The sequence below is a fragment of the Streptomyces sp. NPDC017940 genome, assembly GCF_044328435.1.
Taxonomy (GTDB): domain Bacteria; phylum Actinomycetota; class Actinomycetes; order Streptomycetales; family Streptomycetaceae; genus Streptomyces.
Genome location: NZ_JBIRHJ010000001.1, coordinates 557669 through 615339, shown reverse-complemented (window position 1 = coordinate 615339; position 57671 = coordinate 557669). Strand labels below are relative to the sequence as shown.

Here is a 57671-nt window from a genome sequence, read left to right as displayed (position 1 = left end):
AGCGCGTTCCGTACGGCGGCCCCGTCGAGCTTGGCGTCACCGATGACGACGGGGTCGGTGTCCGCGCGGGCGACGAGCTTCCGGAAGGTCCGCTCGACGGCGGCGGGGGTCGTGCCCAGGTGGTACGTGGCGTCCTGCCCGGCGGTCCACTTCGCCCACCGCCGGAAGGCACGCTCGGCCTCCGGCGCCCAGACGCGGAACATGCCGCGCCACATCCGCTTCGGGTCGACGGCGCTGTCGAGCACGAAGCGGTCGGCGCGGTGCGGGAAGAGCTGCATGTAGACGGCGCCGAGGGCGGTGCCGTACGAGACGCCGAAGTAGTTGAGCTTCTTCTCGCCGAGGACGGCGCGCAGGACGTCCATGTCGCGGGCGGTGTTGCGGGTGGTCATGTGCGGCAGCCGGTCACCGGCGGCCGCCCGGCACTTGGCGGCGAAGGTCCTGGCCCAGGCCTCGTTCGCGGCGGCGTCACCGGTGGTGCGGGTGACGCGGGGGTACGGCAACTCGTGCGCCGCGAGCCCGCACTTGACAGGAGTGCTCCTGCCGACCCCGCGCGGATCGAAGCCGACCATGTCGTACTGCTCGCGCACGGCCTTGGGCAGGCCCTGCGAGGCCTCTAGGGGGAGGTCGAGGCCCGGCCCGCCGGGCCCGCCCGGATTGAAGGTCAGCACACCGCGGCGCTTGCCGGGCACACTCGTCTCGACCCGGGATATCGCCACGTCGATGCGCTTGCCCTCGGGCACGCGATAGTCGAGGGGCACCTTCAGGGTCGCGCACCGGAAGGCGGCGGGCTTGTCCGCCGCACACCGCTCCCAGGTGAGCTTCTGCCGGGTGAAGTCCGCAAGCCGCTCACCTCCCGCACCCCCGGCCCGCCCCACCCCGTCCCCGGCGGAGGCCACCCCACCCCCGAGCCCCGGCACGACCCCGGCAAGCACCCCCACCGCGAGCACCCGCACCAGCCGCCGCCGATAAGCGGACATCCCCATATGACACTCCCTCTGATCGGATCTGCGTACGATCAGTTGGACGCACAGGGGGACCTCCTGCCTCCCTCCGCCACCGGCGTGCCGAGGCGCGGCACCTCCGCACAGGTGCCGCCCCTCCCCGGTGGACCGGGACCGTCGCCGCATCGGTTGAGGGTCGGGGACACGGCGACGGGCCCGGGGTCTGTGGCGGTCGGCAGTGGGTGCCGGGAGTGCCGGTGGGCGCTAGCGGTGGTCGCTGCCCGTCGACGTCGAGGCCGCGCGGCCCGCCTCCAGGCGGGCGACCGGGATGCGGAACGGGGAGCAGGAGACGTAGTCCAGGCCCACCTCGTGGAAGAAGTGCACCGACTCCGGGTCGCCGCCGTGCTCACCGCAGACGCCGAGCTTGAGGTCGGGGCGGGTGGCCCGGCCCGCCGCCACCGCGTCGCGGACCAGCTTGCCGACGCCGTCCTTGTCGATCGTCTCGAAGGGGGAGACCCCGAAGATGCCCTTCTCCAGGTAGGCGGTGAAGAAGGAGGCCTCCACGTCGTCGCGGGAGAAGCCCCACACCGTCTGGGTGAGGTCGTTCGTACCGAACGAGAAGAACTCGGCGGCCTCCGCGATCTGCCCGGCCGTGAGCGCGGCGCGCGGCAGCTCGATCATCGTGCCGAGGGCCAGCTTCAGGTGCACACCGGTGGTCCGCTCGACCTCGGCGATGACCTGCTCGGCCTCCTCGCGGACGATCTCCAGCTCCTGGACGGTGCCGACGAGCGGAATCATGATCTCCGCGCGCGGGTCGCCCTTGGCCTCCTTGCGCTCGGCCGCGGCCTCCGCGATGGCCCGTACCTGCATGGTGAACAGGCCGGGGATGACCAGGCCGAGGCGGACGCCGCGCAGGCCGAGCATCGGGTTCTGCTCGTGCAGCCGGTGCACGGCCTGGAGGAGGCGCAGGTCGTTCTCGTTGTGGTCCTTGCGGGACTCGGCGAGGGCGACCCGCACGGACAGCTCGGTGATGTCGGGCAGGAACTCGTGCAGCGGCGGGTCCAGGAGGCGGACCGTGACCGGCAGGCCGTCCATGGCTTCGAAGAGCTCGACGAAGTCCCGCTTCTGGAGGGGAAGCAGCTCCTTCAGGGCGTTCTCGCGCTCCTCCTCGGTGTCCGCGAGGATCAGGTGCTCGACCAGCTCGCGGCGCTCGCCGAGGAACATGTGCTCGGTACGGCACAGGCCGATGCCCTGGGCGCCGAACCGCCGCGCGCGCAGCGCGTCCTCGGCGTTGTCGGCGTTGGCGCGCACCCGCAGGCGGCGCTTGCCGTCGGCGAACGCCATGATGCGGTGCACGGCCTGGACCAGTTCGTCGGCGTCGTCGGCGCCCGCGTGCATGCGGCCCTCGAAGTACTCCACGACCGGGGAGGGGACCACGGGCACCTCGCCCAGGTACACCTTGCCGGTGGAGCCGTCGATGGAGACGACGTCGCCCTCCTCGACGACGTGGCCGTTCACCGTGAGGCGGCGCCGCTTGGTGTCGACCTCCAGGTCCTCGGCGCCGCAGACGCAGGTCTTGCCCATGCCGCGGGCGACCACGGCGGCGTGGGACGTCTTGCCACCGCGGGAGGTCAGGATGCCCTCGGCGGCGATCATGCCGTCCAGGTCGTCGGGGTTGGTCTCGCGGCGGATCAGGATGACCTTCTCGCCGGAGCGCGACCACTTGATGGCGGTGTAGGAGTCGAACACGGCCTTGCCGACGGCGGCGCCCGGTGAGGCCGCGATGCCCCGGCCGAGCTGCTCCACCTTGGCGTCCTCGTCGAAGCGCGGGAACATCAGCTGCGCCAGCTGGGCGCCGTTCACGCGCTGGAGCGCCTCCGCCTCGTCGATCAAGCCCTGGTCGACGAGTTGCGTGGCGATGCGGAAGGCCGCGCCCGCCGTGCGCTTGCCGACCCGGGTCTGGAGCATCCACAGCTGGCCGCGCTCGATGGTGAACTCGATGTCGCACAGGTCCTTGTAGTGCGTTTCGAGCGTCTCCATGATCTGCATGAGCTGGTCGTACGACTTCTTGTCGATCTGCTCGAGATCGGCGAGGGGCACGGTGTTGCGGATGCCCGCGACGACGTCCTCGCCCTGCGCGTTCTGCAAGTAGTCGCCGTACACGCCCTGGTGCCCGGAGGCGGGGTCGCGGGTGAAGGCGACGCCGGTGCCGGAGTCGGGGCCGAGGTTGCCGAAGACCATCGAGCAGACGTTGACGGCGGTGCCGAGGTCGTGCGGGATGCGCTCCTGGCGGCGGTAGAGCTTGGCGCGCTCGGTGTTCCAGGAGTCGAAGACCGCGTGGATGGCGAGGTCCATCTGCTCGCGCGGGTCCTGCGGGAAGTCGCGGCCCGCCTCGGCCTTGACGATCTTCTTGAACCGGGTGACGAGCTTCTTCAGCTCGGCCGCGTCCAGGTCGGTGTCGACCGTGACCTTCTTGGAGTCCTTGGCCTTCTCCAGGGCGTCCTCGAACAGCTCGCCGTCGACGCCGAGGACGGTCTTGCCGAACATCTGGATGAGACGGCGGTAGGAGTCCCAGGCGAAGCGGTCGTCGCCGGCCTGCTTGGCAAGGCCCTGCACGGACTTGTCGGAGAGCCCGATGTTGAGGACGGTGTCCATCATGCCGGGCATGGAGAACTTGGCGCCCGAGCGGACGGAGACGAGCAGCGGGTCGTCGGCCTGGCCGAGCTTCTTGCCCATCTTCTTCTCGAGGGCGGTGAGGTGCGCGCTCACCTCGTCACGCAGTGCCGCGGGCTCGTCCCCGCTGTCGAGGTAGACCTTGCAGGCCTCGGTGGAGATGGTGAAGCCGGGGGGGACCGGCAGGCCGAGGTTGGTCATCTCGGCGAGGTTCGCACCCTTCCCGCCGAGAAGGTCCTTGAGGTCCTTGTTGCCCTCGGTGAAGTCGAACACGAACTTCACGCCCTGAGCTACGTGGGGATCTTTGTTTTCCGACACGGGTCTCGACTCCTCGAGGACGCGGTGGCTGCCCTGACGGCGAGGAACATACCCAGATCAAAGGCGTCTGGGTACGTCCACTTGTGGGTCACACGGTCGTAACCACCCGTCCGCCGCTAGATCGAAAGTGACTCGACGGTAGCGAGCGTGGCCGGATCGCGTTCAAGCCTTGAAGGATCACCCCGCGAAAGACCGCCGTTTTGCTCAGATGAGCGAGTCATCCTCAGATGTGAGTTCACCTCGTAAATGATCGAGCGATGGCACTGAGTGCCACTCCTTGGAGAAGTGCAGCCACCCTTTACTCGCCCATTAATCGCTCATCTGAGCGCAAGACCCTTCAAGGGTGGCGAGAATCACGCCGTTTGAAAGTGCCGGATCTCGTCCTGCGGGCGGCCTCCGAGCAGCCCCGCGAGCACCGGAGAGCACCACCACGCTTCGGCGCACCCCTCAGACGCCGAGCGCGGCGAGCCGCGCCTCCGCCCGTTCCGGGGCGTACAAGTGCTCCACCACCAGCGCACCCGCCCCCACCAGGCCCGCGCGCTCGCCGAGCCGCGAGGTGACGACCTCCAGGCGAGCCGTGGAGCGCGGCAGCGCCCGCTGGTACAGGAGCTCGCGCACCCCGGTGAGGAAGGGAGTTCCGGCCAGATCTCCGGCGATCATCAGCACGCCGGGGTTGAGCAGCGTCACGACCGTGGCGAGCACCTCACCCACCTGCCGCCCCGCCTCCCGGGCGAGACCCACCGCCTCGGGGTGCCCGGCCGCGAGCAGCTCCCGCACGTCCCGCCCCGACGCGGCCCGCACCCCGGCCGCCCCGAGCCGCGCCGCCACCGCCCGGCCGCTGGCCACGGCGGCCAGACAGCCGTACGAGCCGCACTTGCACAGCTCCCGCGCACCGCCCGGCACCCGGATGTGCCCGATGTCGCCCGCACCGCCGTCGACACCCCGGTAGACGCCGCCGTCGACGACGACACCCGCGCCGATACCGGTGGAGACCTTGACCAGGACGAAGGCCGAGCAGTCCGGGTGGTGGGTGCGCTGCTCGCCGTACGCCATGAGGTTGGCGTCGTTGTCGACTAGCACCGGCACCGGGGCGGCGGCGCCGGTGTGGTCGGTGAAGGCGCGGCCCAGCCTGCCCGTTATGTCGTAGCCGTCCCAGCCGGGCATGATCGGCGGCTGCACCACCCGGCCGGTGCCGCTGTCGACGGGCCCCGGCACGGCGAGCCCTATCCCGCACACCGCCGCGGGCCCCCTGCCGCCCGCGCGCACCAGCTCCCCGAACGCGGCGCCGAGCCGGTCGAGCACCTTCTCCGGGCCCTCGTCCACGCGCAGCGGAAGGCCGTGCTCGGCGAGCACCGTGCCGGTGAGGGTGAGCAGTGCCGTACGGGCGTGCCGGGTGTCCAGGTCGGCGGCGAGGACGACGGCGTGCGCCGCGTCGAACTCCAGGCGGGCCGGGGGGCGGCCGCCGAGCGGGGACGCCACCGGGCCGCCCGCGCCCTCGCGCAGCCAGCCCGCGCGGAACAGCCGGTCGAGCCGCTGCCCGACGGTCGCGCGGGACAGTCCCGTGGCCTGTCGCAGCGCGCCCCGCGTGGTGGCGCGGCCGCTGCGGACCAGATGGAGCAGGTCGCCCGCGCTCGCCTGGGGGGCGGCCCCCTGACGTGCCTGGGGCCCGCCGGTGCCGCCGCTCCCAACAGCCTCGCTGGTCCCGTTCCCCATGTTCGTTCCTCCGGTCCCGAGGCCCGTCCCGCGCCGGGCCGTGCGACGTCTTGTGCGCGTCAACTTCGCGTTACATGCTGGGTTTTGCGTGGGGGGCAGACATAACCCTATGGTTCCGGTAACCAAACTGACAGGCCCCCGACCAGGCCCACGACGACCGGCCGGCGGCTTCGGGGGTGACGCGTGGACGCTACGACCACGACGAGGGCCGGAACCCGGTTCCCCGGCGCGGACCCGGCCGCACGGTACGGCGCACCCCGGGCCCTGCGCGAGGGCGCCGCCCGGGTCCTCGCGGCCAACTGGACCGGCACCTCCACCGTCCCCTCCCGCACGCTGTACCCGCACCAGTGGTCCTGGGACTCCGCGTTCATCGCGATCGGCCTGCGCCGTCTGTCGCCGTCGCGCGCCCAGGTGGAGCTGGAGACGCTGCTGTCCGCGCAGTGGGCCGACGGCCGGCTGCCGCACATCGTGTTCAACCCCGCCGTCCCCTGCGACGCCTACTTCCCGAGCCCCGACTTCTGGCGCTCCAGCGTCGCGGGGCGCGCGGCGGGCGCCCCCGCCACCGTGCAGACCTCCGGCATCGTGCAGCCCCCGGTGCACGCCCTCGCCGCCTGGCTGGTGCACCTGGCCGACCCCGGGCTCTCCCGGGCGCGCTCCTTCCTGGACCGGCTGCGGCCGCGGCTCGCCGCCTGGCACCGCCATCTGCTGCGCCACCGGGACCTCGGCGGCGCGGGGCTCGCCGCGGTCGTCCACCCCTGGGAGCAGGGCATGGACAACAGCCCCTGCTGGGACGGCCCGCTGAGCCGCGTGCCGCCCGCGCCCGCGGGTACGTTCCGCCGCGCCGACCTCGACCACGGCGCGCACCGGGACCGGCCGACGGACCTCGACTACGGCCGGTACGTACGGCTCGCGGCAAACTACCGCGACAGCGGCTACGGGACCGCCGCGGGACGGCGGCCCGGGTTCGCCGTCGAGGACCCCTCGTTCAACGCCCTCCTGATCGCCTCCGAGCACGCGCTCGCCCGGATCACCACGGAGCTCGGTGGGTCCGGGGCGGCCCGGCACGCGCGTGCCGAGCGGCTGACGCGGGTCCTGGAGGAGCGGCTCTGGGACCCTGCGGCGGGCATCTTCCGGTGCCGCGACCTGCTGGCGGGAGGCCCGGACGGTGCCCTCATCGGTGAGTACGGGGCGACCGGCCTGGTGCCGCTCGTCCTGCCCGGGCTTCCGCGTGCCGTCGCCGCCGCCCTGGTGCGCACGGCGCGCGGCCCGCACTTCGGGCTGGGCGGCCGGGTGCGGCTCGTGCCGAGCCACGACCTGCTCAGCCCGTCGTTCGACGCGCGCCGCTACTGGCGCGGCCCCGCCTGGTTCAACACCAACTGGCTCCTGGAGCGCGGGCTGCGGCTGCACGGCGAGCGGGAGCACGCGGACGGGCTGCGCGCCGCGCTGCTCGACACGGCCGTGGCGTCGGACTTCGCCGAGTACGTGGATCCGTACACGGAAGAGGGCTGCGGCGCCCGCGGCTTCGGCTGGAGCGCGGCGCTCGCCCTGGACCTGGGCCATGCCCCGTACGACCCGCAGGCCTCGCACGACCCCAACGACTCGCAGGGCACACACGACACGCACTGCACACACGACTCGCACGGCACGCACGACGAGGGGGCACGGAGATGACTGGCGACGGCAGGCAGCACCAACTGCTCGTGCACGGGACCACGTTCGCCGCGGTGGGCGCGGGCGGCGACATCAGAGGGGTGCCGAGCAGCGCCGAGCAGCCGGACGGCCTGTTCGTGCGCGACGCGCGGCACCTGAGCCGCTGGCAGCTGACGGTGGACGGCGCCGTCCCCGAGGTCCTGACGCCGGTGACCGTGGACGCCGGGGGCGGCGCGGGCGCGGAGGCCGAGGTGGCGCGCTGCGTGCTGGTGCCGAGGGGCGAGCGCCAGGAGCCGCCCGCGTACACCCTCTTCCGCGAACAGGCGGTCGTGGACGGCGCGTTGGTGGAGGCGCTGCGGATCGTCAGCAACCGCCCCGTCCCGACCACGCTGCGGCTCGCGCTCACCGCCGACGCCGACTTCGCCGACCAGTTCGAGCTGCGCGGGGACCACCGTACGTACACGAAGACGGGAGCGGTCAGGTCGCGCCGGGTCATCACCGCGCCCGGGCCCGACGGCGGGGGCGGGCGCCCGGGCGGCCCTGGAGGCGGCGTACGGGAACTCGTCGGCGCGCGCGGTGGGGTGCGCAGGCCCCCGGGGGCGTACGGGCAGACGCGTCCCGAAGGCGTCGCCGGAGTCGAGTTCGGCTACCGGCGCGGGGACTGGCTGGCCCGCACGGCCGTCACCGCCGAGCCCGCGCCGGACGCCGTCGAGGAGACCGGGACCGGTGCCCGGCGCCTGGTGTGGACCCTGGACCTGGCGGCGCACGGGTCGGCCGAGGTGGCCCTGACGGTCACGGCCCGGCCGCACGGCGCGCCGTCGCGCCCCGCACCGCCTTGCTCCCCCGCCGCGGCCCTGCGGCCCCTGGCGGAGCAGAAGAGCGCGTTCCTGGCCGCCGTGCCGCTCCCCGCGGACTGGCCCGAACTGTCCGCGGCCTGTACGCGCGGCCTCGCCGACCTGGCCTCTCTCCAGGTGCCCGCGCACGGTCCGGACGGCGAGGAGCTGAGCGTGCCCGCGGCGGGTGTGCCCTGGCACCTCACGCTGCTCGGCCGCGACGCGCTCCTGACGTCCCTGTTCGCGCTGCCGTACCTGCCGTGCCTGGCCTCGGCGACGCTGTCGGCGCTGGCCGCGACGCAGGCGAGCGAGCACGCCGAGGGCAGTGCGGCGCAGCCCGGCAAGATCGTGCACGAGGTGCGGCACGGGGAGCTCGCCCACTTCGGGCAGGTTCCCTTCCGGCGGTACTACGGCTCGGTGGACGCCACACCGCTGTTCCTCGTGCTGCTCGGCGCGTACACCGAACGGACCGGGGACACGGCCGCGGCCCGGCGCCTGCAACCGCACGCGCGCGCCGCCGTCGGCTGGATGCTGGACCACGGCGGGCTCGGCTCGCACGGCTACCTCGTGCACCGCGCGGACGGGGGCGGCCCCGCCAACCAGAACTGGAAGGACTCCCCCGGTGCGATCTGCGGCGCCGACGGCACGCGTGCTCCCGGGCCCGTCCTCGCGGCGGGCGCGCAGGGGTACGCGTACGACGCGCTGCGGCGCACGGCGTGGCTCGCCGGGGCCGTGTGGGACGACGCGGTGTACGCCGACCGCCTGGAGCGGGTCGCCGCCGGGCTGCGGGAGCGGTTCCAGCGGGACTTCTGGATGGCCGCGCAGGAGTTTCCCGCGCTCGCACTCGACGGCGACGGGGAGCAGGTGAATGCGCTCGCCTCCGACGCGGGGCACCTGCTGTGGTCCGGTCTGCTCGACAAGGAGTACGGGGAGGCGGTGGGGCGGCGGCTGCTCGGCCCGGACTTCTTCTCGGGGTGGGGAGTGCGGACGCTGGCCGCCGGGCAGGGCGCCTACCATCCGCTCTCCTGCCACCGGGGGTCGGTGTGGCCCCACGACAACGCGCTCATCGCGCTCGGGCTCGCGCGGTACGGGCTGCACGACGAGGCCCGGGTCGTCGCCCGTGCCCTCGTCGACGCCGCCGGTGCCTCGCAAGGACGCCTCCCCGAGGTCCTCGCCGGCTACACCCGCACCGCCCACCCCACCCCCGTCCCCTACCCCCACGTCTGCGCCCGGGAGTCCCGCACGTCGGCGACCCCCCTGGCCCTGCTGACGGCGGTGGGCACGCCCTGACACGCCTGTCGGCCGGCTGCGGGGCTCAGGCCGGCTCCCGCGGCAGCCGCAGGCTCAGGGCGGCCAGGGCGAGGAGGCCCACGAGCTGGAGGGCGAGGACCGTCGCGAAGGCCTCGCGGATGCCGGTGCCCGACTCCATCGCGAGGAACAGCGAGCCGAGCGTGGCCACGCCCACCGCGAGGCAGGACTGCTGGACCGTCGCCGCGAGCCCGCTCCCGGCCCCGGCCCGCGCCGCGGGCACGGCGGACAGCAGGACGCGGAAGTACAGGGGCAGTTGGACGCCCTGGCCGAAGCCGCACAGGGCGAGGCCCGGCGCCAGGGCGAGCGGCGTGAGGGCGGACCACGGCGCCCACAGCACGGTCAGGGCGAGCACAGCGACGCCGGTGCCGTGCACCAGCGCGCACAGGGTCAGGGCCCGGCTGCCGAGCCGGTGCACCAGACGGGGCGCGAGCAGCGACGCGGCGAACTGGGCGACCCCCATCGGTATCAGGGTCAGCCCCGCCTCGAGTGCGCCGTAGTCGAGCCCCTTCTGGAGCGTCACCGCGCTCACGAACATCCAGCCGCTGAACCCGATGAAGATGGGCAGGCCGATCAACAGGCCCCGGCGGACGCCGGGTTCGCGCAGCAGGGACGGCGGAAGCAGCGGACTGCCGCCACCCGCCTCCGCGCGCCGCTCCACGGCAGCGAACGCCAGGATCAGCAACGGGGAGGCGACCAGCGCGAGGACCGACCAGAGCGGCCAGCCCGCGGCCCTGCCCTCGGTGAGGGGCAGCAGGAACGCCGTCAGGGACACGGCGAGCAGCACCGTGCCCGCCAGGTCGCCGCGCGCGGGACGCTCCGCCCGGCTGTCCGGCACCGAGCGGACCGCGAGCAGCAGCGCGAGCGCGGCCACCGGCACGTTCACCAGGAAGACCATGCGCCATCCGGTGCCCGCGACGTCGGCCGCGACCAGGACGCCGCCGAGTATCTGCCCGAGCACCATGGAGACCCCGCCGACCGAGCCGTACAGCGAGACGGCCCGGGCGCGCCGCTCCCCGCCCGTCGTCGCGTGGATGGTGGCGAGCACCTGCGGCAGCATCACCGCGGACGCCGCGCCCTGGGCCGCGCGCGCCGCCACGAGCCACCAGGCCGTCGGCGCCAGCCCGCAGGCCAGCGAGGTGAGCCCGAAGGCGGCGGCGCCCCACAGGAACAGCGTGCGCCGGCCGTAGGTGTCGCCGAGCCGCCCGCCGAGCACGAGGAGCACGGCGTAGGCGACGGCGTAGCCCGCGACCACCATCTCCAGGGTGGCGGCGGGTGCGTGCAGGTCGGCCTCGATGTCGGCCAGTGCCACATTGACGATGAAGAAGTCGACCATCGGCAGGGCGGCGCCGAGCAGGACGGTGACCAGGCCGAGCGGGGTGAGGACGGGGGTCCGCGGGTGCGACGGGTGCGGCGGGTGCGGGGGGCCCGCGGGTCCCGGTGCACCCGGGCGGTGCGGGGAAGCGGTCGGTGTACGGGGCGGGGTGCCGTCTGTCGTCGCAGTCACGGGTACGACGATGAGCGGGTGCCGAGGGGGGTACCAGAGTGTCTTTATCCTGGTAGTAGGCGCACCTGGCAACGCGGTGCGGGGTGGGGAAGGCTGGGGGCGTGACCACCACCACCGAGCCCGCGACCTCCGTCGTCGACCCGAGGACCCCCGTGCACGTGCCCGCGCGGCCGTCCGGGGAGCCGTCCGGGGAGCCACCCGCGCAGCCGCCCGGGGAGACGACCGCGCAGCCGCCCGGCGAGGTGCCCGCACAGCCATCCGGGGAGACGGCCGGGGAGACGACCGCGCAGCCATCCGGGGAGCCGCCCGCGCAGCCGCCCGGCGAGGCCCCCGCGCAGCCGCCGCGGGAGCCGCCCGCCGCGGACGCCGTCACCCGGCGCCGGGAGCTCGCGGCCTTCCTGCGCAGCCGCCGCGAGCGGATCTCGCCCGAGCAGGTCGGCCTGGTCCGCGGCGCCCGCCGCCGCACGCCCGGGCTGCGCCGCGAGGAGGTCGCGCAGCTGTCCGCGGTCGGGGTCACCTGGTACACGTGGCTGGAGCAGGGCCGGGCCATCCGGGTCTCCGCCCAGGTCCTGGACGCCATCGCCCGCGCACTGCTCATGGACCCGACCGAGCGCGGCCACCTCTTCGTGCTCGCCGGCGTCGTCGACCCCCGCCCCGACGACTACGAGTGCCCGCTGCTCTCCCCGACCGCGCTGCGTCTGATGCACACCATCGCGCCCTACCCGGCCACCCTCCAGAACACCCGGTACGACGTCCTCGCGCACAACCGTCCCTTCGCGCAGCTCTTCGGCGAGCTGACCGAGCTGCCGCCGCGCGAACGCAACTGCCTGTGGCTGCTCACCACCAGCGAGCACTGGCGCGAGTCGTTCCTCGACCGGGACGAGATGCTGCGCGATCTGATCGCCAAGTACCGCACGGGCATGGCCGAGCACGTGGCGGAGCCCGCGTGGAAGGAGCGGCTCGACGGTCTGCTGCGGGTGTCCGCGGAGTTCCGCGAGCTGTGGCGCCGGCACGAGGTGGCGCCGATGTCACCGCACGTCAAGCGGTACCGGCACCCCGAGGTGGGGCTGCTCAGGCTGGAGCACCGCAACCTGTGGATGGCCCCGCAGCCGCAGGCGCACCGCCTCGTCGCCTATGTGCCCGCCGACGAGGAGACGGAGCGGCGGCTCGGACGGCTCGCGGAGCCGGCGTAGAGGCGCGTGTCCGGTGGGGACAATGGGAGCGTGTCCGGTGGGGGACAATGGGAGCTTGCCCCAGTCCCGTACGTTCCCGGAGTGCCGCCCGATGTCCCAGCCGCTGACGCCGCCGCCCGCGCAGCCGTCGACGCAGCCCGCGCAGCCGTCGCAGCCCGGGCAGCCGTCACCGCCGTCGCAGCCCGGGCAGCCGTCACCGCCCGCGCGGCAGCCCGTGTCGCCGCCCACGCTCGCCGTCGGCCCGCACGTCGTCCAGCCGCCCGTGGTGCTCGCGCCGATGGCCGGGATCACGAACGCGCCGTTCCGGACGCTGTGCCGGGAGTTCAGCGGCGGCAAGGGTCTCTTCGTCAGCGAGATGATCACCACGCGCGCGCTGGTGGAGCGCAACGAGAAGACCATGCAGCTGATCCACTTCGACGCGAGCGAGAAGCCGCGCTCGATCCAGCTGTACGGGGTGGACCCAGCGACCGTCGGCAAGGCCGTCCGCATGATCGCGGAAGAGGACCTCGCCGACCACATCGACCTGAACTTCGGCTGCCCCGTCCCCAAGGTGACCCGCAAGGGCGGCGGCTCCGCCCTGCCCTACAAGCGCCCTCTGCTGCGGTCCATCCTGCGGGAGGCGGTGAGCGGCGCCGGGGACCTGCCGGTCACCATGAAGATGCGCAAGGGCATCGACGACGACCACATCACGTTCCTGGACGCGGGCCGCATCGCCGTCGAGGAGGGCGTGACCGCGATCGCCCTGCACGGGCGGACGGCGGCGCAGCACTACGGCGGCACGGCGGACTGGGACGCGATCGCCCGCCTCAAGGAGCACGTCCCGGAGATCCCGGTGCTCGGCAACGGCGACATCTGGTCGGCGGCGGACGCGGTGCGGATGATGCGCGAGACCGGGTGCGACGGGGTCGTGGTCGGGCGCGGGTGCCTCGGGCGGCCGTGGCTCTTCGGGGACCTGGTCGCCGCGTTCGAGGGGACCGGCGCGCCCGCGGCGCCCGCGCTGCGGGAGGTCGCCGCCGTGATGCTGCGGCACGCCGCGCTCCTCGGGGAGTGGATCGGTGACGAGGCGCGGGGTGTCATCGACTTCCGCAAGCACGTCGCCTGGTACCTGAAGGGGTTCGCGGTCGGCTCGGAGATGCGCAAGCGGCTCGCCGTCACGTCCTCGCTCGCGGAGCTGGAGGACGGCCTTAGCGAGCTGGACCTCGACCAGGGCTGGCCGCTCGGCGCCGACGGGCCCCGCGGCCGCACCTCAGGCAACAACCGCGTGGTCCTGCCGGACGGCTGGCTGAAGGACCCCTACGACTGCGCGGGCATCTCCGCGGACGCGGAACTGGACACCTCCGGGGGCTGACAGCCCGCCCGGGCGCCGGACAGCCCCTGGGGATACGGTCGGCGGTATGCCCGAGCTCAGTCACCGGCGCCGGATGCTGGTCCTCGCGATCTGCTGCATGAGCCTGCTGATCGTGAGCCTCGACAACACCGTCCTGAACGTGGCGCTGCCCACGCTGCGCCGGGAGCTCGACGCCAGTGTGTCCGGCATGCAGTGGACGATCGACGCCTACACCCTCGTCCTCGCCTCGCTGCTCATGCTGGCGGGTTCGACGGCGGACCGGATCGGGCGGCGCCGGGTGTTCGAGGCCGGCCTGGTCGTCTTCACGCTCGGCTCGGTGCTGTGTTCGCTCGCGCCCAACCTGGAGTGCCTGGTGGCGTTCCGCACGGTGCAGGCCGTGGGCGGGTCGATGCTCAACCCGGTGGCGATGTCCATCATCACGAACACCTTCACCGAGCCGCGCGAGCGGGCCCGCGCCATCGGGGTGTGGGGCGGTGTCGTCGGCATCTCCATGGCGGCGGGGCCGCTGGTGGGCGGGGTGCTTGTGGACTCGGTGGGCTGGCGGTCGATCTTCTGGATCAATCTGCCGGTGGGGCTCGCGGCCCTTGTCCTCACCGCCCGCTACGTCCCCGAGTCCCGCGCCCCCAAGCCGCGCCGCCCCGATCCGGTGGGCCAGCTCCTGGTGATCGGCCTGCTCGGCGCCCTCACGTACGCGATCATCGAGGCGCCGTCGGCGGGCTGGACGTCCCCCCTGATCCTGGCGTTCGCGGCGACCGCGGTCGCGGCCCTCGTGGGCCTGGTCCTGTACGAGCCGCGCCGCGCGGAGCCCCTGATCGATCTGCGCTTCTTCCGCTCGGCACCGTTCAGCGGCGCCACCGTGATCGCGGTCGCCGCGTTCGCCGCGCTCGGCGGCTTCCTGTTCCTGTCCACCCTCTACCTCCAGGACGTACGCGGTCTCGACGCCCTGCACGCCGGTCTGTGGATGCTGCCGATGGCGGCGATGACGCTGGTGTGCGCGCCGCTGTCGGGGCGGCTCGTGGGCAGCCGGGGGCCGCGTCTGTCGCTGCTCGTCGCGGGCGTGGCGATGACGGCCTCGGGGGTGCTCTTCGCGGCCTTCGAGGCGGAGGAGGCCGCGCCGAGCCGGGTGCTGGCCTACGTCCTGTTCGGTCTGGGCTTCGGCTTCGTGAACGCGCCCATCACCAACACGGCGGTGGCCGGCATGCCCCGCGCCCAGGCGGGTGTCGCCGCCGCCGTGGCGTCCACGAGCCGCCAGATCGGCCAGACCCTCGGGGTCGCGGTCATCGGCGCGGTCCTGGCCTCGGGGGTGGCCGCCGCGCACACCGCTTCGTACGCGGACGACTTCACGGGGGCGAGCCGTCCCGCCTGGTGGGTGATCGCGGGCTGCGGGCTCGCGGTGCTGGTCCTCGGGGCGCTGAGCAGCGGTGCGTGGGCGCGCGGCACGGCTCGGCGGACGGCGCTGCCACGCCCGATTCCCCCGTTCCGCTGACTCCTCCGCGCCCCGCCTGATTCTCTGGACCCGGTGGGCTCACGGGCGGCAGCAACGGCATCAGGAGGGTCAAGTGGCTTCAGGGGCGGACGAGTTGACGGAGGCCGACTACGTCGTCGTCGGTGCCGGGTCGGCCGGGTGCGTGCTCGCCGCGCGGCTCAGCGAGGACGCGGACACCAGCGTGCTGCTCCTCGAAGCGGGCCCCCGCGAGACGACGGCGGACCTGGCGACGCCGTTCGCGTGGCCCTCGCTGTGGGGCACCGAGGTGGACCACGGCTATGCCACGGTGCCGCAGCAGGGCCTCGGCGGGCTGACGCCGCCCTGCCCGCGGGGCCGGACCCTCGGCGGTTCCAGCGCGATCAACGCCATGGTGTTCCTGCGCGGCCACCGCGCGGACTACGACGCGTGGGCGGCGGCGGGCTGCGAGGGCTGGGGCTTCGACGACCTGCTGCCCTGCTTCCGGCGCCTCGAGTCGGTGCCCTCCGGGCGGAACGGCGGCCTGCGCGGCGAGAGCGGGCCGCTGCGTCCCTCGCCCGCCGCCGACGCCGACGTCAACCCGCTCTCCCTCGCCTTCGTGGCCGCCGCGGAAGCCGCGGGGCATCCGCTCACCGACGACTTCAACGGCCACCGCCAGGAGGGCGCGGGCCTGCACGACGTGACGGTCGTCGACGGCCTGCGGCAGAGCGCCGCCGACGCCTTCCTGCACCCGGTCGCCGGGCGCCGCCCGAACCTGACGGTGTCCGCGGACTCCCGCGCCCTTCGGCTCCTCTTCGACGGGGACCGGTGCACGGGCGTGGAGTTCGTACGGCACGGCGAGCGGCGCACGGTACGGGCCCGTGCCGAGGTGGTCGTCAGCGCGGGCGCGGTCGACTCGCCACGCCTCCTCATGCTGTCCGGCATCGGGCCCGCCGACGCGCTGCGCCGGATCGGCATCGGGGTGCGCGTCGACCTGCCGGGCGTGGGCGCGAACCTCCAGGACCACCCGCTGTGCGGTCTGGTGTACGCGACTGAGCGCCCCGTGCCGGCGGGCCGCGTCAACCTCTCCGAGGCGTCCCTCGCCTGGCGCAGCGATCCGTCGCTACCCGGCCCTGACATGCAGCTGATGTTCATTCATGTGCCGTACCACCCGCCGACGATGGCGGGCCCGGAGAACGGTTTCACGATGGGGGTCGCCACGGTGCCGCGCGCCCGGGGCTCGGTGCGCCTGGCGGACGCCGACCCCGCGACGCCGCCCCTGATCGACCCCGGGTACCTCGGGGACGCCTCCGACGTGGAGCGCATGCTGCACGGCATCGAGGTGGCCCGGGAGGTGGCGGCCGCCGGTCCGTTCGCGGAGTGGGGTTCCCGGGAGGTGCTCCCGGGAGCCCGGGTACGGGACCCGGCGGACCTGCGCGCGTTCCTGGCGGCGGCCACGGGCCCGTACTTCCACCTGGCGGGCACCTGCGCGATGGGGCCCGCCGGGGCGGGGGCGGCCGTGGTCACCCCCGAGCTGCGGGTGCGGGGGGTCCGTGGGCTGCGGGTCGCGGACGCGTCGGTGATGCCGCGAATCGTGTCCGTGAACACGGCCGCCGCCACGATGGCCATCGCACAAAAGGCAGCAACCTTACTCCGCCCCCCCGCCTAGCCTCCCCGCCCTCCCTGGCAAGGCTGCGGGGTCCCGTTGGGCCCGGGGGGACTGTGCGCCCCGAAAGGGGCGCGGGGAACGGCGCGACCAGCCACAGCGCCCCCGCACCAAAAAGACGCACCGCTACGCGGTCGAACAGCGCCGTTCCGGCACGGCCCCATGCGGCTGCAAGTGCTTCCTGGCTGAGCGCGCCGTTCCCCGCGCCCCTGACGGGGCCCCAATAGGGGCGCGGGGAACTGCGCGACCAGCCACACCGCACCCGCACCAAAAAGACACACCGCTACGCGGTCGAACAGCGCCGCTCCGGCGCCCCCCGACGGAGGCCCCGTCAAGGCACGGCTTCGGCCGAGGGGGGGAGCTACGCCGAGGGGTCCACGGTGGCCTGGTGCTCGCGGGTCAAGTGCTCCTCGGCCTTGAGCCAGGGCAGGAACTGGACCCTGCGACCCCACCCGCAGGTGTCGCACGACAACTGCCGCTGCACGCCCACCTTGCGCACGTGCACAACGTGCTGCCGCCCGTGCTGGTCCCATCTGCTGACCTTGCTCGTGGTCGTCGAAGGCATGGCGCCCAGTGTGCAGCAAGGCCCCCGGCTCCGTGAGCGGAACCGGGGGCCCTGCACGCCAAGAGGGAGTGAACGTCAGCAGCCCACGAGACGCGCGGCGAGATAGCCCTCGATCTGATCGAGGGACACCCGCTCCTGCTTCATGGTGTCGCGCTCGCGCACGGTGACCGCGTTGTCCTCAAGGGTGTCGAAGTCGACGGTGACGCAGAACGGCGTACCGATCTCGTCCTGGCGGCGGTAACGCCGCCCGATCGCACCGGCGTCGTCGAACTCGATGTTCCAGTTCTGCCGCAGCGCCGCCGCGAGGCCCTTGGCCTTCGGGGACAGCTCCGGGTTACGGGACAGCGGCAGGACCGCGACCTTCACCGGGGCCAAGCGGTGGTCGAAGCGCATGACGGTGCGCTTCTCCAGCTTGCCCTTGGCGTTGGGCGCCTCGTCCTCCACGTAGGAGTCGAGCAGGAAGGCCAGCATCGTGCGGCCGACACCGGCGGCGGGCTCGATGACGTACGGCGTCCAGCGCTCGCCGGCTTCCTGGTCGAAGTAGGAGAGGTCCTGGCCGGAGGCCTTGGAGTGCGCCGACAGGTCGTAGTCCGTGCGGTTGGCGACGCCCTCCAGCTCACCCCACTCGCTGCCGCCGAACTGGAAGCGGTACTCGATGTCGGCGGTGCGCTTGGAGTAGTGGGAGAGCTTCTCCTTCGGGTGCTCGAACCACCGCATGTTCTCCTCGCGCATGCCGAGGCCGGTGTACCAGTTCCAGCGCTGCTCCATCCAGTACTCCTGCCACTTCTCGTCCTCGCCCGGCTTGACGAAGAACTCCATCTCCATCTGCTCGAACTCGCGGGTGCGGAAGATGAAGTTGCCGGGCGTGATCTCGTTGCGGAAGGACTTGCCCATCTGGGCGATGCCGAACGGCGGCTTGCGTCGCGAAGTGGTCTGCACCTGGGCGAAGTTGGTGAAGATGCCCTGGGCGGTCTCGGGCCGCAGGTAGGCGACGGAGCCGCTGTCCTGGGTGGGGCCGAGGTGGGTGGAGAGCAGGCCGGAGAACTGCTTGGGCTCGGTGAACTGGCCCTTGTTGCCGCAGTTGGGGCAGTTGATGTCGGCGAGGCTCTCCGGCGCGCGGCCCTTCTTCTCCTCGTACGACTCCTCCAGGTGGTCCGCGCGGAAGCGCTTGTGGCAGGAGGTGCACTCGGTGAGGGGGTCCGTGAAGGTGGCGATGTGGCCGGAGGCCTGCCAGACCTCGGTGGCCAGGATCACGGACGAGTCGATGCCGACGACGTCTTCCCGCGAGGTGACCATGTAGCGCCACCACTGGCGCTTGAGGTTCTCCTTCAGCTCCACGCCCAGAGGTCCGTAGTCCCAGGCGGCGCGCTGGCCGCCGTAGATCTCACTGCACGGAAAGACGAAGCCTCGGCGCTTGCTCAGGCTGACGATGGTGTCGATCTTGTCGGCGGCCACGGTGCTCTCTTCATTACGACGACGGCGAAGCCACGCTTCGGGGCTGACGAAGCGCATGCCTCAGGAGCGAATGCTTCAGATTACCGGCGGCCGTACCCCTCGGATCAAATCGGTTCCGGTACGGGCCGGTTCCGGCGGTTGCCGAGCGTCGGCGGACGGGCACAGATCGGCATTTTGTTGACAACGGTTTCCAATATCGTTGAAAATGACTGTCATGAACGTACGACGACGCCTCATATCCACCGCGGCCCTCGCCACCGCCACGGTTCTCGGCCTGACGGCCCTCACCGCCTGCTCCTCCGACGCGGCGGACAAGAACAGCGAGGACAAGCTGGACGTGGTCGCGTCGTTCTACCCCATGGAGTTCCTGGCCAAGGAGATCGGCGGCGACGACGTCGAGGTCACCCGCCTCACGGAGCCCGGCCAGGAGCCGCACGACCTGGAGATCAGCGCCAAGCAGACGGCGCAGCTGGAGAACGCGGACGCCGCCCTCTTCCTGAAGGGCCTCCAGCCGTCCGTGGACGAGGCCGTCGGCCAGTCCGGCATCAAGACCAAGATCGACGCCGGCTCCCTGACCAGCATGGAGAAGCACGGCAACGAGGTCGGCGGGCATGCGGAGGAACACTCGGACGAGCACGACGAGCACGACGAGCACGCCGGTGAAGACGGGGAAGACGGGCACGCCGAGGAAGAGGGCCACGAAGGCCACGGTCACGATCACGACCACGGCGGCAAGGACCCGCACATCTGGCTCGACCCGGTGCGGTACGCCGAGGTCGCCGAGGGTGTCGGCAAGGCCTTCGCCAAGGCCGACCCGGAGCACGGGGCCACGTACGAGAAGAACACCGCGGCCCTGGTGAAGAAGCTCAAGGGCCTGGACACGGAGTTCGAGAACGGCCTGAAGGACACCCGGTCCGCCGACAGGGTCTTCATCACCACCCACGCCGCCTTCGGCTACCTCGCCGAGCGCTACGGCCTCACCGAGGAGGCCATCACCGGCCTCGACCCGGAGGGCGAGCCCAGCGCGAACCGCGTCAAGGACCTCCAGAGGATGGCGAAGGCCGACGGCGTGACCACGGTCTTCCACGAGACGCTCGTCAGCGACAAGACCGCGAGGACCCTCGCGGACGACGCGGGCCTGAAGACGGATGTGCTCGACCCCGTCGAGGGCATCACCGAGAAGTCGAGGGGCGACGACTACATCCAGGTGATGCGGTCCAACCTCGCCGCCCTCAAGAAGGCGCTCGGCGCCAAGTGAACCCCCCTCCCACCCCCAGACCGTCACGGAAGGTGTCCGCCATGGCCGAAGCCAAGGGTGCGCCCGTCGGTGAGCCCGTCATATCCCTGCGCCAGGTGACGGCGGAGCTCGGCGGCCGCCCGGTCCTGCGCGGCATCGACGTCACCGTCGGCCGCGGCGAGGTCGTCGCGCTGCTCGGCGCGAACGGCTCGGGCAAGTCCACGGCCGTCCGCACGGTCATCGGCCAGGTGCCGGTCACCGGCGGCTCCGTCGAGATCTTCGGCACGCCCCGCAGGCGCTTTCGCGACTGGGCGCGGGTCGGGTACGTCCCGCAGCGCACCACGGCCGCGGGCGGGGTGCCCGCGACGGTCGCCGAGGTCGTGACGTCGGGCCGCCTCGCGCGCGCCCGCTTCGGGATGCTGCGCAAGGCCGACCGCGAGGCCGTCACGCACGCCCTGGAGCAGGTCGGCATGGCGGACCGCGCCAAGGACTCCGTAGACGCCCTGTCCGGCGGCCAGCACCAGCGGGTCCTGATCGCCCGCGCCCTGGCCTCCGACCCGGAGCTTTTGATCATGGACGAGCCGATGGCGGGCGTCGACCTGGCGAGCCAGGAGGTCCTCGCGGCCACCCTGCGCCACCAGGTCGAGCAGGGCGCGTCCGTGCTGCTCGTCCTGCACGAGCTCGGCCCCCTGGAGCCCCTCATCGACCGCGCGGTGGTGCTGCGCGACGGCTGCGTGCTGCACGACGGCCCGCCGCCCGAGGCCGTCGGCCAGCACGCCTTGCCGGGCCACGACCACGTCCACCCCCACGACGCCGACGCGGCCCCGGTCCGCACCGGCCTGCTCACCTGAGGACCGGCGATCGTCATGGAATTCCTGAACTACGCGTTCATGCAGCGGGCGCTGCTCGCCGCCGCCCTCGTCGGCGTCACCGCCCCCGCGGTCGGGATCTATCTCGTCCAGCGCCGCCAGGCCCTCATGGGCGACGGAATCGGCCACGTCGCCATGACCGGTGTCGGCCTCGGCTTCCTCCTCTCGACCTCCCCCGTGTGGATGGCGACGGCGGTGGCGGTGGCCGGAGCGGTGGTCATGGAGCTGATCCGCTGGTACGGCAGGACCCGCGGTGACATCGCGCTCGCGATGCTGTTCTACGGCGGCATGGCGGGCGGCGTGATGCTGATCAACCTCGCGCCGGGCGGTTCCAACGCCAACCTCAGCTCCTACCTCTTCGGCTCCCTGTCCACGGTCTCGGACGACGACGTGACGGCGATCTGTCTGCTCGCCGCGTTCGTGGTCCTCGTCACGGTGGGCCTGCGCCGCCAGTTGTTCGCGGTGAGCCAGGACGAGGAGTTCGCGCGGGTGACGGGTCTGCCGGTGCGGGCCCTGAACCTCCTGACGGCGGTCACCGCGGCGGTCACGGTCACGGTGGCCATGAGGGTCGTGGGCCTGCTGCTCGTGTCGGCGCTGATGGTGGTGCCGGTGGCGGCGGCACAGCAGCTCACCAGGAGCTTCGCCGCGACGTTCGCGGTCGCGGTGGCCATCGGGGTCGGTGTGACGCTCGGCGGCACGGTCACCTCGTACTACCAGGACGTGCCGCCGGGAGCGACGATCGTGCTCCTGACGATCGGCGTGTTCATGGTGCTCACGCTGCTCGCGACGCCCCTCGCCCGCAGAAGGGCGCGGCTCTCCGCGGCCCGTGACACGGCATGCACTGCCGGGGTCCCGGGCGCGCGCACCACATCGGACGACGTCACTGTCTGAGATCACTCTGGTCACCGTCCGGCAGCGACCTGGCACAATGGGCGGGCGAGACGACGCACCACGAGAAGTGCGGACGAGTGCTAGGAGGCACCTGTGACGACGGCTGCGGGACCCCCCGTACGAGGCCGGTCGACCCGGCAGCGCGCCGCTGTGGCTGCGGCGCTCGACGAGGTGGACGAGTTCCGCAGTGCGCAGGAGCTGCACGACATGCTCAAGCACCGCGGCGACTCCGTGGGCCTCACGACGGTCTACCGCACGCTCCAGTCCCTGGCCGACGCCGGCGAGGTCGACGTCCTGCGCACCAACGAGGGCGAGTCCGTCTACCGCCGCTGTTCGACCGGCGAGCACCACCACCACCTGGTCTGCCGTGTCTGCGGCAAGGCCGTGGAGGTCGAGGGCCCCGCGGTGGAGAAGTGGGCGGAGGCCATCGCGGCGGAGCACGGGTATGTGAACGTGGCGCACACGGTGGAGATCTTCGGTACGTGCGTGGACTGCTCCTCCGCCCAGACCTGAGCAGTCCACACCCCTGTGAGCGGTTGACCGGCCGACCGGTTGACCGCTCAGCTGTTGGCGATCTGCTCCTCGTTCGGGATCGCCCCGCCGAAGCGGCGGTCCCGGGAGGCGTACTCCAGGCAGGCGCGCCACAGGTCGCGGCGGTCGAAGTCGGGCCACAGGACGTCCTGGAAGACCATTTCGGCGTAGCTGGACTGCCAGATGAGGTAGTTGGAGGTGCGCTGTTCGCCGCTGGGGCGCAGGAAGAGGTCCACGTCCGGCATGTCCGGGTAGTACATGTACTTGGCGAAGGTCTTCTCGTTGACCTTCGAGGGGTCCAGCCTGCCCGCGGCGACGTCGCGGGCGAGGGCCTGCGCGGCGTCGGCGATCTCGGCGCGTCCGCCGTAGTTGACGCAGAAGTACAGGGTCATCGCGTCGTTCTTGACGGTCTGCTCCTGTGCGACCTGGAGCTCCTGTACGACGGACTTCCACATCTTGGGCATGCGGCCGACCCAGCGGATGCGGATGCCCAGTTCGTCCATCTCGTCGCGGCGTCGCCGGATGACGTCCCGGTTGAAGTTCATCAGGAAGCGGACCTCTTCCGGGGACCGCTTCCAGTTCTCGGTGGAGAAGGCGTACAGGGACAGGTTCTTGACGCCCATCTCCAGGCAGCCCTTGAGGACGTCGAGCACGACGCCCTCGCCGACCTTGTGGCCCTCGGTGCGCGGCAGGCCGCGGTCCTTGGCCCACCGGCCGTTGCCGTCCATGACGACGGCGACGTGCTTGGGGACCAGCTCGCCGGGGATCTTCGGCGGTCGCGCTCCCGAGGGGTGGGGCTCGGGCAGCTTGTACTCGCGGCGGGACCGTCCGAGGATTCCGCGTCGTGCCATGAGGTGACTACTCCGTTTTCTCTGCGTGTCGCTGCGTTTGCGTACGCTTCTGATCGCTTCTGTACTCTTCTATACGTTTTTCTCTACGTACCGAAGTGAGCGCAGGCCGCGCTCCAAGTGCCAGTGCAGATAGGCCGATACGAGCCCGCTGCCCTCGCGGGCGTGCCGCGCCTCGCAGGCGTCGGCCGTGTCCCAGTCGCCGGTGAGCAGCGCGCCGAGGTGCGTCAGCGTCTCCGCCGAGGGCACGACGCTGCCCGGAACGCGGCAGTCGACGCAAGTCGAGCCGCCCGCGGCGACCGAGAAGAAGCGGTTGGGGCCCGGCATGCCGCACTTCGCGCAGGCGTCGAAGCTCGGCGCGTAGCCGTTCACGGCGAGGGAGCGCAGCAGGAAGGCGTCCAGGACCAGATGCGGCGCGTGTTCGCCCCTGGCGAGGGTGCGCAGGCCGCCGACGAGGAGAAGGTACTGCTGTACGGCGGGCTCCCCCTCGTGGTCGGTGAACCGCTCCGCCGTCTCCAGCATGGCCGTGCCCGCGGTGTAGCGCGCGTAGTCGGTGACGATGCCGCCACCGTACGGAGCGATGGTCTCGCTCTGCGTGCACAGCGGGAGCCCGCGCCCGACCAGCTCGCCCCCCCGCGCGAAGAACTGCACGTCCACGTGCGAGAAGGGTTCGAGCCGCGCCCCGAACTTGGACTTCGTGCGCCGCACCCCGCGCGCGACGGCCCGCACCCGCCCGTGCCCGCGCGTGAGCAGCGTGATGATGCGGTCCGCCTCACCCAGCTTCTGGGTGCGCAGCACGACACCGTCGTCACGGAACAGGCTCATGGACCCATTGTCCCGTACGGCAACCCCTCACAAGTCGTCGGGGAGCAGCCGGAAGGCACTGTGCGCGGTGAGGGGACGCATCATGCGGAAATGCGTGTCCGTGGTCAGCATGTCGGCCGTCTGGAAGGCCGCCGCCAGCGCGACGTTCATGGCGTCCGCCAGGCCGACCCCCTTGCCGCCGGCCGCGTCCCCGTAGCCACGCATCACCGCCATGGCCGCACGCAGATGCGGAGAAGTCTCCGGAATCTCGAAGCGGCGCGCCTCCGCCTGTCCCGCGATGAAGTCGAGAGCGGTCATGGATGCCTGGGCGCCGACCCGTTCGGTCAGCAGGTAGTCCAGCTCCGTGAGCACCATGGGCGAGACCACCAGGTGCCCGACGCGGGCCAGCGCCTCCCGGTGCGCCCCATGGCGTGGATCCTTCGGCGTGAACAGGCGGTACAAGGCGTTGGTGTCCGCGATCGCCACCGGCACGTCAGACATCCGCCGCGCCCCCGGCCGAGCCCATGCCCAGGAGGACCTCGTCGATCTCCTCGTCGGCAAGCGCCGGGCCGTCGAGATCCGGCAGGTCGAGCGGCCCCATCCCGTCCGTGCGGAACGGGTATGAGGGCCGCCCCGAGCGACCGCCTCTGGGCACGATGTCGCCTATCGGCACGCCGTCCTTGGTGATCGTCACCGTCTCGCCCGCCGCGACGCGAGCCATGACGCGGGAAGTCTGCTGATTGAGTTCCCGCAGCGGGACCTCGCGGGCGCCTTCCATGTCTCCAGCCATACCCTCAGCGTACTACCCGTTCTACACCCTGGCGCGCCGCGTCACCTCACGACACCTCCCCGCGGCTGCGGGCGTTCGCGTACGCCGTGGCCGCGCGCAGGCGCTCCGCGGTCGTCGCCATCCTCAGCACCTCCGGCGCGCAGTCCCACTCCCTGCCGCCGCCGTAGGGCCGCAGCTGTACGTACGGGCCCTCCTGGCCCATCACCCGGCCCACTGTGTCGGTACGGGTGTCCACCGCGTACGTCCCGATCGGAAAATTCACCCGGGCACCTCTTCCCGCCCCGGCAGCAGCACCACCGCCAGGCGTGCCGCCGTCCCCACCGAGCAGCGGCCCAGTTCCACCAGCGGGCACGGTGCCTCCCTGTCGACCGTCACCGGATCGAGCCGCAAGGACGGCAACGCGATTCCTGCCCCTCTCAGGGCCGCCCGCAATTGCTCCACTGTTTCCTCCGCCTCTCGCACGCACTCCGCTGAGTGCCGCTTGCCTGTGGCTCCACTCGCCGTCACTGGGCTCCCCTTCATCGATGGGTTTCACGCTTCGTGTCTTCACGGTGACGCAATGCGTCTACAGTTGGCAGGAGTCTGTGCACTACAAGTGCGGGGCTGAGGACGGGAGTTCTTCCATGGCCAGAGGTATGCACGGTTCCAGGCAGGCTGCCTGGGAGTTCTTCGGCGCGGAGCTGAAGCGGCGCCGGGAGGAGGCCCCGTTCACACAGGTCGAGCTGGGTTCGCGGGTATTCGTGTCCGGCGGCTACATCGGGCAGTTCGAACAGGCTATTCGTAAGCCGCAGTTGGACGTGGCTCAGCGGATTGACGCCGTTCTGCAAACCGATGGTTTTTTCGAGCGCATGTGGCGGAAACTGATCAAAGACAAGCGGTACGCCGAGTATTTCGAAGCCGTTGTAGAGCTTGAGCGCATGGCGACCAGGATCTACGAGTTCGAGCCGATGATCGTACCTGGGCTGTTGCAGACACCCGCGTACGCGACGGCCATCATGCGGGCAGGCAACTGGTTCGCTGCGGACGAGTACATCGCCGACAAGGTCAAGTCCCGCTTGGAGCGCGCAGACATCCTCAAGGACGCCGCCAGACCCGTGTATTGGGTAGTCCTGCACGAGTCGGTCCTACGCGTCCCCGTGGGGGGATCAGCCACCATGGCCGAGCAACTTGAGCACATCGCCGCCCTGGTGGGCGAACGGGTGGTACTCGTGCAAGTCCTGCCCTTCGCCGAGGGAGCGTTCCCCGTCATGGGCAAGATGATGAAGATCATGGAGTTCGACGACGCCCCGCCGACTGCCTATACAGAGGGGGCGTATCTAGGAAGTCTGGTGGACGATCCGTCGATGGTGCAGCGTGCCCGAGAGGCCTACGATCTCATCAAGGCCGCCTCGTTGTCGCCGGAGGCGTCCCTGCCTCTGATCGAGTCGGCGGCGGAGGACTACAGACGATGCACAAGCACGAACTGAACGCCGCCCGCTGGCGCAAGAGCAGCCACAGCGACGACAACAACGGCAACTGCCTTGAAGTCGCCGAAGGCATACCCGGCATCGTCCCCGTACGGGACAGCAAAGCAGCCCCCCACGGCCCCGCCGTGATCGTCACCCCCGGCGCCTGGACGGCCTTCCTCGAGGGAGTGCGGGGCGGCGGCGTCTGACGGAAGCGGGTCCCGGCCCGGGGGGAAACGTGGCCCCCGGGCCGGGAACGCCGTGCCGGAGGTCACCCCGTGGGCGCGCTCCTGTTGATGCGGCGCAGCTTCGGGCGCCGCACGGCCGAAGCGTTCCGCACGGTGCGGGCGAGGGCCGCGATGTCGTCGGCCTCGAACACCGCCCGGATGGGCACACCGGCGCCGAGCGTCTTGCCGATGCGGCTGGCGAGACGCGTCGCGAGCAGTGAGTCGCCGCCCAGTTCGAAGAAGTCGTCGCTCATGCCGACCCGCTCGACCTTCAGCACCTGGGCGACCAGGTCGCAGAGCTGCTCCTCCTGCGGGGTGCTCGGCGGGACGTAGGCGCGGGCCGCGCCCTGGGGCTCGGGCAGCTCGGCCCGGTCCACCTTGCCGTTGGCGGTCAGCGGCAGCTCGTCGAGGAGCACGAAGGCCGCGGGGACCATGTACTCGGGCAGGGACTGCGACACGAAGGTGCGCAGTTCCTCCGTGGAGAGGGAGGCCGCGCCCCCGGCCCGCGCCGGGACCACGTACGCCACGAGCTGCTTGCCCTGCTGCCCGGAGGGGTCCTCGCGGGGGACGACCACCGCGTGCGAGACGTCGTCGTGCTGCTCCAGGGCACTCTGGATCTCGCCGGGTTCGATGCGGAAGCCGCGGATCTTGACCTGGGTGTCGGCGCGGCCCCGGAAGACCAGGCGCCCCTCCGGGGTCCAGGCCACCACGTCGCCGGTGCGGTACATGCGTTCGCCGGGGCCCGCGAAGGGGCAGGCGACGAAGCGTTCGGCGGTGAGGGCGTGCCGGTCACGGTAGCCGCGGGCCAGGCGTTCGCCCGCGATGTACAGCTCGCCGGGGACGCCGGGCGGCACCGGGCGCAGGGCCGGGTCCAGGACGTAGAGGCGGGTGTTGTCCAGGGGGCGGCCGATCGGGACCACCGCGCCGATGTCCTCGGGCGCCGCCATGGGGTGGATGGAGGCGGCCATGGTGGCCTCGGTGGGGCCGTAGGCGTCGACGACCCTGATCCCGGGGCAGGCGGCGAGGACCCGCTCCACGGCGGCGGGCGGCACCACGTCACCACCGGCCCACACCTCGCGGACCCCGGTGAAGGCCTCCGGTGCCTCCTCCGCCACGACCTTGAACAGGCCCGCGGCGACCAGGAGTCCGGTGATCCGGCGCTCCGCGATCAGCCCGGACAGCGTGCCGACGTCCAGGCGCCCGGGCGGCGCGACGACCACGGCGCCGCCGTTCAGGAGCGGCGCCCACAGTTCGTAGGTGGAGGCGTCGAAGGCCTGCGTGGAGTGCATCAGGACCCGCTCGTGCGCGTTCCCCGCGTAGCAGCGGTCCGAGGCGAGTCCCGCCACACCGTGCTGGGTGACGCCGACGCCCTTGGGGGTGCCGGTGGAGCCGGAGGTGTACATCACGTAGGCGAGCTGCGCCGGATGCCCGCGCCAGGACGGCGGCAGGTCGTCCGCCGGGGCCGCGGCGAGGTCCGCCGCGGTGGCGGGATCGTCCAGGATCAGGTGCGGGCTGTCGTGCTCGGGGAGCTCGGCGGCGGTGGCGGTGTCGGTGACCAGGACGACGGGTGCGGCGTCGCGGAGCATGAACTCCAGGCGCTCGGCCGGGTAGTCGGGGTCGACGGGCAGGTAGGCGCCGCCCGCCTTGAGCGCGGCGAGGACCGTGACGACGTACGCGGCGGAGCGGCGCAGGGCGACGGCCACGACCGCGTCCTGGTGCACACCGTTGGCCCGCAGGAGCCGGGCGAGGCTGTTGGCGCGCTCGTCGAGTTCCCGGTACGTGAGGGGGGTGCCGTCGGTGTCGACGACGGCCGTCGCGTCGGGGTCCGCGGTGACGCGCCGCGCGAAGAGGTCGGTGACGGTGGCGTCGGGGCGCGGGTGGTCGGTGGCGTTGAAGCCGGTGAGGACCTGGTGGCGCTCGGCGGCCGCGAGGGCGTCGATGTCGCCGACCCGGGCGTGCGGGTCCTTAGCGAACCGGCTCAGGACCCGCCCGAACCGGTCGGCGAGCGCGTCCGCAGCGTCCTGGTCGAGGACGTGCCGCTGGTAGTGCACGACCAGGCGCAGCTGCGGGCCGTCCGGGTAGACGTACACGGTCACCGGGTAGTGCGTGGCGGTGAACGTGCGCATGCCGGTGACGGTGAACCCGGCGGCGGCACCGGCCTCGGCGATGGCCTCGCGGTCGAGGGGGAAGGACTCGAAGCCGATCGCCGAGTCGAACAGCGTCGGCAGGCCCGCGCCGCGCTGGATGTCGGCGAGGCTGTAGTGGTGGTGTTCGAGGAGCCCGGCCTGCCGCGCCTGGAGGTCGGACAGCACCTGCCCGAGGGAGTCCCCCGCCGAGTAGCGCACGCGCACCGGCGGCGCGTTGAGGAACATGCCGACGATCGAGTCCACTCCCGCGAGCGTCGGCGGGCGTCCCGACGCGGGCGCCGCGAGCAGTACGTCCTGGCGTCCGGTGAGGTGGCCGACGAGGACGCCCCAGGCGCCCTGGACGAGGGTGTTGAGGGTGACGCCGTGGTCGGCGGCGCGGCGGGCCAGGTCGCGGGCGTGGGCCGCGGACAGGGGGACGTCGGAGAGGCCGATGCCGGTGCTCTCGGCGTCGGACTCGGCGCCGGGGAAGAGCAGGGTGGGCTCCTCGACCCCGTCGAGTTCGCGCTGCCAGGCCCGCGCGGGTTCCGCGGTGTCCTGGCGGGAGAGCCAGGTCAGGTACTCGCGGTAGCTGCGGGGGCGCGGCAGTGCGCCGAGGTCGCCGTCGGCGGCGTACAGGCGCAGCAGGTCCTGGGTGAGCAGCGGCAGGGACCAGCCGTCGAACAGGGCGTGGTGGACGGTCAGGACGAGTTCGTGGCGGTCGGGGGCGAGGGTGAGCAGGGCCATCCGCAGCATGGGCGGGCGGGCCGGGTCGAACAGGACGGTCAGGTCCTCGGCGAGGAACTCCTCCAGGCGTGCCTCGCGCGCCGCGTCGTTGAGGTCCCGGTAGTCGCGCTGCTCCCAGGGCAGTTCGACGGTGTCCATGACGAGCTGGACGAGTTCGTCGTCGGGTCCCGGTACGAAGGCCGCGCGCAGCGCGGGGTGGCGCCGCACCAGGGCCTGGCAGGCGGTGCGCAGGCGGGCGGGGTCGATGTCGCCGGACAGGTGCAGGGTGTACTGGCAGAGGTAGGCGTCGAAGGCGGCGCCGGACTCCAGGGCCATCATGGAGTGGAAGAGCAGGCCCTTCTGGAGCGGGGACACCGGCCAGATGTCACCGAGATCGGGGTAGCGCCGCTGCCAGTTCTCGATGTCGGCCTGGGCCACCGTCACCAGGGGCACGTCGGAGGGCGTCAGGCCGCCCGCGCCGGGGCGGTCGGCGTGCCGGGCGAGGCCGCGCAGGGCCTCGCACCACAGCTCGGCGAGTTCCCGTACCTCCGTCTCGCTCAGTACGCCCTCGGGCGCGGTGAACAGGGCGCCGAGGCGGGGGCCTTCGGGGGTGTCGGTGACGTGCGCGTTGATGTCCAGCTCCGCAGGGGCCCGCATCCGGGGGTCCTGGCCCGCGTCCAGCTCCGCGAGGTCGGCGACGCCCGTGTCCTGGGTGAAGCCGAGGCCGCGCAGCTCCGCGGGCATGTCGGCGCCGGCGGAGAAGCGGCCCAGGTAGTTGAAGCCGATCTGCCCCATCGGGTGCGGTGCGAGCACGGCGGCCGTCTCGGGGTTGAGGTGGCGCAGCAGGCCGTAGCCGATGCCCTTGTCGGGCACGGTCAGGAGTTGCTCCTTGACCGCCTTGAGGACGGCTCCGGCCGCCGCGCCGCCCGCGAAGGCCTCCTCCAGGTCGGCGCCCGCGACGTCCAGGCGGACCGGGAAGGCGCTGGTGAACCAGCCGACCGTGCGGGACAGGTCGGCGCCGGGCGCCGCGGCCTCCTCGCGGCCGTGGCCCTCCAGGCGGATCAGGGAGGACGTCTCCCGTACTCCGCGTGCGGCCCGCCACTTGGTGACGGCGAGGGCGAGGGCGGCCAGGAGCCCGTCGTTGACACCGCCGTGGAACGCGGCGGGCAGTGTGGTCAGGAGCGTCTCGGTGACCTCGGCCGGGAGCCGCACGCGGGTGCGGGAGAGCGTGGCGACCACGTCCACCGCCGGGTCCAGGCGGCGGGCGCCGAGCACCGGGTCGGGGCCCTCGACGATCGACCGCCACAGCTTCAGCTCCGCGGTGCGCGCGGGGCGCCCCGCCTCCTCGGCCAGGGCGTGCGCCCAGCGGCGTGCGGAGGTGCCGACGGGGGGCAGTTCGGGCTCGTGGCCGTCGCGGACCTGGCGCCAGGCGGTGGCGAGGTCCGGCATGAGGATGCGCCAGGACACGCCGTCGACGACGACGTGGTGCAGGACGACGAGGAGGCGTCCCGCCCGCCCGGGGTCCGCGTCGAACCACACGAACTGCGCCATCACCCCCGCCGCGGGGTCGAGGCGTCCGGCGGCGGCGTCGAGTTCGGCGAGGAGCAGCGTGCGCCAGGCCCCGGCCCGCTCCCCCGCCGCGTCCCACGGGGCGTCGCAGCCGACGCGGTGTACCAGGGCGTCCGCGTCGAGTGCGCCGACGGGCTCGACGACGAGGCCGGGGCCGCCGGGAACCCCCGCGTCGTCGGTGTTCCCGGCCTCGACGAGCCGGGCCCGCAGCAGGTCGTGCCGGTCGAGCACCGCGCCGAGCGTGGCCACGAGGCCCGGCCTCCCGATGCCCCGCGGCAGTTCGAGGACCATCGCCTGGGAGAACCGCTCGAAGCCGGGGCCCCAGTCCCGTACCCAGTGGGTGACGGGCAGGTGGGGCAGGAAGCCGGTGCCGCCGCCCTCCAGTTCCGCGAGGACGGGTGCGGTACCGGGCGCGGCCGCCGTCACGACCTCGGCGAGCGCGGCGACCGTGCGGTGCTCGAACACCTCGCGGGCGCCGACCACGATGCCCCGGGCGCGGGCGCGGGTCGCGACCTGGATGGACTGGATGCTGTCGCCGCCGAGGGTGAAGAAGTCGTCGTCGATGCCCACGCGGTCGGCGCCGAGCACCTCGGCGAAGAGCGCGGCGATGGCCTCCTCGCGCTCGTCGCGCGGCGCCCGGTAGGGGGCGCCGTGGAACTCGGGATCGGGCAGGGCGTCCCGGTCGACCTTGCCGTTGACCGTCAGCGGCAGTTCGTCGAGCACCACGAAGGCGGCGGGGACCATGTACGGGGGCAGCCGCTGGGCGAGGTAGGCGCGCAGCTCGCCGGGGCCGACGCCGGAGTCGAGCACGAAGTGGCCGGTGCCGCCGCCGCGTCCCGCGTCGAAGGTCTCGTCGAGCGCGGGCACGGTGTACGCCACCAGCTGCCTGCCGCCGCCTCCCGGCGTCCCACGCACGTCGACCACGGCGTGGGACACCTGGCGGTGGGTCTCCAGGGCGGTCTCGATCTCGCCGGGCTCGATGCGGAACCCGCGGATCTTCACCTGGGCGTCGGCGCGGCCGCGGAACTCCAGGGTGCCGTCCTGCGCCCTCGCCACCACGTCGCCGGTGCGGTACATGCGCTCGCCGGAGCCGTCGAAGGGGCAGGCCACGAACCGCTCGGCGGTCAGGGCGCGGCGGCCCAGATAGCCGCGGGCGAGCCCGGCCCCCGCCAGGTACAACTCACCCGGAGCGCCGGGCGCCACGGGACGCAGCGCGGCGTCGAGCACATAGCCGCGCATCCCGTCCATCGTCGTCCCGATGGGCACCGAGTCCGGCACCTCGTCTGCCGACCGCAGGGGGTGGCTGGTGGCGAACGTGGTGGTCTCGGTGGGCCCGTACACGTCATACACCAGGAGGCCGGGGCAGGCGCGCAGGACGCGGCGCACCGCCTCTGCGGACACCGCCTCGCCGCCGGTCCACAGCTCCCGGAGCCCGGTGAAGGCGCCCGGCTGCTCCTCGGCGACCACCCGGAACAGGCCCGCGGGGGCGAACAGGGCGGTGACCCGGTGCCGGGTGATCAGTGCGGCGAGGCCGTCGCCGTCCAGGACCCCGGGGGGCGCCACCACGACGGTGCCGCCGGACAGCAGGGGCACCCACAGCTCGTACGTCGAGGCGTCGAAGGCCAGCGGCGCGTGCTGGAGGACCCGGGTGTGCGCGCCGTCGAAGAGCCGGTCGGCGGCGAGGTCCGTCACGTCCCGCTGGGTGACGGCCACGCCCTTGGGCGTGCCCGTGGAGCCGGAGGTGTAGATCACGTTGGCGAGGTGGTCCGGCAGGCCGTCCTGCTGCGGCAGCGGTCCTGCCGGGGCGGCGGCGAGCGCCGCGGCCGTGGCGTCCTCGTCGAGCAGGAGGTGGGGCAGGTCGCTGTCCGGCAGCTTCGTGCGCGTGGCGAGGTCGCTCACCACGACGGTGGGCGCGGCGTCGGCCAGCATGAACGCGAGGCGCCGCGCCGGGTATCCGGGGTCGAGGGGCAGATAGGCGCCGCCCGCCTTGAGCACGGCGAGGACCGTCTCCACGTACTCCACCGAGCGGCTCAGGGCCACCGCGACGACCGACTCCCGGACCACCCCCCTGGCCCGCAGCACGTGCGCCAGGCGGTCGGACCGCTCGTCCAGCCGGCGGTAGGTCGACTCGCCGGTGGCACCGGTCACGGCGACGGCGTCCGGTGACGCGGCCGCCCGCTCTGCGAATAACGCCGCGACGGTCACGCCGGGGGTCGGCGCGTCACCGGCGGAGGAGCCACGAAGGTCAGTCACGAAAACTCCAAGGTTCGTAAGCACTTGCGGAACACGGGGGGAGGGCGGTGGGCAGGCCGGAACGGCCCCGGGCGGGTGCGGTGACAGGGGGGTCGTCGGGGCCGCGCTGCCGCTCCGCCGGGAGTTCGGGCGGCAAGTCAGAAGGGAGAACTCACAAGAAATTCCAAAGAACGCTCCCAGGGAAATCCCCTGGAGAGTTCACGCATCGTCATTCAGGCGCACTTCCGCTCCTGTCACCGGCGTCGATCTCCCGGCCGACCGTAACGCCCCCGCCCGCCCGAGGAAAAGGAGAAGCCTTCCGAATAGCGCTTCCTTGGCGATGCCACCTTGTTTTTCCGCACCTCGCGGCCGGGTCCCGGTCGGTGCGTCCGCAGCGTCGTCCAGGGCGGGCGGCGGTCGGGATGTCCCGTTAACAAGACGCTAAAACAAATTGCGTACATCACCACAAGTACGGACTTTTCGCAGCCTAGGTGTAAGGATCACCCACCACGCGAGGGGCGTCGGGGTGTATACGCCGACGGCCCGCGGGGGCGCAACAGCACGGATATCCGAAAGGTTGACCGGACGGCCCATTTTGGCGGGATCCGCCGGGTGCGATCGCGCCGACGGCGGGAAGTGCCGGACGGCGAAGAGCCCACTCCGCCCGTAATACGCGCCCTTTGCCGCCCCTCTTTCAAGCCTTTGCGCGGCACACCCCGGAACAGGAAAACGGGGCTGGAACGCGCCGCCCCGCCCAGGGAATTCGCGCGGCCGCGTCACCGCACGGCCGCAAGCGGACGCCGGGCGTCCCGCTAACCGACGACTTTCGCCACGTACGCGGCGAGGCGCTCCCGCATCGCACGGCCCGGCATGCCCTCCGCCGACGCCAGGTGCTCCACCAGGTCGGCGCGGACCGCCGCGAGCAGCGCGTGCGCGGCGAACCCGGCGTCGGGCACCGCCGTGTCAGCCAGCGCGTCCCGCACGACGCCGTGCCACCACCCGTAGTGCTCCACCTCGTACGGGCTGCCCGCGCCCGTCTCCTCCAGGGCGAGGGACAGGTGCCGGTTGTCGAGCTTGAAGGCGAGGAGGGCGTCCAGGATCGCCGGCACCCGCTCCCGCCCCGGCGCTCCCGGGCCGAGCGGCGGCGGCCCGGACTCCACGGCCGCGCGCACCGCCTCGCTGCGGGCCCCGAACACCGCGCGGACCAGGCCGTTGCGGTCGCCGAAGCGGCGGAACAGGGTGCCCTTGCCGACGCCCGCCGCCGCCGCGACCTGCTCCATGGACACCGCGCGCGGACCGCCGCCGCGCGCGAACAGCTCGTCGGCGGCGGCGAGGACGGCCTCGCGATTGCGGGCGGCGTCGGCGCGGGCCTTGCGCTCGGTCATGAGGACACCTTCTTCGGGGCGGGGGTTCTGCGGGGCGCGGGTCTTTCGGGGGCGCCGGGCTTTCGGGGGCGCCGGTTCCTCGGGGCGCCGGTTCCTCGGTACACGGGCACCCCCTGCCCTGCGCGGGGGTGCTCGCGCAGGGCAGGGGGTGCCCGCACGAGAACCCCTTTACAAAGCGGACCGACGGTCCGTATCGTCCGAAGCGGACTGCCAGTCCGAATCCTAGAGGAAGGCATCCGCCATGCCCACGCCCGCGAACCCCCCCGCACCGCCGACCCCCTCCCAGCTGTTCCGCGAGGGCCTGGACCTGCCCCTCGCCGTCCCCGGCTCCCTGAAGGACGCGACCCATGACTGACGTCCACCTGAGCCCCCGCGCCGTCCTGGTCGTCGGCGCCCGCGGCACCACCGGCAGCCGCGTCACCGCCCGGCTCACCGCGGCGGGCCACCGCGTCCGTGCCGGGAGCCGCACCGCCCGCGCGCCGCACCCGGGCGCCGACGCGGTCCGCTTCGACTGGTACGACGAGGCGACCCACGCCCCGGCCCTGCGGGCGGTGGACCGCGCCTATCTCGTACCGCCGCCCGGTGACGCGGACCCGGCGGCCGTCATGGTGCCGTTCCTGCGCCGGGCGCGTGCGGCGGGGGTGACCAGGGTGGCGCTGCTCGGTTCGTCCGCCGTCCCGTGCGGCGGCCCCTGGGTCGGCCGTGTCCACGCGTTCCTCGCCGAGTCGGGCCTGTTCGCCCAGTGGTCGGTGCTCCGCCCTTCGTGGTTCATGCAGAACTTCACCGGCGAGGGCCCCCACGCCCGGGCCGTCGCCACCGCGGGCGTCCTGACGACCGCCACCGGCTCGGGCCGGGTGGCCTTCGTCGACGCCGACGACATCGCGGCGGTCGCCGTGCACACCCTCACCACTCCCGCCGCCCCCGAGAACGACCTGGTGATCACAGGACCGGAGGCGCTGAGCCACGCCGAGGTGGCGGCGGTGATCACACGCCTGAGCGGCCGCCAGGTCACGCACGGGCCGGTGACCGGCGACCGCCTCACCGCCCACCTCACGGAACGCGGCGTCCCCGCGGACCACGCCCGGCTGCTCGCGGCCCTTGACGCCGCCATCGCCGAGGGCGCGGAGGACCGCGTCACGGACACCGTGGCACGCCTCACCGGACGCCCGCCCCGCGCCTTCGCGGACTTCTACCGCGCCGCCCGTTCGGGCTCCACGGTCACCGTGCCGTCCCGGTGATCGAGGACGATCCGCAGCCGCTCCCCCGCCGCCGTGACCCGCACCCGTGCCTGCACGCCCGCCGGAAGGCCCTCGGCGACCGGCCGCACCCCGGCCTCCGCGCGCACCCGGTCGACGAGTGCGCGCAGGGCATCGGGCTCCGGGCGCAGCCCCAGGTACCAGGCCGTGCCGCGCCCGTAGGAGTGCCGGGTCACCGCGGGGCCGCCCCCGTCGTCGGACGCCACGACGGTCTCCGCGCCCTCGGGGCGGATCACCTCGGCCCAGGTGCCGTCGGGGCGCGGGTCGAACTCCTCGACCGTCAGACCGAGGACCTCGCGCAGGGGGCCGGGGTAGCCGCCGAGGTGCACCCGGTCGTGTTCGTCGGTGATGCCGGAGAAGCACGAGACCAGGAGGGTGCCCCCGCCACGTACGTAGTCCGTGAGCCGGGTCGCCGTCTCCTGGGCGAGCGAGTAGAGGTTGGGCACTACAAGGAGCCGGTAGGGCGTCAGGTCGGTGTCCACGGACACCACGTCGCAGGCCACCGACGCGTCGTACAGCGGCTTGTGGTGGGCGAGGGCCGTCCGGAGGAAGTCGAAGGACGCGCTCGGGTGCGCCTCCGTCTCCAGGGCCCACCAGTTCGGCCAGTCCACGAGCAGGGCCGCGTCCGCGCGGGCGGGCGTCGACCGCAGCAGCGCGGGATGGCCGGCCAGCTCGGCGCCGAGCTCCGCGACCGCGCGGAACGTCCGTGTCCCGCGGCCCGCGTGCGGCACCATCGCCGAGTGGAACTTCTCGGCGCCGCCGCGCGACTGGCGCCACTGGAAGAACAGCACCGCGTCCGCGCCGTGCGCCACCGCCTGCCAGCTGTCCAGGCGCATCCGGCCCGGCGGTTTGCGGCCGTTGTGGGCCCGCCAGTTGACGGCGGACGGCGCCTGTTCCAGGAGCAGCCAGGGCTGCCCGCCCTTCAGGCCGCGCATCACGTCGTACGAGAAGGCGGCGCGCTGGGCCGCGTCCGGGTCGTGCGGGTCGGGATAGGAGTCGTAGGAGACGACGTCCAGGTGCGGGGCCCAGCGGAACAGGTCCAGGGTCTTGGCGACGGGGACGAAGTTCGTGGTCACGGGCGTGTCGGGGGTGATGCGGGCCAGGACGTCCCGCTCCGCGAGGAAGCAGGCGAGCAGCTCGTCGGAGGAGAACCGCCAGAAGTCCGCCTGCTGCGCCGGGTTGCCGAAGGAGGGGGCGGCCCGGGGGGTGTGGATCTCCTCCCAGGCGCTGTAGCGCTGGGACCAGAAGGTGGTCGACCAGGCGTCGTTGAGCGCGGCAAGGGTGGTGTAGCGCTCGCGCAGCCAGGTGCGGAACGCGGCGGTGGACACCTCGCAGTGGCAGTGCCGCGAGATGTGGCAGCCGTACTCGTTGCCGATGTGCCACAGGGCGAGCGCCGGATGGTCCGCGTACCGCGTGGCGACGCGCTCGGCCAGGCGCACCGCGTACCTGCGGAAGACGGGGCTCGAGGGGCACCAGTGCTGGCGGGAGCCGGGGTGCAGCCGGACGCCCTCGGCCGTCACGGGCAGGGTCTCGGGGTGCAGGCGGGCCAGCCAGGGCGGCGGTGAGGCGGTCATCGTGGCCAGGCACACGGCCACGCCCGCGTCCGCGAGGCGGTCCATGTGGGCGTCGAGCCAGGTGAAGTCGTAGGCGCCGGGGGTGGGTTCGGTGGTGGCCCAGGCGAAGATGCCGAGCGTCACGAGGTTCACGCCCGCCTCGCGCATCAGCTCCCTGTCCTCGGCGTGCGTCCCGGGACCCCACTGCTCGGGGTTGTAGTCCCCGCCGTACCCGGGGGACGCCAGCCTGGCGTAGAACCGGTCGAGCGCGTTCATCCCACACCCCTCGTCCCCTGGACCGCCCGCGCCTCTATGCCGCGGAAGTGGTCGGCCATCGCCCGCTGCGCGGCGCCCACGTCCCCCGCGCGCAGCGCCGTCACTATGTCCCGGTGTCGGCGTACGGTGACGTGGGGCGCCGGATCGCTCGACCAGCCGCGCACGCCCGCGACCCGGTGGAAGACGTGCCAGAACGCGCCGAGGAGCTGCGGCACGAGCGCGTTGCCGAGGGGCCGGTACAGCGCCTCGTGGAACTCCCGGTCCAGTTCGGGGAAGGCCTCACCGGCCGCGGCGCACCCCTCCATCCGCGCCACCAGGTCCTCCAGGTCGCACAGCTGCGCGTCGGTGAGCGCCGCTGCCACCTCCTGGACGAGGCCCTGCTCCAGGACCGCGCGGACCTGGAGGATCTCGGCGAGCGCGTGCGTGTCGTCGGCGGTCTTGACCAGGGTGCGGAAGGTCAGGCCGTCGGCGAGCGGGGTGAGCGAGGCCTCGCCGACATAGGTGCCGTAGCCGTGCCGGATCTCCACGATGTCCAGGGCCTGGAGGGCCTTGAGGGCCTCGCGTACGGAGTTGCGGCTGACGCCGAGCTCCTCCATCAGCTCGGCCTCGGTGGGCAGGAGGGCGCCGGGGCGCAGCCGGCGGTCGAGGATGAGCTGGGTCACCTCGTGCTGGACCTGACTGCTCACACGCCGTGCACGGACGGGCTCCTGAGGCATGCGCCACATCGTAGACACGGATGACATCCCACGTCCCATGTCCGGACGAGACTTCTGCCGTCCGCGGCCACGGCACCTGATCGATTTCGGCCGACTGTCCGTCAATTTCGATCCGGGATCAGCCGGTTCCGTTCCGTGCGCGTTCTCTTGACCGACCCCTCCGGCCCTCTTATGGTCGCCACGCCAGCATGACGTAGGACGTGGGATCTCCCACCAGAAGCCCCTCATGGAGGCACTGTGAGCCACCCGATCCCCGTGACGCGCGACGGCGGGCCCGGACCCGACCGGCGGTCCTTCCTCAAGTACACCGGCGCCGTCGGCGCGGCGGCGGGGCTCACCGGCACGCTCGCGGCCTGCTCGGGGCCGGAGTCCACGAACGCGACCGGCGGCACCGGCAAGGCCGGCGGCACCCTGACCGCCGTCATCGGCTACGGCAACGACGGCAGCTGGGACCCCACCCAGACGGCCTCGGCCTTCGCGATGGCGGGCAACGAGCACGTCTACGAGGCCCTGCTCGGCACGGACCCGATCTCCCGCGACCCCTATCCGCAGCTCGCCACCGCGGTGCCGGCCGACCTGAGGGCGACGACCTGGCGGTTCGAGCTGCGCGCCGGCGCGAAGTGGCACGACGGCAAGCCGGTCACGGCGGACGACGTCGTCTTTGTGTTCGAACGCATTCTCGACCCGGACACGCAGAGCCTCGCCAAGGGCTTCTTCGCGGGCTGGCTGGAGGAGGTCAGGAAGGTCGACGCGAGGGGCGTCGAGCTGATCCTCAAGTTCCCCTTCCCCGACGGCGCCGCCCGGCTCACGCTCGCCAAGATCATGCCGAAGCACGTCTACGCGCAGCCGGGCGCCTGGGACGACGCCACCAAGGGCAAGGCGATCGGCTCGGGCCCCTACCGGCAGACCGCGCACCACCCGAAGTCGAACACGACCTTCGAGGCCTTCGCCGACTACAACGGTCCGCGGCCCGCCGCCTTCAAGAAGATGAACTGGCTGACGATCGTCGACGCGGCACCCCGGGTCGCGAAGATCTCCGGCGCGAGCGCGGACGCGGAGATCTCCGACAACATCCCGTACGCCAACATCGACCGCCTCAAGCAGGGTGGCATGACGGTCGAGGGCGGGGCCGGCATGAACAACCTCTTCCTGATGTTCAACACCGCGCACAAGCCGTTCGACGACGTACGGGTGCGCCAGGCCCTGCACTACGCCATCGACCGGGAGAAGATGATCGAGGTCGCCCTGAAGGGGCACGGCAGGGGCGCCTCCTCGTTCCTGAACGAGGCGAACCCCAGCTACCGCCCGGCGAAGACGGTCTACGACCACGACCCGAAGAAGGCCAGGGCGCTCCTGAAGGAGGCCGGGGTCGACAACCTCAAGATCAACATCATGGCGGTCAACGTCAGCTGGATCGTCGACTGCCTGCCCACCATCAAGGCGTCCTGGGACGCGATCGGCGTAGCGACCACGCTCGATCCCCAGGAGACCACGGCCGTGTTCACCAAGATGGACCAGAAGAAGGACTACCAGGTCGTGGCCGCCGCCTCCAACCCCAACCAGTTCGGGGTGGAGGCCGACCTGATCATGCATTACAACTACGGGCCCGACAACCTGTGGATGGGTTACGCCCGCTGGGCGAAGAACGCCCGCGCCAAGGAGTTGTTCCGGCTCATGGACCGGGCGACACGCGAGCCGGACGCGGCGAAGAAGAAGACGATGGTGCAGGACTACATCGACATCGTCGCCGAGGAGGCCGTGCTGTATCCCGTGGTGCACAACGAGCTGATGACGGCGTGGGACGCCAAGCAGCTCACCGGTGTGCGCGCCCAGCCCTACCCCGGGATCAACCTGCTCCAGGCCAAGTGGGCCTGACCGCCGTGAGCAGCCCGTACGCCGTACCCGACCCGAGGAGCCCGTACGCCGTGAGCGACCTTAGGAGCCCGTACGCCGTCAGCGAGCCCGGGAGCGACGAGCAGTGACCGCGATCCTGCGCATCCTGGCCCGCCGCCTCGCCCTGCTCGTGCCCCTGCTCCTCGGCATCGTGCTCTTCGTGTTCCTCGTGATGCGGTTCTCCGACATCGACCCGGCGTCGGCGTTCTACCAGGGCGCGAACCCCACCCAGGAGCAGCTGCACCAGTTCCGCGAGGACAACGGCCTGCTCGACCCGCTGCCGGTGCGCTACGTCCACTTCGTGGGCGATCTGCTCGGCGGCGACATGGGCATCAGCGTCCTGACCCGGTCGCCGGTGATCGACCAGATCACCACCGCGCTGCCCCTGACCATGCAGCTGACCTTCATGGGCCTCGGCATCGCGGTCCTCCTCTCGCTGCCGCTCGGCGTGCTCGCCGCGATCTACCGCGACCGGCTGCCCGACCAGATCATCCGCGTCGTCTCCCTGACCGGCGTCGCGGCGCCCGGCTTCTGGCTGGCCCTGCTGATGATCCAGTACCTGGCGGTGGACCTGGGCTGGTTCCCGACGGGCGGCTACGTCAACCCGAACGACTCCTTCACGGGCTGGCTGAAGACGATGACGCTGCCCGCGCTCGCCCTGTCCCTGCCCGTCGCCGCCCAGATGACCCGCATCGTCCGCACGGCCGTGGTCGAGGAACTCGACAAGGACTACGTCCGCACCGCCATCGGCTCCGGCCTGCCCCCGGTCGTGGTCGTCGGCCGCAACGTGCTGCGCAACGCCCTGATCAACCCGCTGACCGTGCTCGGCCTGCGGGTCGGCTATCTGCTCGGCGGCGCCGTCGTCATCGAGACCATCTTCTCGCTCCCCGGCATGGGCAAGCTCATGATCGACGCGGTGAAGAACGGCGACCCCGCGGTCGTCCAGGGCGTCGTCATCACCACGGCCGTCGGCTTCGTCGTGGTGAACCTGGTGATCGACATCCTCTACCTGCTGGTGAACCCGCGATTGAGGGGAACCTCCTGATGCTCCAGTCGCGCAAGAAGCTCAGCGAGCGGCTGTCCCTTCCCGGCATCAGGCTGCGCTCCCTGTCGAGACTGCCGGTGCTCTCCCGCGTCGCGCTCTGCGTGGTCGCGGTCGTCGTCCTCGTCGCCCTCTTCGCCCCGCTGCTCGCCCCGCACGACCCCCTCGACCAGCAGACCCTGGTCGACGGCACCGGCCACCCCTCGGCCGAGCACTGGATGGGCCAGGACAGCCTGGGCCGCGACATCCTCAGCCGGCTGATGTACGGGGCGCGCTGGTCCCTCGCCATCGGGCTCGGGGCGACCCTGCTCGCGCTGCTCGTCGGCGCGGTGATCGGCGCGATCGCCGCGACCTCCCGCAAAGCGGTCGACGAGACCCTGATGCGGGTCCTCGACGTCGTCATGGCCTTCCCCGGCATCGCCCTCGCGGCGGTGCTCGTCGCCGTCTTCGGCGGCGGCATCACCGTCCTGATCTGCGCCATCGCCTTCCTGTTCACCCCGCCGATCGCCCGTGTCGTACGCGCCAACGTGCTCGACCAGTACGGCGAGGACTACGTCGTCGCCGAACGCGTCATCGGCGCCCGCACCCCGCACATCGTCATCAAGCACGTCGCCGTCAACTGCGCCGCCCCCGTCCTGGTCTTCTGCACCGTCCAGGTGGCCGAGGCGATCGTCTTCGAGGCGTCCCTGTCGTTCATCGGCGCGGGCGTCCGGCCCCCGGACCCCTCCTGGGGCAGCGTCATCGCCGACGGCAAGAACCTGGTCCTGATCGGCGGCTGGTGGGCGACCGTCTTCCCCGGCCTGCTGATGCTGTTCACCGTGCTCGCCCTCAACGTCCTCTCCGAGGGCGTCTCGGACGCCTGGGCGGCACCGTCCGGGCGTGACGTCACCGGTGCCGGGCGCAAGGACGACCCCGTCGAGGCCCCGGAGCCGGGCAGCGGCCGGGTCCTCGAACTGCCGGGGCTCACGGAGGCGGCGGCACGGCTGCGCGCCCGCGCCCGGCCGCTGCCCGCGGGTGCGCCCGTGCTCAGCGTGCGCGACCTGGCGATCGGCTTCGACGAGCGGCACGCGGGCGTGGACATCGTCGACGGCATCAGCTTCGACGTGCGGCCCGGCGAGGTGCTCGGCCTGGTCGGCGAGTCCGGCTGCGGCAAGTCCCTGACGGCGCTGACCGTGATGGGCCTGGAGCCCAAGGGCGCCCGCGTACGCGGCCGGGTCACCTTCGACGGGCAGGAGCTGCTCGGCCTGCCGATGCGGGCCCGGCGCCGCCTCCTCGGCCACGACATGGCGATGATCTACCAGGACGCCCTGTCGTCCCTGAACCCGGCGATGACGGTACGCGCCCAGCTCAAGCAGGTCGTACGCCGCGGGGGCCGGCGCAGCCCCGCCGAGCTGCTCTCCCTGGTCGGCCTCGACCCCGACCGCACCCTGCGCAGCTATCCGCACGAGCTGTCCGGGGGCCAGCGCCAGCGCGTGCTCGTCGCCATGGCCCTGTCCCGGGACCCCAAGCTGATCGTCGCCGACGAGCCGACCACCGCGCTCGACGTGACCGTGCAGGCCCAGGTCATCGAGCTGCTGCTGCGGCTCCGCGCCGAACTGGGCTTCGCCCTCGTCCTGGTCTCGCACGACCTGGCCCTGGTCGCCGACGTCACCGACCGCGTCGTCGTGATGTACGGCGGGCAGATCGTGGAGACGGGCGTGACCGCGGACCTCGTCGAGTCCCCCACCCACCACTACACGCGCGGCCTGCTCGGCTCCGTCCTGTCCCTGGAGTCCGCGGCCGAACGCCTCACCCAGATCAAGGGCGTCGTTCCCTCACCGGCGGACTTCCCGCCCGGCTGCCGGTTCGCCGACCGGTGCCCGCTCGCGGACGGCCTGTGCCGCACCACCGCGCCCCAGCTGCTCGGGGAGACCACGCACCGGACGGCGTGCCACCACCCGGCCACCGCCGCGGCGGAGGGGAGCTCGGGCACCGCCACCGGGGCGGAGGGGGGTCCGGCCACCGCAGCCGCGACGGGCGGGAGTCCGGCCACCACAGCCGGGGCGGAGGGGAGCCCGGCCACCGCCGCCGGGGCGTCCGACAGCGCGGAGCAGCCGCTCCGGGGAAGCGAGGCCGTCCGTGACCGCAGCTGAGACCGTGCCCCCCGGGGACCTGCCGGACCCGGAGGGTGCCCCCGCGGCCCTGGTCGCGCTGCGTGACGCGCACGTCGTGCACAAGGCCCGCACCGGCGGCCTGTTCTCCCGCGACCGGGTGTACGCCCTCACCGGCGCCGACCTGACCATCGCCGCGGGCGAGACCGTCGGCGTCGTCGGCGAGTCCGGCTGCGGCAAGTCGACCCTCGCCAAGGTCCTCCTCGGCATCCAGCGGCCGACGTCGGGCACCGTCTCGCTGCGCGGCCGGGACCTGTGGGCGATGGGTGCCGCCGAGCGCCGCACCGCGGTCGGCACCGGCACCGCCATGATCTTCCAGGACCCCTCGACGGCCCTCAACCGCCGCATGCCCGTACGGCAGATCCTGCGCGACCCCCTCGACGTGCACCGCCGCGGCACCTCCGAACAGCGCACCACCCGGGTACGGGAGCTGATGAGCCTGGTGGGCCTGCCCACGGTGCTCGCCGACGCGCTGCCCGGCCAGCTCTCCGGCGGCCAGCGGCAGCGGGTCGCCATCGCCCGCGCCCTCGCCCTCGAACCGCAGCTGGTGGTGGCCGACGAGCCGACCAGCGCCCTCGACGTCTCCGTACGCGCCCAGATCCTCAACCTGCTCCTCGACCTGAAGGAGCGACTGAACCTGTCCCTGGTCTTCGTCTCGCACGACATCCAGACCGTGCGCAGGATGAGCGACCGGGTCATCACCATGTACCTGGGCCGCATCGTGGAGGAGTCCCCGGCGGCACGGATCCTCGGCGAGGCCCGGCACCCCTACACCAGGGCCCTGTTCTCCGCGACCCCCGGGCTGCTCGCCCCCATCGACCCGATCCCGCTGGTCGGCCCGGTGCCGTCGGCCACGAGGCCGCCCAGTGGCTGCCCGTTCCGCACCCGGTGCTGGAAGGCGGACGCGGTGTGCGCCACGGCCATGCCGGACTTCGAGGACGCGGGCCCCGCGCACCGCTACCGGTGCCACCATCCCGTACTGGCGGGCGAGACCACACGCGACCTCGTCAGCCAGTCGTCCGCAGCGACGGCCGCCGCCACGGCCACGTCCAAGGAGACTCCATGACTCTTCCGGCCCCGTTGACCGGTGTCGTACCGCCCGTGTGCACCCCCTTGACCCCGGACAGCGAGGTGGACGTGGCGTCCCTCGAACGCCTCGTCGACCATCTGGTCGACGGCGGCGTCGACGGCCTCTTCGTGCTCGGCTCGTCCTCCGAGGCCGCGTACCTGCCCGACCGGCAGCGCAGGACCGTCGTCACGACCGTCGTGCGGCACGTAGGCGGACAGCTGCCCGTCCTCGCCGGTGCCATCGACATGGCGAGCCTGCGCGTCCTCGACCACGTGCGGGCCGCCGCCGACGCCGGAGCCGACGGCGTCGTGGTGACCGCGCCCTTCTACACCCGCACCCACCCCGCCGAGATCGCCCGCCACTACCGCCTCGTCGCCGAGCGCGGGCAGCTTCCCGTGTTCGCCTACGACCTCCCCGTCTCCGTGCACTCCAAGCTCGAAGCCGACCTCGTGCTGGAACTCGCCGCCGAGGGTGCCCTCGCCGGGCTCAAGGACTCGAGCGGCGACGACGGGGGCCTGCGCCGGGTGGTCCTCGGCGCCCGCGCCCGCACCGACCTGCCCGGCTTCGCCGTGCTCACCGGCTCCGAACTCACCGTCGACTCCGCTCTCGCCCTGGGGGCGGACGGCGTCGTGCCCGGCCTCGGCAACGTCGATCCCCACGGCTACGTACGGCTCTTCCGGTACGCCAGGAGCGGGGACCCGGAGCGGGCGCGGAGCGAGCAGGAACGGTTGTGCGCCCTGTACGGCATGACGGCTGTCGGCGACCCCCTGCGGATGGGCGCCAGCTCCGCCGGGCTCGGGGCGTTCAAGGCCGCGCTCCATCTGCGCGGCGTCATCGACTGCCCCCTCACGGCGGCGCCCCAGGTCCCGCTGTCCGCGGAGGAGACGGAGCGGGTGGGGAAGTTCCTGGCGGCGGCGGGGTTGCTGTGAGCCCGCGCGGGGCGCCCCGGACCCGCCCCTTCTCCGAAACTGGGGCTCCGCCCCAGACCCCGTATCGGCCTTCGGCCTCGTCCTCAAACGCCGGACAGGCTTGAGTCTTCGCCGGTGCGGCCACGTTTCTGGTGCGGCGAATATCATCCAGCCCGTCCGGCGTTTGAGGACGAGGCGCGGAGCGCCGACATACGGGAGTCCAGGGGGCGGAGCCCCATGGTTTTCGGAGAAGGGGCGGGCCCGGGGCGCCCCGCGCAGGCCTACAGCACCACCTTGCGCCACTCGATCCGCTCGTACGTCCCCGACGTGCCGGTCTCGTACAGCAGGCCCACCACCCCCGCCTCCGCCTCCACCAGATCCGCGTACCCGGCCCGGTCCTGGGACAGGGTCACCGCCCGGTGGAAGGTGGCCCCGCCGTCCCGGCTGCGCCAGACGGACATGGCCTGCCGGGCGGTGGGCACGGAGGGGCCGCAGAAGAGCAGGGAGCCGCTCGGCCCGTGCTGCTGGAGCACGCTCGCGGCGACGACGGGCACGTCGTCGAGGGTCGGCTGCGCGGCGAACGGCCGGTCGAGGGTGCGGCCGCCGTCGCTGGAGTGACTGTCGAGCCGGTTGCCGACGGCGACACCGTGCTGGTCGCGCGCGTTGACGTACAGGCGTCCGTCAGGGAGCTGCGCCGCGCTGGACTCGTTGGCGTTGTGCACCCCGTCGTAGGTGTCGTCCACGTACCCGATGTGCCAGGTCCGGCCGTGGTCGTCGCTGTAGAGGGCGTGCGCGCCGTAGTACTTGGGCTCCTGCCCGTTGTCGGTGGAGCCCGCGGCGGGCGCCGCCGAGTGGTTGGCGGGCACGACGAGCCGGCCCGCGTGCCGCCCCCGGGTGAGCGCCACGGCGTGCCCGGGCCCGGTCGCGTACCAACGCCACCGCGGCCGCTTCACCTCGGCGGTGATCTCGCGCGGCACCGTGAACGACCGTCCGTCGTCCCCGCTGCGCTGCACGAAGACCCGCCGGCTCTGGGCGGCGGTGACCTCGCCCCGCATGATCTGCCCCTCGGTCACCGCACCGCTGTTGTACGAGGTGACGAGCACGATCTGCCCGGTACGTGGGTCGACCACCGGTGTGGGGTTGCCGCGGGTGTCGCCCCGCCCCGCGGCGACGACGGCGAGCGGACCCCAGGTACAGCCGCCGTCCGTGGACCGGCGCAGCACGACGTCGATGCTGCCGGTGTCGGAGGCACTGGAGCGCCGCCCCTCCGCGAACGCGAGCAACGTACCCCGGCCGGAGCGGACGACCGCGGGGATGCGAAAGGTGTCGTAGCCGTGGGTGCGGGCGGCGTACGGCACGGAACGGGAACACGCGGGCAGGTCGGCGCGGGAGCGAGTGGAGGGTGGGGGTGCGGGGGCTGCGGAGGTCGTGTGGGTCACGTGCGCCACAGGAGTCACCTGAGCCGCAGGGGCCGCGGGGCCCGCCGGTGTCGCCGGAGGCGAAGGTGTCGCGCCCGGCGCGGTGAAGGCCGTGAGGGTGGTTAATCCCGCCGCGGCCGCGAGGGCTGCCGCGCAGACGGTCAGGCAGGGGCGTACGCGGCGCAGGGCCGCCGGGCCCGGGGCCGAGGGACGTCTGCCGCGAAGCGCGCGGCTCGTGCGGGACATACGGCTCTTACGGCTCTTGCGGGTCATACGGCTCCTCGGCGGGACATGGGACGTAGGACGTCCCGCGTGAAGCTATTGCGCCTCGGGAGGTACGACAGTACCCCTGCGTCGCGACAGAGTTGACGATGTGTTGACGCACGAGAGTGACGGACCCGCGTTCGCAGGGGTCAAGGACGGCTCGTCCGGTACGCTCACGGCCGCCGCCGCACGGGGGACCCGTGTCACCCGCCCGGCGCAGTACCGGACGGCACCCCTAGGGCGTCGTACCGGGTGTCACCAGACCCGACTCGTAGCCCACGATCACCAGCTGGGCGCGGTCGCGGGCGCCCAGCTTTCCCATGATGCGGCTGACGTGGGTCTTCGACGTGAGCGGGCTCAGACCGAGTGCGTCCGCCACCTCGGTGTTGTTCAGGCCGCGGGCCACCAGGGTCAGGACCTGCCGCTCGCGGTCGGAGAGGCCGCCGAGCCCGGCGGGCACGGGCGCCTCGGACTCCGGTGTCCGCGGCTGGCGCAGCACGCGGGCGATGAGGCGGGCGGTGGGGCCCGGTGACAGCAGGGACTCACCGGCGGCGACGGTACGGATCGCGTCGAGCAGTTCGGCTGGCCTGGTGTCCTTGACCAGGAAGCCCGACGCCCCGGCCCGCAGCGCCTCGACGACGTGCTCGTCCGTGTCGTACGTGGTGAGCATCAGGACCTTCACGCCCGCCAGGTCCTCGTCGGCGGCGATGAGGCGGGTGGCCTCGATGCCGTCGAGGTCGGGCATGCGGACGTCCATGACGACGAGGTCGGCGCGTGCGGTGCGGGCCAGGTCCACGGCCTCGCGCCCGGACCCGGCCTGCGCGACCACGGCCATGTCCGGCGCGGACTCCACGAGCATGGCGAAGGCGGCCCGCACCAGCGCCTGGTCGTCGGCGAGCAACACCCTGATCACCCCACCCCCACCGGCCACCCGCCCCACCCCACTCGCGCTGGCCACCCCGCTCGCCCGGTCCACCTCGTTCACCCGGTCCACCTCGCTCGCCCGGTCCGCCTCGTTCACCCCCCTCACCCTGTCCACCCCGTTCACCCTGTCCGCCTCGTTCACCCCGTTCACCCTGTCCGCCTCGCTCACCCCGCCCGCCTGGTCCACCCCGTTCACCCTGTCCGCCTCGCTCGCCCCGCCCGCCCGGTCCACCCCGTTCACCCTGTCCACCCCGTTCACCCTGTCCACCCCGTTCAGCCCACCCACCCCATCCACCTCGCCCCCCCGTTCACCGCCCACCCCCCAGCGGAAGCACCGCCACCACCTCGAAGCCCCGGTCCGCCCCGGGGCCCGCCACCAGCGTGCCGCCGACGCTGCGCGCCCGTTCCCGCATTCCCACCAGACCGAAGCCGGGCACGTCCGGCGTGGGGCGTCCCGCCCGGACGGGGTGCGGCGCCGGTGCGGCCGGGCGGGCGCGGGGTGGCCCCGGGACGGCCGTCGCGTCGGTCTCCCCGCCGTCGTCCGTCACCGTCACCCGCAGCTCCCCGCCCTGCTTCCGTACCGCCACCCGCACGCTCGGGTGCGGGCCGCCGTGCCGTACGGCGTTGGTGAGGGCCTCCTGCACGATGCGGTACGCGGCGGCGCCCACAGCGGGCCGCACCGCAGGGTCCGGGGCGTGCACGGCGAGGTGCACGTCGGCTCCCGCGGTGCGGGCCGCGGCCGCGAGGTCGCCGATGCCGCCGATGCCGGGCAGGGGGCCGCGGGACTCGTCGGGGCCCGCGGGCTCGCCGGGGCCGTCGGGGCTCTGCGGGTCCGGGGCCCGCAGGACCTCGAGGGTCGCCCGCAGCTCGCCGCGCGCGCTGCGGCAGGTCTCCGCGATGTCGTCGAGCGCGCCCGCGACGGCGGTGCGGTCCAGGCGCTCGGGATCGGCGGCGAGGACGTGCGCGGCCACCGACGTCTGCACGCCGATCAGCGTGATGCTGTGCGCGAGCAGGTCGTGCAGGTCGCGGGCGACCCGCAGGCGCTCCTCGGCGACGCGCCGCCTGGCCTCCTCCTCGCGGGTGCGTTCGGCGCGCTCGGCGCGTTCCAGGGCGGAGGCGACGTACTGGCGGTGGACGCGTACGTAGGTGCCGAAGAGCAGCACGGCGACTATCCAGCCGGAGATGCGCAGGACCTCCGCGACCTGTTTGGGGCCGACGTGGGCGTTGGCGACCAGGGTGAGGGCGACGACGCCCACGCCGGTCAGGAGCGTACGGAGGGGCCGCCCGGTGACGGCGACGGTGTAGAGGGCGAGCATGGCGACGGGGATCGCGGCGACGTGGGTGTAGTCGACGGCGTGGTACGGCGCGACGAACGCGACGGTGGCGAGGAGCACCGGCATCGGGCGGCTGCGGCGCCACGCGGCCGGCACGTGGGCGCACAGGAGCAGGGTCCAGCCGAGCGCGTCCAGGCTGCGGCCGTCCCCGGCGACCGCGCCGAGCACCACCGCGACGGCGGTGACGAGGGCGGCGAGGAGGGTGTCGTCGCGCAGGGCGCGGCGCGTGCCGGGCACGGCCCCGGTGAGCGGCCAGAGGCGGCGCGCACCCGTGGCGGACGTCGGCTGACTCACGCCCTCGGCTCCCCCTTCCGGCCCACCGGCCCCGTCGCGTCCGGCCCCGGCCGTTCCCGCCCGTCGGTGTCCGTCCATGCGATCAGCCCCATCTTCGTGCACGGCGGCGCCCCTCGGACAGGGAGGGGCGCCGCCGTGTGGTCGGCCGTGCCTCTAGGGCGCGCGGACGAGTTCCGGCCCGTCGGCCTCGGGTGCGGGCGCGGGGCCCCGCGGTGCCTTCGCGAGCGGACCCGGCCACCACACCTTCCTGCCGAGGGCCAGGCTGGCGGAGGTCACCAGGTAGGTCCGCACCAGGAAGGTGTCGAGGAGCACCCCGACCGCGATGACGAAGCCCAGTTCGACGAGCTGGACCAGCGGCATGTTGGTGAGGACGGCGAACGTGGCGGCGAGGACGAGGCCCGCGGAGGCGATCACCCCGCCCGTGGTGCGCAGGGCGGTGAGCGCGGCGGGCCCCGTCTCCGCCCCGGCCAGGCACTCCTCGCGCATGCGGTGCATCAGGAAGATGCCGTAGTCGACGCCGAGGGCGACCAGGAAGCAGAAGGAGAGCAGCCCGAGGCCCGGGTCGGTGCCCTCGAAGCCGAAGACGGGTCCGAAGACGAGCCCCGCGATGCCGAGCGAGGCGCCCCACACCGCGACGACGGCGAGGAGGAGCAGGAGCGGGGCGACGAGTGCGCGCAGCAGGACGACGAGGATCAGCAGGACGGCGGCGAGCACGATGGGGACGACCACCCGCATGTCGCGCCGGTTGGTGTCCTTCAGGTCGAGCTGCTCGGCGCTCGGCCCGCCGACGTGGGCGCCCCGCGCGTCGAGGCGCTCGCGCAGCCGCTCCAGGGTCGCGGTCTCGGCCGCCGACTGCGGCGCGGCCTTGGCGACGACGGAGATCTCGGTCCACTGCCGCGAACTGCGGCCGCGTTCCGCGCTGTCGACGCCCGGCACGGCACGGGCGTCGGCGAGCGCCGAGGCGGCACGGTCGGTGGGTGCGATGACGCTGATGGGCTGGGTGCCGCGCTCGGGGTAGGCGGCGGCGAGGGTCTCCATCGCGGCGATGGAGTCCGGCTTGCTGGTGAAGGAGTCCTCCTGCTTGAGGTTGCCGGGCAGGGCGAACGCGCCGAGGGCGAGGGCGCCGAGCAGGACGGCGCCCGCCGCGAGCACGGTGCGGGGCCTGCGTCCCGCGGACGAACCCATCGACTGGAACAGGGACTTGCGCTTCTTGGGCTCGCTGCCGAAGGCCGGCACCAGCGGCCAGAACACCCGCCGCCCGAGCACCACGAGCAGCGCGGGCAGCAGCGTCATCATCGCCACGAGCGCGCACAGCACCCCGACCGCCCCGAGCGGGCCCATCCCCCGGCTGCTGTTGAGGTCGGCGGCGAGCAGGCAGAACAGTCCCGCGGCGACCGTTCCCGAGGAGGCGACCACGGCGGGCCCGCAGCCGCGCAGGGCGGCGGCCATGGCGTCGTACGGCCGCTCGACGCGGCGCAGTTCCTCGCGGTAGCGGGCGACGATGAGCAGGGCGTAGTCGGTGCCCGCGCCGAAGACCAGGATCGTCATGATGCCCGAGCTCTGCCCGCTGACCGTAGTGCCGAAGGCCTGGTTGAGGCCGTAGGCGACGCCCATGGAGAGGTAGTTGGCGACACCGGCGACGACGAGCGGCACCAGCCAGAGCAGCGGGCTGCGGTAGATCAGGACGAGCAGGACGGCGACGACGGCGACCGTGGTGTAGAGCAGCGGCCCGTCCAGGGAGGTGTAGACCTCACTGGCGTCGGTGGCGAGGGCGCCGGACCCGCCGACCTCGACGCTCAGCCCGTCCGCGCCGGCCGTGCCCTCGGGGGCCTCGGCGATGTCACGGACGTCGTTGACGAAGGTGTCCCGCAGTTCCTCGTCGGTGCCGGGTCCGGTGCTCGCGACGGGGTACATCAGCGTCGTGCCGTCCTTGGACGGCACGCCCCGCGGGGTCTCGACGAGCTTCAGCTCCCGGTCGAGGGCCGCCACCTGGTCCGCCGCCGTGCTCCGGTCGGCGGGGGTGAGTCCCGCGTCGCGGTGGTAGACGAGGACCAGCTCCGTCGTCTCACCGCCGGGCAGCCGCTCCTGGATCTCGGCGACCTGGGTGGAGTCGGCGTTCGCGGGCAGGTAGTCCACGGCGCGGTCGCGCTGGACGTCGCCGAGCTTCCCCGCGAAGGGACCGGCGAGCGCGAGCACGGCGATCCACAGGCCGAGCAGCACCCAGGGCACGGCGCTTGGCCGGCGGCGCTTCGACGTTGATGCGGCCCCCATCGGTGGGCCTCCCTCCCGTGACGGTGTCTGACGGCTTCCAGACTTCCGTCGCAGGGGGGCCGGGACGTCGCGCGCGAGAGCGAGTTGGACCCTACTTCCCGGGGTGGCGCGGGGGGCCCACTACTCCCTGGGGAGTATCCGCACGCGGTACGGGGCCGGGTGCGCCGGGTGCGTCAGGACGGCGTACGCGTCGCGGCCACGAGCAGTCGGGCCACGTCGTCGGGGTCGATGGTCAGCGCGCAGCCCGCGGTGGCGAGCACGTCGCGCTCGGCGGGCGTGTAGGGGCCGTCGGCGAGGGCGATCCTGGCGCCCTGGAGGAGCAGTGCCTCGCGTCCCGCGGGCGCGAGGTGGGGGGTCAGCGGACCGAGCGCCTCGTGGAGTTCGATGGCGAGTCCGGGCACGCAGTCCGGGACGTCGAAGCCGCCGGTGTCGGCGGCGAGCGCGTCGACCAGGGCGGTGAGACGCTCCTCGGTGCAGTCGTCGAAGCCGGCGCCGTGCAGGGTGGCGACGGCCGCGTCCAGGGCGGCGCGGGACGCGGTGCCGCCGGTGGTGAGGACCGCGATCACCACGGTGTGCACGGCGTCGCGCAGCATCGCGGAGAGCCGGACGGTCGTCGGGTGGTCGAGCGTCTCGAGCCCGAAGTGGTCCTGGCAGGCGGCGCATTCGACGACGGGTCCCGCCTCGCCGCGGGAGAGCAGCGGCACGCCGAGGAACACGAAGCGCCGACGGCCCGTGCGCCGCTGGTAGTTGCGGTCGCCACCGCAGCCGGGACAGAAGAACTCGCCGTCGCAGACGGTGGTCCAGGCCGTACGGGTGCCGACGAGGCGCCCTCCGAGAGACCCGCGGAACCCGCGGTGCCCGCCGCGGTGCAGCAGGCGCGGGAACGGGCCGGTGCTCTCCCCCCGGCCGGCGCCTCGGCCGCGGATCGGTGCGACCCTGTTGAAGACGCGGGATGCCCGTTCTTTCCGTCCCCGATCTGGCAGCACCACGCACCTCCACGACGCCGCGGCGGCCCTGCCGCGTTGGCGTGATGTTAGCCACATCCGTGATGCCGCGTCAGTACCCAGTACGGGAGATGGCCGGTTGCCAGCCAGGACCGGGCGCCCCGACGCGCGGCGGCCCCGTCCGCCACGGCGGCGGACGGGGCCGTAAAACCACCGGTCGAACGGGTGTCCGGCAGGATCAGCGGCTCGCGCGGTTGACGGCGGAGACGACGGCCTTGAGTGACGCACGTGTCGTATTCGCGTCGATGCCCACGCCCCACAGGACCTTGTCGTCGACGACGCACTCGATGTACGACGCCGCCTGCGCGGAGGCGCCGGCGCTCATCGTGTGCTCCTGGTAGTCGAGCAGCCGGGCGTCGATGCCGAGGGATTGCAGGGCGGCGAAGAACGCCGAGATCGGGCCGTTGCCCGTACCGGTCAGGACCGTGGACTCGCCGTCCACGACCGCGCCCACGGTCAGCGTGTCCACGCCGTCCTCGTCGGCGGTGGTCTGGCTGGCGCGCAGCTGGACGCGGCCCCAGGGGTTGTCGGGGTTCGGCAGGTACTCGTCCTGGAAGACACTCCAGATCGCGCCGGGCGTGACCTCGCCGCCCTCGGCGTCGGTCTTCGCCTGGATGATCTTCGAGAACTCGATCTGCATGCGCCGCGGCAGGTCCAGCTTGTGGTCGTTCTTCAGGACGTAGGCGATGCCGCCCTTGCCGGACTGGGAGTTGACGCGGATCACGGCCTCGTAGGAACGGCCGACGTCCTTGGGGTCGATGGGCAGGTACGGCACGGCCCACTCGATGTCGTCCACGGACGCGCCCGCCGCCGCGGCCCGGGACTCTATGGCGTCGAAGCCCTTCTTGATGGCGTCCTGGTGGGAGCCGGAGAAGGCGGTGTAGACGAGGTCGCCCGCGTAGGGGTGGCGCGCGGGGACCTCCATCTGGGTGCAGTACTCGTACACGCGACGGATCTCGTCGATGTCGGAGAAGTCGATCTGCGGGTCGACGCCCTGGCTGAACAGGTTCATGCCCAGCGCCACCAGGTCGACGTTGCCGGTGCGCTCGCCCTGCCCGAACAGGCAGCCCTCGACGCGGTCGCCGCCCGCCATCACGGCGAGTTCGGCGGCGGCGACGGCGGTGCCGCGGTCGTTGTGCGGGTGGATGGACAGGCAGACGTACTGGCGCCGGGACAGGTTGCGGGACATCCACTCGAAGCGGTCCGCGTGCGTGGACGGCGTCGAACGCTCCACGGTGGCGGGCAGGTTGAGGATGATCTCGCGGCCGGCGCCGGGCTGCCAGACGTCCATGACGCCCTCGCAGACCTCCAGGGCGAAGTCCAGCTCGGTGTCGGTGAAGATCTCCGGGCTGTACTGGTAGCCGAAGACGGTGTCCTGGTCGAGGATCTTGTCCGCGTACTCCATGACCAGGCGGGTGCCGTCCACGGCGATCTGCTTGACCTGCTCGCGCGAGCCGCGGAAGACGACCTCGCGCCAGACCGGCGCGGTCGCGTTGTACAGGTGCACGGTCGCGCGCCTGGCGCCCTTCAGGGAGGCCACGGTGCGCTCGATCAGCTCTTCGCGCGCCTGCGTCAGGACCGAGATCGTCACGTCGTCGGGGATGGCGTCCTGGTCCTCGACGATGGAGCGCACGAAGTCGAAGTCGGTCTGGCCCGACGAGGGGAAGCCGACCTCGATCTCCTTGTAGCCCATGCGGACGAGCAGGTCGAACATGGCGCGCTTGCGGGCGGGCGACATCGGGTCGATGAGCGCCTGGTTGCCGTCGCGCAGATCGGTGGAGAGCCAGCGGGGCGCCACGGTGATGCGCTGGTCGGGCCAGCTGCGGTCGGGCAGGGTCACCTGCTCGTACGGGCCGTACTTGTGGATCGGCATGGAACTGGGGCGCTGGAAGTTCGGCATGGCGTGCGGGGCTCCTCGACAGGGTCCGGAGGGGACGGCCGACGGTCTGGCACAGCACCGAACTCCGCGGGGAGGGGGTCGGCCTCTGCTACAGACCCTCACCGCGGCAGCTAAGGAGAAGCAGCCCGAAACGCATGATGCGAGGCAGCCTAGCCGAGCCGCGCGCGATGCGGGGGTGCGTATCAGTATCCGGGACCGGCAGAACGTACCGGACAAAAGGAGCCGTATATCACCTGAAGAGGACTCCATGGGTCCGTATACGGTTATTTCACTAATCATGGTGGCAGGTAGTGACAACGTCGTAACCCAGTGCCACATTGCGGACATGACCGCCAATCCCACGGGCTTCGTCCCCGTTTTCTGCACGATCGTGCCGCCCGTCATCCTGGACACGCTGGCCAAGGCCCAGGACCCCGCGCTCGCCAGGGCCGCCCGCCGCACCCTCCAGCGCGACGCCTACGAGCGCACCCAGCGCCGCCTGACCACCGTCGTCGGCGCCCCGTCCGTGGCCGCCCCCGAGGGCGCCGCCGAGGGCAAGCCGCACCGCACCGTCTACGACGCCAAGCACAAGACGGACCTGCCGGGGCACAAGGTGCACGGCGAGGGCGACAAGCCCGGCAAGGACGCGACGGTCAACCGGGCCCACGCCGGCCTCGGCGCCACCTTCGAGGTGTTCCTCAAGCACTTCGCGCGCGACTCCATCGACGGCGCCGGGCTGCCCCTGGACGCGACCGTGCACTACGGCGAGGAGTACGGGAACGCCTTCTGGAACGGCGAGCAGATGGTGTTCGGCGACGGCGACGGCGAGATCTTCCTCGACTTCACCATCCCCGTCGACGTCATCGGCCACGAACTGACCCACGGCGTCGTCCAGTACACGGCGAACCTCACCTACTTCGGCCAGCCCGGCGCCCTGAACGAGTCGATGGCGGACGTGTTCGGCTCCCTCATCAAGCAGTACACACTCGGCCAGACTGCCGCCGACGCCGACTGGCTGATCGGTGCGGGCCTGCTCGCCCCGCAAGTCAGCGGTACCGCGCTGCGCTCGATGAAGGCCCCGGGCACCGCGTACGACGACGACGTCCTCGGCAAGGACCCGCAGCCCGCCACCATGGACGACTACGTCCGCACCGGCCGTGACAACGGCGGCGTGCACATCAACTCCGGCATCCCCAACCACGCCTTCTACCTGCTCGCCAAGGCTCTCGGCGGCCACGCCTGGGAGCGGGCCGGGCAGATCTGGTACGCCGTCCTGACCGGCGGCGAACTCGCCCAGGACGCGTCGTTCACGGACTTCGCCAAGCTGACGGTCGCCGCCGCCCGCGCCAAGTACGGCGACGGCGAGGAGCTCAAGGCCGTCGTGGACGCGTGGACGCAGGTCAAGGTGCCCATCGCCTGACACCGGGTCGGGCCGGTCGCCGCCCGACTCGGCCGGAAGCCGTCGGGGCGCCCGATGCCGCCTGGCGGGGCACGAGAGCCTGGAGTAGACAGGACCCATGCGTATCCAGGTGAAGCGCACAGGAGGTTTCGCGGGCATCGAGCGGCACGCGGAGGTGGACACCACCGCGCGCCCCGACACCGCCGAGTGGCACGCCCTGGCCGAACGGGCCCTGGCCGACGGCCGGGACGCGCCACCCGTCGGCGTGCCCGACGGCTTCAGCTACCAGCTCACCGTCGACGACCGGACCGTGTACTGCGCGGACCCCCGGCTGACCGACGACCAGCGGGAGCTGATCACACGGGTGCTCAAGGAGGGCGCCTAGCGCCGTCGACGTGCGCGGCTGCCGCGTCAGAAGCCCAGCTTGCGCAGCTGGCGCGGGTCCCGCTGCCAGTCCTTGGCCACCTTGACGTGCAGATCGAGGTAGACCGGCGTGCCCAGCAGCGCCTCGATCTGCTTGCGGGACTTGATCCCGACGTCCTTGAGCCGCTTGCCCTTGGGGCCGATGATGATCCCCTTCTGGCTGGGCCGCTCGATGTAGACGAAGGCGTGGATGTCGAGGAGCGGCTTGTCGGCGGGCCGGTCCTCCCGGGGCAGCATCTCCTCGACGACCACGGCGATGGAGTGCGGCAGCTCGTCCCGTACGCCTTCCAGAGCCGCCTCGCGGATCAGCTCGGCCACCATGACCTGCTCGGGCTCGTCCGTGAGGTCGCCCTCCGGATAGAGCGCGGGGCCCTCCGGGAGCATCGGGACGAGGAGGTCCGCGAGCAGGTCGACCTGCTTCTCGCCGACCGCCGAGACGGGCACGATCTCGGCCCACTCGAAGCCCAGCTCCTTGCCGAGCTGATCGACGGCGATCAGCTGCTCGGCGAGCGTCTTGCCGTCCACGAGGTCGGTCTTGGTGATGATCGCCACCTTCGGCGACTTCTTGATCGACGCCAGTTCCTTGGCGATGAACCGGTCACCGGGCCCGAGCTTCTCGTTCGCGGGCAGACAGAACCCGATGACGTCGACCTCGGCCCAGGTGGTGCGCACCACGTCGTTCAGCCGCTCGCCGAGCAGGGTGCGCGGCTTGTGCAGGCCGGGGGTGTCCACCAGGATCAGCTGGGCGTCCGGCCGGTGCACGATGCCCCGCACGGTGTGCCGGGTCGTCTGCGGCCGGTTCGAGGTGATCGCCACCTTCTTGCCGACCAGAGCGTTCGTGAGGGTGGACTTGCCCGCGTTGGGGCGACCGACGAAGCAGGCGAAACCGGCACGGTGGACGGCCTGCTCGGACGGCTGGGATGACTGGGTACGCACGCTCATGCCGCCCATTCTCCCTGATCTTTTCTGGCGTGGGCGCCCTGGGCGGTCCCCCGTCCTCTGGGGCTGCGCCCCTTTCCCCTGCTTTCGGCCCTCCGGGCCTCGCCCTCAAACGCCGGGCGGGCTGGTTCATGGGGCTGCGCCCCTCTCCCCCGCTTTCGGCCCTGCGGGCCTCGTCCTCAATCGCCGGACGGGCTTATTCTCACGGGGCAGCGTCTTGCTGTGCGGCGAGGGCATTTCAGCCCGTCCGGCGTTTGAGGACGAGGCGCGGAGCGCCGATGAGCGGGGGTCCAGGGGGCGCAGCCCCCTGGTTCGGGAAGGGGCGGGACTGGGGCGCCCCGCGAAGGATCAGGCCGTCTCGGCGCGCAGCC

General features: G+C 72.7%; 44 protein-coding genes (2 of these 44 running past the window's edge). 20 read left to right on the top strand and 24 right to left on the bottom strand.

Features of this window, described 5'->3' with window-relative positions; genetic code table 11:
* The 3 genes from ACH4DX_RS02490 to ACH4DX_RS02480 all read right to left on the bottom strand — a co-directional run.
* Window positions 1-977, bottom strand: partial view of an alpha/beta fold hydrolase gene (locus ACH4DX_RS02490; protein ID WP_398153702.1) — the 5' portion only. The gene continues 577 nt to the left of window position 1, outside the view; the window shows 977 of its 1554 coding nt (coding positions 1-977); the start codon lies at window positions 975-977; its stop codon lies beyond the left edge, outside the window.
* A 228-nt stretch (window positions 978-1205) separates the two neighbouring features.
* On the bottom strand, window positions 1206-3932 hold the full coding sequence (gene ppdK / locus ACH4DX_RS02485; protein WP_398153701.1) for a pyruvate, phosphate dikinase: 2727 nt from the start codon (window positions 3930-3932) through the stop codon (window positions 1206-1208).
* 447 nt (window positions 3933-4379) lie between these two features.
* Window positions 4380-5645: an ROK family protein gene (locus ACH4DX_RS02480; RefSeq protein ID WP_398153700.1), complete on the bottom strand. Its 1266-nt coding sequence runs from the start codon at window positions 5643-5645 to the stop codon at window positions 4380-4382.
* Between the two features lie 183 nt (window positions 5646-5828).
* Between ACH4DX_RS02480 and ACH4DX_RS02475 the strand changes: the two genes are divergently transcribed.
* Both ACH4DX_RS02475 and ACH4DX_RS02470 read left to right on the top strand, forming a co-directional pair.
* Entirely contained in the window at window positions 5829-7316 is a 1488-nt protein-coding gene (locus ACH4DX_RS02475; RefSeq protein WP_398153699.1) for an MGH1-like glycoside hydrolase domain-containing protein, read from the top strand.
* Entirely contained in the window at window positions 7313-9418 is a 2106-nt protein-coding gene (locus ACH4DX_RS02470) for a glycogen debranching N-terminal domain-containing protein (protein WP_398153698.1), read from the top strand. Before ACH4DX_RS02475 ends, ACH4DX_RS02470 begins: the two co-directional genes overlap by 4 nt.
* A gap of 25 nt (window positions 9419-9443) precedes the next feature.
* On the opposite strand, the gene ACH4DX_RS02465 is transcribed toward ACH4DX_RS02470, so the two are convergent.
* Window positions 9444-10943, bottom strand: a complete 1500-nt coding sequence (locus ACH4DX_RS02465) for an MFS transporter (protein ID WP_398153697.1) — start codon at window positions 10941-10943, stop codon at window positions 9444-9446.
* Between the two features lie 398 nt (window positions 10944-11341).
* Here ACH4DX_RS02465 and ACH4DX_RS02460 point away from each other — a divergent pair, with 398 nt between their 5' ends.
* From ACH4DX_RS02460 to ACH4DX_RS02445, 4 genes are all read left to right on the top strand, one after another.
* Window positions 11342-12136: a helix-turn-helix transcriptional regulator gene (locus tag ACH4DX_RS02460; RefSeq protein WP_398154162.1), complete on the top strand. Its 795-nt coding sequence runs from the start codon at window positions 11342-11344 to the stop codon at window positions 12134-12136.
* 277 nt (window positions 12137-12413) lie between these two features.
* Window positions 12414-13484, top strand: a complete 1071-nt coding sequence (gene dusB / locus ACH4DX_RS02455; RefSeq protein WP_398154161.1) for a tRNA dihydrouridine synthase DusB — start codon at window positions 12414-12416, stop codon at window positions 13482-13484.
* A gap of 46 nt (window positions 13485-13530) precedes the next feature.
* A complete protein-coding gene (locus ACH4DX_RS02450; RefSeq protein ID WP_398153696.1) occupies window positions 13531-14970 on the top strand; it encodes an MFS transporter in 1440 nt (479 codons plus the stop codon).
* Between the two features lie 73 nt (window positions 14971-15043).
* Complete coding sequence (locus tag ACH4DX_RS02445) at window positions 15044-16594, top strand: GMC family oxidoreductase (protein WP_398153695.1); 1551 nt, start codon at window positions 15044-15046, stop codon at window positions 16592-16594.
* A 358-nt stretch (window positions 16595-16952) separates the two neighbouring features.
* Here the strand turns inward: ACH4DX_RS02445 and ACH4DX_RS02440 are convergent, their stop codons facing one another.
* A complete protein-coding gene (locus ACH4DX_RS02440) occupies window positions 16953-17156 on the bottom strand; it encodes a hypothetical protein (protein ID WP_398117072.1) in 204 nt (67 codons plus the stop codon).
* A 75-nt stretch (window positions 17157-17231) separates the two neighbouring features.
* A complete protein-coding gene (locus ACH4DX_RS02435; protein ID WP_398117070.1) occupies window positions 17232-18611 on the bottom strand; it encodes a glycine--tRNA ligase in 1380 nt (459 codons plus the stop codon).
* Window positions 18612-18825: 214 nt separating this feature from the next.
* Here ACH4DX_RS02435 and ACH4DX_RS02430 point away from each other — a divergent pair, with 214 nt between their 5' ends.
* From ACH4DX_RS02430 to ACH4DX_RS02415, 4 genes are all read left to right on the top strand, one after another.
* Entirely contained in the window at window positions 18826-19869 is a 1044-nt protein-coding gene (locus ACH4DX_RS02430) for a metal ABC transporter substrate-binding protein (protein ID WP_398153694.1), read from the top strand.
* A 41-nt stretch (window positions 19870-19910) separates the two neighbouring features.
* Window positions 19911-20699, top strand: coding sequence for a metal ABC transporter ATP-binding protein (locus ACH4DX_RS02425; protein WP_398117067.1), 789 nt, complete (start codon window positions 19911-19913; stop codon window positions 20697-20699).
* A gap of 15 nt (window positions 20700-20714) precedes the next feature.
* Window positions 20715-21608, top strand: coding sequence for a metal ABC transporter permease (locus ACH4DX_RS02420; protein WP_398153693.1), 894 nt, complete (start codon window positions 20715-20717; stop codon window positions 21606-21608).
* A 93-nt stretch (window positions 21609-21701) separates the two neighbouring features.
* Window positions 21702-22121: a Fur family transcriptional regulator gene (locus tag ACH4DX_RS02415; RefSeq protein WP_398117065.1), complete on the top strand. Its 420-nt coding sequence runs from the start codon at window positions 21702-21704 to the stop codon at window positions 22119-22121.
* A gap of 47 nt (window positions 22122-22168) precedes the next feature.
* On the opposite strand, the gene ACH4DX_RS02410 is transcribed toward ACH4DX_RS02415, so the two are convergent.
* The 6 genes from ACH4DX_RS02410 to ACH4DX_RS02385 all read right to left on the bottom strand — a co-directional run bounded on the left by ACH4DX_RS02410 (window position 22169) and on the right by ACH4DX_RS02385 (window position 24980).
* A complete protein-coding gene (locus ACH4DX_RS02410; RefSeq protein WP_398117064.1) occupies window positions 22169-22990 on the bottom strand; it encodes an isoprenyl transferase in 822 nt (273 codons plus the stop codon).
* Window positions 22991-23059: 69 nt separating this feature from the next.
* Entirely contained in the window at window positions 23060-23812 is a 753-nt protein-coding gene (gene recO, locus ACH4DX_RS02405) for a DNA repair protein RecO (protein ID WP_398153692.1), read from the bottom strand.
* Window positions 23813-23839: 27 nt separating this feature from the next.
* On the bottom strand, window positions 23840-24292 hold the full coding sequence (locus tag ACH4DX_RS02400; protein ID WP_398117060.1) for a type II toxin-antitoxin system VapC family toxin: 453 nt from the start codon (window positions 24290-24292) through the stop codon (window positions 23840-23842).
* Entirely contained in the window at window positions 24285-24581 is a 297-nt protein-coding gene (locus ACH4DX_RS02395; protein ID WP_398153691.1) for a type II toxin-antitoxin system Phd/YefM family antitoxin, read from the bottom strand. Before ACH4DX_RS02395 ends, ACH4DX_RS02400 begins: the two co-directional genes overlap by 8 nt.
* A 46-nt stretch (window positions 24582-24627) precedes the next feature.
* Window positions 24628-24843, bottom strand: a complete 216-nt coding sequence (locus ACH4DX_RS02390) for a hypothetical protein (protein WP_398117057.1) — start codon at window positions 24841-24843, stop codon at window positions 24628-24630.
* Window positions 24840-24980 carry a hypothetical protein gene (locus ACH4DX_RS02385; protein WP_398117055.1) on the bottom strand — a complete coding sequence of 47 codons (141 nt, stop codon included), beginning with the start codon at window positions 24978-24980 and terminating at the stop codon, window positions 24840-24842. The genes ACH4DX_RS02390 and ACH4DX_RS02385 overlap by 4 nt, the downstream gene beginning before the upstream one ends.
* A gap of 224 nt (window positions 24981-25204) precedes the next feature.
* Here ACH4DX_RS02385 and ACH4DX_RS02380 point away from each other — a divergent pair, with 224 nt between their 5' ends.
* Window positions 25205-26047, top strand: coding sequence for a helix-turn-helix transcriptional regulator (locus ACH4DX_RS02380; protein WP_398117053.1), 843 nt, complete (start codon window positions 25205-25207; stop codon window positions 26045-26047).
* Window positions 26029-26235, top strand: a complete 207-nt coding sequence (locus ACH4DX_RS02375; RefSeq protein WP_398153690.1) for a DUF397 domain-containing protein — start codon at window positions 26029-26031, stop codon at window positions 26233-26235. The genes ACH4DX_RS02380 and ACH4DX_RS02375 overlap by 19 nt, the downstream gene beginning before the upstream one ends.
* A 62-nt stretch (window positions 26236-26297) precedes the next feature.
* Here ACH4DX_RS02375 and ACH4DX_RS02370 read toward each other — a convergent pair whose 3' ends face one another.
* Together ACH4DX_RS02370 and ACH4DX_RS02365 are read right to left on the bottom strand one after the other, a co-directional pair.
* The gene (locus ACH4DX_RS02370) at window positions 26298-32924 is read right to left on the bottom strand and encodes an amino acid adenylation domain-containing protein (RefSeq protein WP_398153689.1); all 6627 of its coding nucleotides are present in this window, start codon (window positions 32922-32924) and stop codon (window positions 26298-26300) included.
* Window positions 32925-33715: 791 nt separating this feature from the next.
* The gene (locus ACH4DX_RS02365) at window positions 33716-34288 is read right to left on the bottom strand and encodes a TetR/AcrR family transcriptional regulator (RefSeq protein WP_398153688.1); all 573 of its coding nucleotides are present in this window, start codon (window positions 34286-34288) and stop codon (window positions 33716-33718) included.
* A gap of 347 nt (window positions 34289-34635) precedes the next feature.
* Here ACH4DX_RS02365 and ACH4DX_RS02360 point away from each other — a divergent pair, with 347 nt between their 5' ends.
* Entirely contained in the window at window positions 34636-35526 is an 891-nt protein-coding gene (locus ACH4DX_RS02360; RefSeq protein ID WP_398153687.1) for an NAD(P)H-binding protein, read from the top strand.
* Here the strand turns inward: ACH4DX_RS02360 and ACH4DX_RS02355 are convergent.
* The gene (locus ACH4DX_RS02355) at window positions 35478-37373 is read right to left on the bottom strand and encodes a beta-galactosidase (RefSeq protein ID WP_398153686.1); all 1896 of its coding nucleotides are present in this window, start codon (window positions 37371-37373) and stop codon (window positions 35478-35480) included. The genes ACH4DX_RS02360 and ACH4DX_RS02355 overlap by 49 nt on opposite strands.
* Window positions 37370-38098 (bottom strand): FadR/GntR family transcriptional regulator, encoded by a 729-nt coding sequence (locus ACH4DX_RS02350; protein ID WP_398118040.1) that lies wholly within the window; start codon window positions 38096-38098, stop codon window positions 37370-37372. Before ACH4DX_RS02350 ends, ACH4DX_RS02355 begins: the two co-directional genes overlap by 4 nt.
* 228 nt (window positions 38099-38326) lie before the next feature.
* Here ACH4DX_RS02350 and ACH4DX_RS02345 point away from each other — a divergent pair, with 228 nt between their 5' ends.
* The 5 genes from ACH4DX_RS02345 (at window position 38327) to ACH4DX_RS02325 (ending at window position 45172) form a co-directional block, all read left to right on the top strand.
* Window positions 38327-39964 (top strand): ABC transporter substrate-binding protein, encoded by a 1638-nt coding sequence (locus ACH4DX_RS02345; RefSeq protein WP_398117046.1) that lies wholly within the window; start codon window positions 38327-38329, stop codon window positions 39962-39964.
* Between the two features lie 103 nt (window positions 39965-40067).
* Window positions 40068-41027, top strand: a complete 960-nt coding sequence (locus tag ACH4DX_RS02340) for an ABC transporter permease (RefSeq protein WP_398117045.1) — start codon at window positions 40068-40070, stop codon at window positions 41025-41027.
* Complete coding sequence (locus ACH4DX_RS02335) at window positions 41027-43156, top strand: dipeptide/oligopeptide/nickel ABC transporter permease/ATP-binding protein (RefSeq protein WP_398153685.1); 2130 nt, start codon at window positions 41027-41029, stop codon at window positions 43154-43156. The genes ACH4DX_RS02340 and ACH4DX_RS02335 overlap by 1 nt, the downstream gene beginning before the upstream one ends.
* 19 nt (window positions 43157-43175) lie before the next feature.
* Window positions 43176-44240 (top strand): oligopeptide/dipeptide ABC transporter ATP-binding protein, encoded by a 1065-nt coding sequence (locus ACH4DX_RS02330; RefSeq protein ID WP_398118038.1) that lies wholly within the window; start codon window positions 43176-43178, stop codon window positions 44238-44240.
* On the top strand, window positions 44237-45172 hold the full coding sequence (locus ACH4DX_RS02325) for a dihydrodipicolinate synthase family protein (protein ID WP_398153684.1): 936 nt from the start codon (window positions 44237-44239) through the stop codon (window positions 45170-45172). Before ACH4DX_RS02330 ends, ACH4DX_RS02325 begins: the two co-directional genes overlap by 4 nt.
* Before the next feature lie 260 nt (window positions 45173-45432).
* Here the strand turns inward: ACH4DX_RS02325 and ACH4DX_RS02320 are convergent, their stop codons facing one another.
* The 6 genes from ACH4DX_RS02320 to leuA form a co-directional block, all read right to left on the bottom strand.
* Window positions 45433-46590 carry an exo-alpha-sialidase gene (locus tag ACH4DX_RS02320; protein ID WP_398153683.1) on the bottom strand — a complete coding sequence of 386 codons (1158 nt, stop codon included), beginning with the start codon at window positions 46588-46590 and terminating at the stop codon, window positions 45433-45435.
* A gap of 478 nt (window positions 46591-47068) precedes the next feature.
* On the bottom strand, window positions 47069-47746 hold the full coding sequence (locus ACH4DX_RS02315; protein ID WP_398154160.1) for a response regulator: 678 nt from the start codon (window positions 47744-47746) through the stop codon (window positions 47069-47071).
* A 319-nt stretch (window positions 47747-48065) separates the two neighbouring features.
* The gene (locus tag ACH4DX_RS02310) at window positions 48066-49463 is read right to left on the bottom strand and encodes a sensor histidine kinase (protein ID WP_398153682.1); all 1398 of its coding nucleotides are present in this window, start codon (window positions 49461-49463) and stop codon (window positions 48066-48068) included.
* 75 nt (window positions 49464-49538) lie between these two features.
* Entirely contained in the window at window positions 49539-51656 is a 2118-nt protein-coding gene (locus ACH4DX_RS02305; RefSeq protein WP_398153681.1) for an MMPL family transporter, read from the bottom strand.
* A 173-nt stretch (window positions 51657-51829) separates the two neighbouring features.
* Window positions 51830-52528 (bottom strand): TerB family tellurite resistance protein, encoded by a 699-nt coding sequence (locus ACH4DX_RS02300; protein WP_398118034.1) that lies wholly within the window; start codon window positions 52526-52528, stop codon window positions 51830-51832.
* Window positions 52529-52838: 310 nt separating this feature from the next.
* Complete coding sequence (gene leuA / locus ACH4DX_RS02295; protein ID WP_398153680.1) at window positions 52839-54560, bottom strand: 2-isopropylmalate synthase; 1722 nt, start codon at window positions 54558-54560, stop codon at window positions 52839-52841.
* Window positions 54561-54885: 325 nt separating this feature from the next.
* Here leuA and ACH4DX_RS02290 point away from each other — a divergent pair, with 325 nt between their 5' ends.
* Window positions 54886-55959 carry a M4 family metallopeptidase gene (locus ACH4DX_RS02290; protein ID WP_398117033.1) on the top strand — a complete coding sequence of 358 codons (1074 nt, stop codon included), beginning with the start codon at window positions 54886-54888 and terminating at the stop codon, window positions 55957-55959.
* A gap of 97 nt (window positions 55960-56056) precedes the next feature.
* Window positions 56057-56323 (top strand): protealysin inhibitor emfourin, encoded by a 267-nt coding sequence (locus ACH4DX_RS02285; RefSeq protein WP_398153679.1) that lies wholly within the window; start codon window positions 56057-56059, stop codon window positions 56321-56323.
* 26 nt (window positions 56324-56349) lie between these two features.
* On the opposite strand, the gene era is transcribed toward ACH4DX_RS02285, so the two are convergent.
* Window positions 56350-57312, bottom strand: a complete 963-nt coding sequence (gene era, locus ACH4DX_RS02280) for a GTPase Era (RefSeq protein WP_398117030.1) — start codon at window positions 57310-57312, stop codon at window positions 56350-56352.
* 336 nt (window positions 57313-57648) lie between these two features.
* Window positions 57649-57671: the end of a cytidine deaminase gene (locus tag ACH4DX_RS02275; RefSeq protein WP_398117028.1), read on the bottom strand. It continues 331 nt past the right edge of the window; 23 of the gene's 354 nt are visible here — the last part of the coding sequence; its start codon lies off the right edge, out of view; its stop codon occupies window positions 57649-57651.

What these genes read in the sequence shown, in the direction of transcription:
- ACH4DX_RS02365 (WP_398153688.1), bottom strand. Translation starts at nt 34,288, where the DNA reads ATGACCGAGCGCAAGGCCCGCGCCGACGCCGCCCGCAATCGCGAGGCC.
- ACH4DX_RS02430 (WP_398153694.1), top strand. Translation starts at nt 18,826, where the DNA reads ATGAACGTACGACGACGCCTCATATCCACCGCGGCCCTCGCCACCGCC.
- ACH4DX_RS02360 (WP_398153687.1), top strand. Translation starts at nt 34,636, where the DNA reads ATGACTGACGTCCACCTGAGCCCCCGCGCCGTCCTGGTCGTCGGCGCC.
- ACH4DX_RS02305 (WP_398153681.1), bottom strand. Translation starts at nt 51,656, where the DNA reads ATGGGGGCCGCATCAACGTCGAAGCGCCGCCGGCCAAGCGCCGTGCCC.
- ACH4DX_RS02355 (WP_398153686.1), bottom strand. Translation starts at nt 37,373, where the DNA reads ATGAACGCGCTCGACCGGTTCTACGCCAGGCTGGCGTCCCCCGGGTAC.
- ACH4DX_RS02440 (WP_398117072.1), bottom strand. Translation starts at nt 17,156, where the DNA reads ATGCCTTCGACGACCACGAGCAAGGTCAGCAGATGGGACCAGCACGGG.
- ACH4DX_RS02285 (WP_398153679.1), top strand. Translation starts at nt 56,057, where the DNA reads ATGCGTATCCAGGTGAAGCGCACAGGAGGTTTCGCGGGCATCGAGCGG.
- ACH4DX_RS02470 (WP_398153698.1), top strand. Translation starts at nt 7,313, where the DNA reads ATGACTGGCGACGGCAGGCAGCACCAACTGCTCGTGCACGGGACCACG.
- ACH4DX_RS02480 (WP_398153700.1), bottom strand. Translation starts at nt 5,645, where the DNA reads ATGGGGAACGGGACCAGCGAGGCTGTTGGGAGCGGCGGCACCGGCGGG.
- ACH4DX_RS02400 (WP_398117060.1), bottom strand. Translation starts at nt 24,292, where the DNA reads ATGTCTGACGTGCCGGTGGCGATCGCGGACACCAACGCCTTGTACCGC.
- dusB (WP_398154161.1), top strand. Translation starts at nt 12,414, where the DNA reads ATGGCCGGGATCACGAACGCGCCGTTCCGGACGCTGTGCCGGGAGTTC.
- ACH4DX_RS02395 (WP_398153691.1), bottom strand. Translation starts at nt 24,581, where the DNA reads ATGGCTGGAGACATGGAAGGCGCCCGCGAGGTCCCGCTGCGGGAACTC.
- ACH4DX_RS02310 (WP_398153682.1), bottom strand. Translation starts at nt 49,463, where the DNA reads ATGGACGGACACCGACGGGCGGGAACGGCCGGGGCCGGACGCGACGGG.
- ACH4DX_RS02420 (WP_398153693.1), top strand. Translation starts at nt 20,715, where the DNA reads ATGGAATTCCTGAACTACGCGTTCATGCAGCGGGCGCTGCTCGCCGCC.
- recO (WP_398153692.1), bottom strand. Translation starts at nt 23,812, where the DNA reads ATGAGCCTGTTCCGTGACGACGGTGTCGTGCTGCGCACCCAGAAGCTG.
- ACH4DX_RS02350 (WP_398118040.1), bottom strand. Translation starts at nt 38,098, where the DNA reads ATGTGGCGCATGCCTCAGGAGCCCGTCCGTGCACGGCGTGTGAGCAGT.
- ACH4DX_RS02425 (WP_398117067.1), top strand. Translation starts at nt 19,911, where the DNA reads ATGGCCGAAGCCAAGGGTGCGCCCGTCGGTGAGCCCGTCATATCCCTG.
- ACH4DX_RS02380 (WP_398117053.1), top strand. Translation starts at nt 25,205, where the DNA reads ATGGCCAGAGGTATGCACGGTTCCAGGCAGGCTGCCTGGGAGTTCTTC.
- leuA (WP_398153680.1), bottom strand. Translation starts at nt 54,560, where the DNA reads ATGCCGAACTTCCAGCGCCCCAGTTCCATGCCGATCCACAAGTACGGC.
- era (WP_398117030.1), bottom strand. Translation starts at nt 57,312, where the DNA reads ATGGGCGGCATGAGCGTGCGTACCCAGTCATCCCAGCCGTCCGAGCAG.
- ACH4DX_RS02290 (WP_398117033.1), top strand. Translation starts at nt 54,886, where the DNA reads ATGACCGCCAATCCCACGGGCTTCGTCCCCGTTTTCTGCACGATCGTG.
- ACH4DX_RS02325 (WP_398153684.1), top strand. Translation starts at nt 44,237, where the DNA reads ATGACTCTTCCGGCCCCGTTGACCGGTGTCGTACCGCCCGTGTGCACC.
- ACH4DX_RS02450 (WP_398153696.1), top strand. Translation starts at nt 13,531, where the DNA reads ATGCCCGAGCTCAGTCACCGGCGCCGGATGCTGGTCCTCGCGATCTGC.
- ACH4DX_RS02375 (WP_398153690.1), top strand. Translation starts at nt 26,029, where the DNA reads ATGCACAAGCACGAACTGAACGCCGCCCGCTGGCGCAAGAGCAGCCAC.
- ACH4DX_RS02410 (WP_398117064.1), bottom strand. Translation starts at nt 22,990, where the DNA reads ATGGCACGACGCGGAATCCTCGGACGGTCCCGCCGCGAGTACAAGCTG.
- ACH4DX_RS02335 (WP_398153685.1), top strand. Translation starts at nt 41,027, where the DNA reads ATGCTCCAGTCGCGCAAGAAGCTCAGCGAGCGGCTGTCCCTTCCCGGC.